Annotated in this window: 38 protein-coding genes and 1 pseudogene (2 of these 39 running past the window's edge); 27 read left to right on the top strand and 12 right to left on the bottom strand. The window is 54.5% G+C overall.

All coding sequences use genetic code 11. The annotated features are described in order from the left end of the window. Nucleotides 1-2,180, bottom strand: partial view of a glycoside hydrolase family 65 protein gene (locus KRAC_RS06300; RefSeq protein WP_052568023.1) — the 5' portion only. 7 nt of this gene lie to the left of the window's left edge; only the first 2,180 of its 2,187 coding nucleotides appear in the window; the start codon lies at nt 2,178-2,180; the stop codon falls past the left edge of the window. Between the two features lie 98 nt (nt 2,181-2,278). Beyond that, nucleotides 2,279-2,926, bottom strand: coding sequence for a beta-phosphoglucomutase (gene pgmB, locus KRAC_RS06295; protein ID WP_007905354.1), 648 nt, complete (start codon nt 2,924-2,926; stop codon nt 2,279-2,281). A gap of 417 nt (nt 2,927-3,343) precedes the next feature. On the opposite strand from pgmB, the gene KRAC_RS06290 reads away from it, so the two are divergent. Then, a complete protein-coding gene (locus KRAC_RS06290; RefSeq protein ID WP_007905352.1) occupies nt 3,344-4,051 on the top strand; it encodes a hypothetical protein in 708 nt (235 codons plus the stop codon). 36 nt (nt 4,052-4,087) lie between these two features. Here KRAC_RS06290 and KRAC_RS06285 read toward each other — a convergent pair whose 3' ends face one another. The 5 genes from KRAC_RS06285 to KRAC_RS06265 form a co-directional block, all read right to left on the bottom strand. Continuing rightward, nucleotides 4,088-4,879, bottom strand: coding sequence for an alpha/beta hydrolase family protein (locus tag KRAC_RS06285; RefSeq protein WP_007905350.1), 792 nt, complete (start codon nt 4,877-4,879; stop codon nt 4,088-4,090). A gap of 38 nt (nt 4,880-4,917) precedes the next feature. Continuing rightward, the gene (locus tag KRAC_RS06280) at nt 4,918-5,688 is read right to left on the bottom strand and encodes an SIR2 family NAD-dependent protein deacylase (protein WP_007905349.1); all 771 of its coding nucleotides are present in this window, start codon (nt 5,686-5,688) and stop codon (nt 4,918-4,920) included. A 180-nt stretch (nt 5,689-5,868) separates the two neighbouring features. Continuing rightward, nucleotides 5,869-7,872 carry a serine/threonine protein kinase gene (locus KRAC_RS60920; protein WP_052568021.1) on the bottom strand — a complete coding sequence of 668 codons (2,004 nt, stop codon included), beginning with the start codon at nt 7,870-7,872 and terminating at the stop codon, nt 5,869-5,871. A 59-nt stretch (nt 7,873-7,931) separates the two neighbouring features. Further along, nucleotides 7,932-9,746, bottom strand: coding sequence for a BACON domain-containing protein (locus tag KRAC_RS06270; protein WP_007905347.1), 1,815 nt, complete (start codon nt 9,744-9,746; stop codon nt 7,932-7,934). A gap of 266 nt (nt 9,747-10,012) precedes the next feature. Further along, entirely contained in the window at nt 10,013-12,472 is a 2,460-nt protein-coding gene (locus tag KRAC_RS06265) for an Eco57I restriction-modification methylase domain-containing protein (protein WP_007905346.1), read from the bottom strand. A gap of 678 nt (nt 12,473-13,150) precedes the next feature. Here KRAC_RS06265 and KRAC_RS60915 point away from each other — a divergent pair. From KRAC_RS60915 to KRAC_RS06210, 10 genes are all read left to right on the top strand, one after another. Further along, entirely contained in the window at nt 13,151-14,803 is a 1,653-nt protein-coding gene (locus tag KRAC_RS60915; RefSeq protein ID WP_007905345.1) for an IS1182 family transposase, read from the top strand. 217 nt (nt 14,804-15,020) lie between these two features. Beyond that, entirely contained in the window at nt 15,021-15,689 is a 669-nt protein-coding gene (locus KRAC_RS06250) for a hypothetical protein (protein WP_007905344.1), read from the top strand. Nucleotides 15,690-15,834: 145 nt separating this feature from the next. After that, on the top strand, nt 15,835-17,973 hold the full coding sequence (locus tag KRAC_RS60910) for a GAF domain-containing sensor histidine kinase (RefSeq protein WP_211221249.1): 2,139 nt from the start codon (nt 15,835-15,837) through the stop codon (nt 17,971-17,973). A gap of 17 nt (nt 17,974-17,990) precedes the next feature. Then, complete coding sequence (locus tag KRAC_RS06240) at nt 17,991-18,656, top strand: response regulator (RefSeq protein WP_007905341.1); 666 nt, start codon at nt 17,991-17,993, stop codon at nt 18,654-18,656. 118 nt (nt 18,657-18,774) lie between these two features. Beyond that, a complete protein-coding gene (locus KRAC_RS06235) occupies nt 18,775-19,224 on the top strand; it encodes a hypothetical protein (RefSeq protein ID WP_007905340.1) in 450 nt (149 codons plus the stop codon). Between the two features lie 243 nt (nt 19,225-19,467). Next, nucleotides 19,468-20,115 carry a response regulator gene (locus KRAC_RS06230; RefSeq protein WP_040442006.1) on the top strand — a complete coding sequence of 216 codons (648 nt, stop codon included), beginning with the start codon at nt 19,468-19,470 and terminating at the stop codon, nt 20,113-20,115. A gap of 22 nt (nt 20,116-20,137) precedes the next feature. Then, nucleotides 20,138-21,508, top strand: a complete 1,371-nt coding sequence (locus KRAC_RS06225) for a hypothetical protein (RefSeq protein WP_007905337.1) — start codon at nt 20,138-20,140, stop codon at nt 21,506-21,508. A 262-nt stretch (nt 21,509-21,770) separates the two neighbouring features. Next, entirely contained in the window at nt 21,771-23,066 is a 1,296-nt protein-coding gene (locus KRAC_RS06220) for a hypothetical protein (RefSeq protein WP_007905336.1), read from the top strand. Then, nucleotides 23,053-23,697: a transposase gene (locus KRAC_RS06215; RefSeq protein ID WP_007905335.1), complete on the top strand. Its 645-nt coding sequence runs from the start codon at nt 23,053-23,055 to the stop codon at nt 23,695-23,697. The genes KRAC_RS06220 and KRAC_RS06215 overlap by 14 nt, the downstream gene beginning before the upstream one ends. Before the next feature lie 71 nt (nt 23,698-23,768). After that, complete coding sequence (locus tag KRAC_RS06210) at nt 23,769-25,007, top strand: RNA-guided endonuclease InsQ/TnpB family protein (RefSeq protein WP_052568019.1); 1,239 nt, start codon at nt 23,769-23,771, stop codon at nt 25,005-25,007. Between the two features lie 90 nt (nt 25,008-25,097). On the opposite strand, the gene KRAC_RS06205 is transcribed toward KRAC_RS06210, so the two are convergent. Then, on the bottom strand, nt 25,098-27,506 hold the full coding sequence (locus tag KRAC_RS06205; RefSeq protein ID WP_007905334.1) for an Eco57I restriction-modification methylase domain-containing protein: 2,409 nt from the start codon (nt 27,504-27,506) through the stop codon (nt 25,098-25,100). A 210-nt stretch (nt 27,507-27,716) separates the two neighbouring features. Here KRAC_RS06205 and KRAC_RS06200 point away from each other — a divergent pair, with 210 nt between their 5' ends. From KRAC_RS06200 to KRAC_RS06170, 7 genes are all read left to right on the top strand, one after another. Beyond that, complete coding sequence (locus tag KRAC_RS06200) at nt 27,717-29,144, top strand: 3' terminal RNA ribose 2'-O-methyltransferase Hen1 (protein WP_007905332.1); 1,428 nt, start codon at nt 27,717-27,719, stop codon at nt 29,142-29,144. Between the two features lie 16 nt (nt 29,145-29,160). Beyond that, a complete protein-coding gene (locus KRAC_RS06195; protein WP_007905331.1) occupies nt 29,161-31,722 on the top strand; it encodes a polynucleotide kinase-phosphatase in 2,562 nt (853 codons plus the stop codon). 158 nt (nt 31,723-31,880) lie between these two features. Beyond that, entirely contained in the window at nt 31,881-32,585 is a 705-nt protein-coding gene (locus tag KRAC_RS06190) for an amino acid kinase family protein (RefSeq protein WP_007905330.1), read from the top strand. 301 nt (nt 32,586-32,886) lie between these two features. After that, on the top strand, nt 32,887-34,749 hold the full coding sequence (locus KRAC_RS06185; RefSeq protein WP_007905329.1) for a transketolase: 1,863 nt from the start codon (nt 32,887-32,889) through the stop codon (nt 34,747-34,749). Nucleotides 34,750-35,143: 394 nt separating this feature from the next. Further along, nucleotides 35,144-35,953, top strand: a complete 810-nt coding sequence (locus KRAC_RS06180) for an RNase H family protein (RefSeq protein WP_040442003.1) — start codon at nt 35,144-35,146, stop codon at nt 35,951-35,953. Nucleotides 35,954-36,153: 200 nt separating this feature from the next. Further along, nucleotides 36,154-36,858: a DUF169 domain-containing protein gene (locus KRAC_RS06175; RefSeq protein ID WP_007905325.1), complete on the top strand. Its 705-nt coding sequence runs from the start codon at nt 36,154-36,156 to the stop codon at nt 36,856-36,858. A gap of 32 nt (nt 36,859-36,890) precedes the next feature. Continuing rightward, nucleotides 36,891-37,898, top strand: a complete 1,008-nt coding sequence (locus KRAC_RS06170; protein WP_007905324.1) for a phosphotransferase — start codon at nt 36,891-36,893, stop codon at nt 37,896-37,898. A 73-nt stretch (nt 37,899-37,971) separates the two neighbouring features. On the opposite strand, the gene KRAC_RS06165 is transcribed toward KRAC_RS06170, so the two are convergent. Continuing rightward, the gene (locus KRAC_RS06165; RefSeq protein WP_169460863.1) at nt 37,972-39,114 is read right to left on the bottom strand and encodes an alpha/beta fold hydrolase; all 1,143 of its coding nucleotides are present in this window, start codon (nt 39,112-39,114) and stop codon (nt 37,972-37,974) included. A 252-nt stretch (nt 39,115-39,366) separates the two neighbouring features. Here KRAC_RS06165 and KRAC_RS06160 point away from each other — a divergent pair. From KRAC_RS06160 to KRAC_RS06150, 3 genes and pseudogenes are all read left to right on the top strand, one after another. After that, nucleotides 39,367-40,572, top strand: a pseudogene (locus tag KRAC_RS06160) (RNA-guided endonuclease InsQ/TnpB family protein). Nucleotides 40,573-40,746: 174 nt separating this feature from the next. Further along, nucleotides 40,747-41,751, top strand: a complete 1,005-nt coding sequence (gene deoC / locus KRAC_RS06155; RefSeq protein ID WP_007905322.1) for a deoxyribose-phosphate aldolase — start codon at nt 40,747-40,749, stop codon at nt 41,749-41,751. 19 nt (nt 41,752-41,770) lie between these two features. Next, nucleotides 41,771-44,185, top strand: a complete 2,415-nt coding sequence (locus KRAC_RS06150) for an aldehyde dehydrogenase family protein (protein WP_007905321.1) — start codon at nt 41,771-41,773, stop codon at nt 44,183-44,185. An 81-nt stretch (nt 44,186-44,266) separates the two neighbouring features. Here the strand turns inward: KRAC_RS06150 and KRAC_RS06145 are convergent, their stop codons facing one another. Both KRAC_RS06145 and KRAC_RS06140 read right to left on the bottom strand, forming a co-directional pair. After that, a complete protein-coding gene (locus KRAC_RS06145) occupies nt 44,267-45,766 on the bottom strand; it encodes a PDC sensor domain-containing protein (RefSeq protein WP_169460862.1) in 1,500 nt (499 codons plus the stop codon). A 75-nt stretch (nt 45,767-45,841) separates the two neighbouring features. Next, the gene (locus KRAC_RS06140) at nt 45,842-46,426 is read right to left on the bottom strand and encodes a DUF4388 domain-containing protein (RefSeq protein WP_007905318.1); all 585 of its coding nucleotides are present in this window, start codon (nt 46,424-46,426) and stop codon (nt 45,842-45,844) included. An 877-nt stretch (nt 46,427-47,303) separates the two neighbouring features. Here KRAC_RS06140 and iscB point away from each other — a divergent pair. The 5 genes from iscB (at nt 47,304) to KRAC_RS06115 (ending at nt 55,214) form a co-directional block, all read left to right on the top strand. Then, nucleotides 47,304-48,593 (top strand): RNA-guided endonuclease IscB, encoded by a 1,290-nt coding sequence (gene iscB, locus KRAC_RS06135; RefSeq protein ID WP_007905315.1) that lies wholly within the window; start codon nt 47,304-47,306, stop codon nt 48,591-48,593. 28 nt (nt 48,594-48,621) lie between these two features. Further along, nucleotides 48,622-49,380: an RNA polymerase sigma factor gene (locus tag KRAC_RS06130; RefSeq protein ID WP_007905314.1), complete on the top strand. Its 759-nt coding sequence runs from the start codon at nt 48,622-48,624 to the stop codon at nt 49,378-49,380. A gap of 409 nt (nt 49,381-49,789) precedes the next feature. After that, nucleotides 49,790-50,602: an anti-sigma factor gene (locus KRAC_RS06125; RefSeq protein WP_007905313.1), complete on the top strand. Its 813-nt coding sequence runs from the start codon at nt 49,790-49,792 to the stop codon at nt 50,600-50,602. Nucleotides 50,603-50,828: 226 nt separating this feature from the next. Continuing rightward, nucleotides 50,829-53,834 (top strand): CHAT domain-containing protein, encoded by a 3,006-nt coding sequence (locus KRAC_RS06120; RefSeq protein ID WP_007905311.1) that lies wholly within the window; start codon nt 50,829-50,831, stop codon nt 53,832-53,834. A 75-nt stretch (nt 53,835-53,909) separates the two neighbouring features. Beyond that, entirely contained in the window at nt 53,910-55,214 is a 1,305-nt protein-coding gene (locus KRAC_RS06115; RefSeq protein ID WP_007905310.1) for a formimidoylglutamate deiminase, read from the top strand. Between the two features lie 1,034 nt (nt 55,215-56,248). Here the strand turns inward: KRAC_RS06115 and KRAC_RS06105 are convergent. Next, nucleotides 56,249-57,160 carry an RNA polymerase sigma-70 factor gene (locus KRAC_RS06105; protein ID WP_040441996.1) on the bottom strand — a complete coding sequence of 304 codons (912 nt, stop codon included), beginning with the start codon at nt 57,158-57,160 and terminating at the stop codon, nt 56,249-56,251. A 203-nt stretch (nt 57,161-57,363) separates the two neighbouring features. Between KRAC_RS06105 and KRAC_RS06100 the strand changes: the two genes are divergently transcribed. Then, nucleotides 57,364-57,671: the beginning of an NAD-dependent epimerase/dehydratase family protein gene (locus KRAC_RS06100; RefSeq protein WP_007905307.1), read on the top strand. Its footprint extends 631 nt past the window's final position; 308 of the gene's 939 nt are visible here — the first part of the coding sequence; its start codon is at nt 57,364-57,366; its stop codon lies beyond the right edge, outside the window.

The following is a 57,671-nucleotide window of genomic DNA, read 5'->3' as shown; positions in this document are numbered from 1 at the left end:
TGGATATCAAAGGGCATGGTCTGACCTCTGAATTGAATAGTGAAGGCCAGGCGCGTCCAGCGCTCGGGGAGATGGGGGTTGATGCGTACCTGGTCGTCTTTGATGCGTAGGCCCGCGAAGCCAAAGACGATGGCTTGCCAGACCGCGCCCGCGCAGGCCGCGTGGATCCCCTCTGGCGTGTTGCCACGCAGGTTCTCGATATCCACCAGCGCGCCCTTCATCAGTAATTGGTAGGCCACTTGCGTCTCACCGAGCTCGCTGGCCAGGACGGCGTGGAGAGCGGGTGTGAGTGAGGAGCCATAGTCATGATCGGTGATTGGACTGTAGTAGTCCCAGTTGACACGCTTGGTTTGCTCATCAAACTCTTCGGTGAGAATGGTCAGCAGCATAAGCACATCGGCCTGTTTGATGATACGGTACTTCTGGATCGCGTGGACGCCCAGAATGCCCTGGTAGGAATCCTTGCGACCGTGATACTTGCTTTGATCGAGAGGCTCAAGATTAAAGAAGCCATCAAACTGCTCAAAGAGGCTGGTCTGAGGATCTCGTGGTAGGCGAATTTTGTTGCTCACCTCGTGCCAGTGTGCCAGGTCTTGCTCTGTCAGTTCGAGTTGGTGTGCAAGCTGCTCCGCCTTCTCCGGGTGATGTTGTTGTAGCCACTCCAACGCTGCCAGGCCATATTTGATATTCTGCCGGGCCATGAAGTTGGTGAAGACGTTGTTGTTGACGTGCTCGTGCCACTCATCGGGACCAATCACATCAGTAATCACATAATCGCCTTTTTCCGCGTCTTCTTCCACGCGGCTGACCCAGAAGAGGGCGCTACTGAGCAAGATCTCTGACCCAAATTTCTCCATAAAGGTATCATCGCCGGTCACGTGCCAGTAGCGCCAGGTGGCATAGGCAATGCTGGCGGTAATATGGATCTCGATAAAGCCGTTGAGGACGGGAATGACCTCGCCTGTTTCGGGATGGATGATGGAGCTAGGCGTTGTCTCCCCGCCACTCAAGGTGCTCTCCCAGGGGAATTGGGCTCCCTGGAAACCATTACTGGTCGCCTTCTGGCGCGCGGCATCGAGCAGGCGATAGCGATAGATCAGCAGGTTGCGTGCCACCTCTGGCATGACAAAGGTATAGAAAGGCAGCATAAAGATCTCAGTATCGTGGAAGACATGTCCACGATAGCCAAAGCCAGTCATGCCCTTGGCTGCCACGCTATAGCGACTATCATGGGAAGAGACGTTGATGCGCAGTTGATACAGGTTATAGCGTGCTCCTACCTGGGCCTTTTCGTCGCCCTCAATAATAATGTCAGCGCGATTCCAGAAAGCACTCCAGGCCTCGCGGTTATTGGCGAGAAGCTGATCATACGGGAACTCTGTATCATACTGGAGCTTCTGGAGATGTTGAATGGCTGCTGTGCGGGGATCATCGGTGGCATCCCGCGAGGTATAGATCACGACTAGTTTATCGGCCGAGAAGGTCTGCCCAGGTTTGAGTGTGCCGCTGTAGCGGATGGCGGGCGCGATATCTGAGTTGAGCGGCTCCTTGCTAAAGTTGGGTATCTCGCTCTGAAAGGTCGTGGCCATGACGATCTGTACGAGCGTCTTCTTGGTCTCACAATGTAGCCACTGGAGGTCATCGACGTTGCCCTGGTCGACGGTCTCCAGGTGCATGACGTCGTAGTTGCCCTCGGCGGTATTGAGAGTCGCAATGATGGCGACTTCGCAGGGCTGGCCCTGTGGCGTTTGTTCCAGGGTAGCGCTATAGTGAATGGCGCCTACATGTTCATCGTCAAGGCTGGCGAAACGCTCGCTGGTAACGCGCACCTCGATGCCAGCGGGACTGCGCCAGAGGATGCTGCGCTTGAGCAATCCCTGGCGGAGATCAAGCGAGCGATGATAGTCTAAGATGGTGCCACGATCGAGGCGAAAGCGTTCGCCATTGAGAAAGAGCTGGATCAAGGTCCAATCGGGAGCGTTGGCGAGTTCCTCCTTGGCGACGGGAATATGATCAAAGACGCCATAGAGGAGGGTCGCGGGATTATTGCGAGGATACCCTTCCTCGAACGTGCCGCGTGTGCAGAAATAGCCATTACCAATCGTAAAGACGGTTTCCTGGCTCAGCACCTTTTTGAGTGTTGGATCGAACGCGTCCTCGTTGATGTGCCAGTGATTCACAAAATTCCTCTTCCTTTTCCCTAACAAATCCCTACTGTGTGGGTGGCAGACATGCCCTTGTGTCGCTTTTTGGGTTCCTCTTATAGACGTCACGATGTTTACTCAACGAGTAAGTCTTTTAAGTGTTTATTTTCCATGTTGGGGAGGACCTTATCAGGGCCATGAAAGCGTGAGGCGGGTCCAATGGCGACCGCCTTCATGCCCGCAGCCTTGATAGCTTGAATGCCAGCATCGGCATCCTCAACACCAATGCAGTTAGGGGTAAACACATTGACGAGTCCCGCGGCATAGACGAAGATGTCGGGCGCGGGCTTGCCGTTTACCACGCAGTTGCCATCGGCGATACCGTCGAAGTAGCTAGTCAATTGCAGGCGGTCAAGTACCAGGTGAGAGTTCTTACTGGCGGAGGCAATCGCAACTTTGATGCCCGCGCTTTTGATCTCTTCGAGGAGCGCCACGCCGCCGGTTACGACCTCTTTAGGGGTCATATGTTCGATGAAGGCGTGATAGTAGCGATTCTTGCGCTCCATCATCTCCTGGATCTGGTCCTCGGAATACTGGTGACCGCGGATGATATACATCAACGATTCACGGCGCCCCACACCGCGCAGATGCTCGTCATTCTCTTCATGAGTGAGGGGAATGCCCTCGTCATCGGCCAGGTGTTTCCAGGCCTGGTAGTGATATTCAGAGGTATCGGTTAACACACCATCAAGGTCAAAGATAATGGCTTGTGGTTGTGACATGTTTTGCTCCATCTCGAATGCTGTAATCGCGAGCGATAAAGAGGGGAGGGCCTTACTATGGACTGCGGCATTTCTTCCCCTACTCCATAAACGAATGAGAGGCTAAAACAGGCTACAAAAATACATATGTCTTTGGATGAGTATGGAGTTCACAGAGAATTTTAATACGTGTTAATGATGTTTATAAGCCAGGCAATAACACAGACGTACTATATAATAGTTCAGTTTCTATGTTGAGTCCGTTTCATACCCCTTACTCTGAGGCAAGAGCAGGAAGGGAAATGAAAATTCCTGTAGGGCAAGACGCTGAATTGAAAGCGACCATATAATCGTATAGTATGTAAGCGATGTAGTAATTACACGAAAATACGCATGTCGTAAGATACAAGGTCAATTTTATGGGAGGCAGGCAGGCTAATGGAATATCCTGTGCAAATTGGTTTACCGCAGATTCTACTCTTCATCTTGTTTGTGGGTGGGCTGGTGCTCTTAATCTCTTCGCTAATGGGATTGGCGGGGGGCCGACGTGTCGTTGAGTATGTGGATGATGAGGGAATCCGTCGTTACAAGCGCAGGCGTCGACGTATGAGGCCGGGGCGAGGCATTGGCGGAGTGCTGCTGCTACTGCTGGCTGTAGGCATCCTGTGGATTACCTCGCTGACGCAGAGCTACCTTGGCTTGACGGGCGAGATTCAGGTCGCGCGTGTGCATGCGCAAGCTGTTGAAGGTAGGCCGCATTTAATGAGCCTTGAATTGACGCAGTACGATCAGCATGGCAATATCACATCAGATAAGGCCTACTTCGTAAATGGCGACCAGTGGCTGCTTGAGGGCAATATGCTCAAGTTTCCGGGCTGGCTGAACATCTTTGGTCTGCATTCGGGCTATAAGTTGACGCGCCTGGAGGGTCGCTATGAGGACGTGAACCTGGAGGCGAAGGGCGAGCGTTCTGTCTATGAATTGAACGGGGGCGATGGACAATTCTTCAAGACTGTGTACAAGCAGGCGTGGAGTTCCCCTTTTGTGGAGGCCGCTTATGGCACGGCTGTGTTTCTACCAGCGGATGGGATGACCTATAACATCTATGCCTCGCAGGTGGGATTAGAGGCCAAGCCCGCGAAATAAAGGGGAGCAGAGGCGAGTGCTTCTGCTCCTCAACTTTTATGTGGTTCTGCCAGGAGACTTGAGCAAGGCAAGTATCTCCTCGCGTGTACGCGTCCAGGCCTGCGATTTAGCATCAATTAGCTCGAAATGATCGGTATCTGGTAGGGAGATCAGGCGGACGGCATCGCCTGCCTGCTGGGCCTGTTGGGCGTAGACCTGGCTGACGGAGAGAGGGACACGGTCGTCCGCGTCGCCATGAACCAGCACCTGGGGAATCTGGAATGGGAGGAGGGCCGTAGGTGAGGCGCTGGCGTAGTGCTCCCCTACCTCGGCGGGACCGCCTCCCAATAATTCAGCGGCGGCACCTTTTCCCAGATTGAGTTTCCAGACCAGTTCGAGATCGCTGGCGCCTGCCAGGCTGATAACACCAGTAAGCTGGAGTGGTGAGGGCCTGAAGATCTGACTGGTTTTGGCTATGTGTGAGCGGCCCGCCAGCCAGAGGGCCAGGTGCCCGCCAGCCGAGTGCCCCACCGATATGACGCGGTCCAGGTCGAGGGCGTAGGTTGGAGCAATGGGCCGTAAATAATCCGTTGCAACGGCCACATCCTGCAAGGTCCCCGGCCAGGCTCCTCCTGGATCGCCAACGCGCCGGTACTCAATATTCCACACCGCGATACCGTGACCGACGAGGTCCTGGGCCAGCCCTTCCATTAGCGTGAGGTCATAAGGGGCGCGCCAGAATCCTCCGTGAATAAGCACCACAACCGGGTGTGAACCCGGTCCTGGCGGTACGTAAAGCTCCCCAAACTGCTGAGATTCTGAGCCATAGGCTAATGAGATTGCTTGCATGGTCAAATCCTCTCCCTGTATGAAGTGTCCTCACCTGATTATGCATCAGGAGTGAGACTCTTTACAAGGGACGGGAGTATCTCGCCAGCTTTCCTGTGAATGGCGACATCGGCGTAAGTATCGAGCGTGGTAGGCTCTAGATTAATGATGATGAGTGGTACGTTGCGGCGTAGCGCAATGCGTGGAAGCGTAGAGGCAGGCGTTACTTTCAGCGATGAGCCGATAACCATAAAGAGATCACACTGTGCGGCATATTCCTTGGCACGGCTAAGCTCGCTTTCGGGTATACGCTGGTCAAAGAGGATAGTTGCCGCCTTCAGATAGCCGCCACAGAGAGGGCACTGGGGATCGCGCTCGCCATCGTCGATGCGCTGCTGCAAAGCTTCTATGGACGAACGTGCTTCACACAGGGTGCAGCTAGCCACACGCGAGGTCCCGTGCATCTCCACGACGCGTTCGGGGGTATTGCCCGCATCCTGGTGTAGCCCATCGAAGTTCTGTGTAATCAGCCCTAGCAGCAATCCCAGACGCTCTAAATTGGCCAGGGCGAGATGCGCTGCGTTGGGGTGTGCGGTGCCCACCTGGTGGCGCAACTGGCGCCGGGTCGCCCAATATTTCTGGCGCGCCTCGGCGCTGTTAATAAAGTCCCGATAGCTTACGGGCGGGTTGGCGCGCCAGATGGAGCCAGGCCCGCGAAAGTCGGGGATGCCAGACTCGGTACTGATGCCCGCGCCCGTTAAGACTGCGATGCGGCGTGAGACCTGGAGCAGTTCGGTGGCATCTTGCAGTTGTTCCTGTAATGTGAGCATAAGCGATATGGCTGTGTTTTCTGTAAACGAGGAAGAGCTACAAAAACGGCAGAGTTATCATACATATGCTTGTTTGCGTACGACCTCAGCATTATAGCGAAAGTGCGCGGCCTGTGCAAACGAGCCGCGCGCAGAGGACGGAGCCAGAGTGTAGGGTCCATGCTGGCATGGACCCTACAACTAAGGCAATGTGAGTTGGGCGTAGGTCGCAACGTAGCCTGGTTCCTGGTCCTGGTTATTGGCTTTGCCTGTGACCAGGAGGCCTACCTGGCCTGCCGTATAATGGCTATCGCTGATACTGGTTGTATGGTTGGCGAGAGTGATAGGAGTGTTATTAACTTTAAAGCTATAAGAGCTGCCATGAGCGATGACCTGTAGCGTGTTATCGGTGTTGAGACCAGTGTGGATAGCTTGTACCGCAGTTCCGCTCCAGAGCGGCTGAGGGGTAGAGGTGCTGCTATCGTAACGCAGGATCTCGAAATCGCCCTTTCTATCTATGATGAATGCATAGCAAGATTGGACGTTTGATCCAGCGTAGATGAGATGGAAGGCCATGCCATAAAGACGATCCTGGGTCCCCGTCTCCTGGTGAAGGGTGACGGTCCAGGTAAAGTTATCTGGTAAGGTGCCAATGGCCTGGGGATTGGGAAAATGAGTGTTGTTATCATGCACGACAATGTTGTAGCCAGTGTTGGAGAGTGAGGCTGTGAGTACATTGAGATCCCCTACGGGCCAGTGATGGGGATTGTCGCTGGACTTGAAGGTATCGGTAAAGGTCTGGGCTCCCTGGGTGGAGGGCGAGGTCGGCCAGCTCAGGTTAACGCCCAGGCGGGGGAGGACGTTGGTCGCCACGAGTACTATGGCGAGCAGGATGAAAATAACTGTCATGACTGTAGAGAGCCTGAAGGCGGGCGCGCGACGTGGTTGGTGTGTCTGAGGGGGAGCCTGGTAGGGATTCGTCTGTGGCATAGCTCCCTGGCCGGTTATGGGCGTAATATTCGATTGATACTGAGGCGTGGTGAGCGCTCCCGCCTGAGTATAGGCTCCGGGCGAGGACGGAAGCACCTGAGCCGTGGAATAGCTGGGCTGGGTTGGCCTGGCGGATGGATGTGAGGGAAGGGTAAGTGCTGAGGCATTAGAGGAGAGCTGCGGCATCGCCGATGAAGGCTGCGAGAGCGTTGTCAGAGCCTGCTCCAGGGCATCGGCCATCTCTTCTGCGGTCTGAAAGCGCTGCTCGGGGCGTTTGGCGAGTGCGCGGAAGGTAATCTGCTCCAGGATCTCGGGAACCTGGGGGTTGGTAGCACGAATGGGGGCAGGCGGCTGGAAGGTGTGCTGGTATTGAAAACCGGTAAAGTTTTCGGCCTGGAAGGGGCGCTGGCCCGCAAGCATCTGGTAAAGCACCACACCCAAGGCATAAATATCACTGCGTGCATCCACAGGCTGTTCGTTAAATTGCTCTGGCGCCATATATGCCGCCGTTCCGACGATCTGGCCTATCTGCGTCAGGGCTGGATTGGCGTGTGCCTGAGCCAGGGTCGCGCGTGGCGCCTCATCCTGAGTAGAGAAAAGTTTGGCGATGCCAAAGTCTGAGAGCAGCAGGTGATTCTGGTCGCTGGAGGAGACAAGCATGTTCTGGGGTTTGATATCGCGGTGGACGATGCCCCGGAGATGGGCGTGATGGAGGGCGCGCGCCATCTGGAGGATATAGCGTGTCGCGCGTCGTGGATCAACGGGCTGACCATCGCGCATATAGTTGCGTAGTGTTCCCCCACCAACATACTGCATGACCAGGTAGGTCAGCGTCTCGCCCTGGATACGGGCCTCGCCGAAGTCATAGACCGACACAATATTGGGATGCTCCAGTTTGGCGATAAGCAGGGCCTCGCGTTTGAAGCGCTCGATGAACTCCGCCTTATCCTGGTTCTGCCCCTGATCAAGTAGATGTGGCAGAATCACTTTTAATGCAACATCGCGTTGCAGACGATCGTGATACGCGCGGTAGACGCGTGCCATGCCGCCCTCGCCAATGGCTGCCTTTATCTGATAGGCTTCGATCTGTGTGCCAATGAGTGCATCTTGTGGCATTATAACTCCCGAAACAGCAGTCTCGCGCCTGCGGCGCTCGCTTAGTTTGGTGATGTGGATGTGCAGGGGGCAGACAAGGGCCGCCCTCTGCACATCCACATCACCAAACTCTCTCTTCTATTCTATCATTGTCGAGCTTTTCGTGCTCAAGCGTCCTATCAGGTAATGATTGTTGAAACAGTAAGTGTGACCGTTACTGTGACCTGTTTGGAGCCGCTGGTAAAGGTAAGGTAGCCGATATAGGTTCCGTCTTTCAATTGAACTCTATTGGGAGCAGTCGCAAGCGTCGTCGCCTGTTGTCCCGCGCTCAGTGTACCAGAGGATAGCGAGAGGTTTAACCATGTGGCAGAACTGGTTGCGCTCCAATCGGAGCTTACGTTACCACAATTGGTTAGCGTAATCTGCGCGCGATCCATGCCGCCATTGACGCTCTTCATGGCAATGGAGGTTGGAGAGGTATTGATGCAGACGACGGTTGCCGCTTTGACGGTCAGTGTGACGGTAAGCGTGCTGTAGCTAGAACTGGCCTGGCTGGAGAAGACGACCGAGGTCGTATAGGTCCCGGCTTTTAACTGGCTGGCATTAGCACTCACTTGAATTGTCTGTGTGCCTGGAGCTTCAATCTGGCCCTGCGAGGGATACACATTGAGCCAGGAGGCATTCCAGCTTGACTGCCAGGTGAGTGTTCCACTGCCGCGTGTAGTGAGTGTGACCGTGGCAGTTGTCGATTGGTTGCTACCAGCGGTTGCGCTTAGTGAGACGCTGGCAGGGTTGACGACGTCCAGCGCGGGGGGATTTGATGCAGGAGTATCCGTGGTCGCGGGTGTATCCGTAGGAACGGGAGTGTCCGTGCCCGTTGGAGTATCCGTAGTGGTGGGGGTGCTGGTCGCAGTGGTGGTTGGAGTTGGGAGGTGAACACCATTCTGGGTGACCGTCACCTCAAGCGAGGCTGTGTGCTGGACAGAACTGCCACTGGCTTGAATCGTATGCTTGCCTGGATGCCAGGTATTGTCAATATGGAGTGAGACCTTAAAGGTTCCCAGGGCGCTGACGGTCAGTGTATTGCTCCCAAGTGTTGGATGTTGTGTGGAAAGAACGTTTCCAACCTGCATATGTGTCTGTCGTACGCTGCCAGGGGGTGAGCCAGCGGCGAACAGAATGGGTGTGTTGCCATCAAGCGTGAGCGTAACCGAGGTTCCGGGTAGGAAGCCCTGCCCTGAGAGTTGATATGTATTGCCGACCTGCACGACCGAAGCTCCATCCAGGCTGAGAGCGGGGGTAAAGAGCACTAGTCCGAGGGTTCCGATGCTGGCCAGAATCACGAGTACGGTAAGCGCGATCAGCAGCCAGGAGAGACAACCAGGGTGGCTCGGGGGCGTGGTTGGCTGGGGCGAGCCAGGAGGGCCTGGTTGCGGCGATGATGTCGGGGGCGTATAGACGGGTGGTGGTAGTGAAATGGGTGGCTGGGCCACTGTTGGGAGTCCTCCCGGGGTGAAATTGCCACCGGGACCTGGCATAAGCCCCGCCTGCATGTTGCTCATGGGTGAGGGCATATTTGGCGTCCCGTTGGCACCTGGTATGCCTGGCTGGCTGGGCGTGCCCTGGATAGTAGGGACATTATTGGGCGCTTGCTCGAATGCCGCGCCTATCAAGGGGAGACCAAGGAGGGCTGCGCGTTTGCGGCGCTCCTCTTCTTCCTCCTCTGGCGTTGACGCTGGAAAGGGGGTCGGGCGATGCATGGGTGTAATAGGCGTAGTGGGAGGCGTGGTATAGGCCGGGGGAGGAGTCGCCGGATTAGACGAGGAAATGGGTATGTGTGGACCCGAAATCTGGGTCAGGGCATCAGCTTGTAGGACAGGATTACGCTGCCTGGTAAAGTCGTCGCTGGCGAGCTGCTCCAGGTTTTTTCCACAATTTCCGCAGAAACCTGCTTCGGCGGGATTGAGTGTACCACAATGTTTGCAATGCATCATCGTGTTGTCTCTACTTTTCTCTGCTTGGTTGCTAGCAGGGTATGTATCGAAATGAAAAGTCCTTCTTTGCGTATAAAAGATGCAGCTTGTGATGTCAAAAGTGGAATTGGATAAGAGTTCCACTTTGTATGGTACCATGTATTGTTGGGTTTTGAAGTAAAAAATATGACAGTTTCCCTGTGATGTGTACCACAAAATAGTTTCAGAGCCTTACACTGCAAAGACGTGAGCTTAAGGCATTTCTTGTGCATGAAGTGGTGCGCTTGTTATCGGGAGGAGAGAAGCTCCTGCTCTTCGGAGCCGAGGCGATATTTAAGGTCATAGGTGCGAATAAAGGTCAGCTCCTCTTCTGTCATGCCATAGTGTTGGGCCAGGAGCGCATCTATGGCATCAATGATCGGCTTAGCTTTTTTGGCATAGACGGTATAGCTGCCGGTCTGCCCCCGGCGCCGATGGAGGGCGTTATGGCGATAGTCTTGCATTAAATCCTCACAGAGCTGGCACAAGGCCTCAACCACCTGGGGATCCTGGGGATAGGTAAAGCGAAAACCAAAGAGCATATAGTCTTTGAGGTTGAAGGTATCAAACGTGACGGTATAGTACCACCAGAAGAGCGAGCTATTGAGAAGCGCCACGAAAACATCGCGGTGGTAAGGCGCTTGAAAAGAACAATACTTATTGGACGTGGTGTGATAGGGCCAGGGAAAGTTAATGAAGACCTTCCAGTACAGTCCGCCAGCCGAGCGATAGTACATGCAATTCTGGTTGGGGTGGGGCGAGAGGTAGCGCTCAATTGTCTCCTGCCGTAGGAGCTTGGCTAGAATCGCGTTCTCACTGGTGTGGCCGAACTTTGGATAGTAATGAGGGTTCGCGGCATCAGTGTTCACGGTGACAGGACTATAAGCGAGCGTAGGGAAGAGAGCTGGGCGCTGTTCCGTGCTCCATTTGCGTATATGCGTGCTGAAGCGCTGCTCTGGGCCGCTGGCGCTTGCCAGGTAGATGGCGGTAGGGATACTGGCAATTTTATGACCTCCAAAGAGCATGGCGGGCCGGAAGTGGTAAAACGAGAGCCAGCTTGTGGAAAACCAGCGTTTAAAGCCTCGCAAGAAGGGAAGCATATTGCGTGTGGCGAAGGCCGCCAGAGGCAGGATCATGCCCTGCCTGCCATCTGGAGCGAGAAGTTGGACGCTACGCTCGATAATGCAGGGATAGAGGTTGGCGCAGGCGGCTGTTTCATAGCGTGGTAGGCGATAGGCGAACTTACGCGCCTCGTACTCTACGTAGGGGGGATTTCCCAGAATGACACTGAAGCCGCCCTGTTGTTGGATCTCGGGGAAGGTGGCCCACCAGTGAAGAGGCTGGTGACTGGCGCACCAGCGGGCAAAGGCTTCGTCATCAGCAGGATCAATGCCATATGCAGTAGCCAAGGCATAGTCGAGTTCGCGCGGCGTTTGCGGATTGGGATAATTTGCTGGAGCATGAACATAGCCTACCAGCGCATTACCCACATGTAGGTTCTGCTGAAGTGCGGGCAGAGGCTCAATACCTCCCACGCCTTGAAGCTGCGCCAGCAGTTTGAGAAAGAAGCGGAGCGTGCAAATCTCAATGGCCTCCTCCATGAGATCGACACCATACAGGTTGCGCGTGATAATGGCCTTGAGCAGACTATATTTCTTTTGCACTGAAATAGGTCCACTAAGACGGAGGAGACACGCCTCGTAGAGTGGTTCTAGCACATTGAGGGCCGCGAAGAGAAAGGCCCCTGAGCCGCAGGTGGGATCGAGAATCGAGACCTGGCAGAGTTCTGCATAAAAAGTGCGTACCAGTTGCAGAGGAAACGACACTGTGAGCAGATCGCGTGCAAAGAGCTGTATATCCAGGTTGTGAGTGATACAAGCATCAAACGTGTGAATCTCGCCCGCTTTGAGCGTGTGCAAGAGATGTGTATAGCGTGCTTGACGTTGTGTGTATTCCTGCGCTGTTTCGCCGGGAAGCTCTCTTTGGCACCCCATCTCGGCATAGAGATAGCGCTCTGGCTGTGTGCGCAGGAGTTGCCAGTGAGGCGATGATGGCGAGAAGGCCTCGGGGGCTTGTTGCGCGACTTTTTGTAGTAGATAGGGGAGTAGGGTATAGCGTGCGATATAGGAGGTCACATCGTCGTGTGTATAGTAGGCCCCCATCTGCTGTTGATTGACATATTGTTCCAGGATATGCCCAAGTATGTCCGGATTGATGACATCTTTAGTGCCAGAAGCAGAGGCTGATGCGTCAAGCTGCCACTCGTAGGTATCGAAGAAGGCGAAGAGTCGCTGAAAACTCTGGTCGGGAAGGTGGAGCGTAGGATAGCGCTGCTCGATGGCGTGCTGCGCGAAGAAGTTGCTCCCCAGGAAGGGAACAGAACCCAGGCGTGCGAGTAGCTCAGGTGTGCGCTGGGCTTTGCTCAGGCCTTCGTGAAAGAGCGGTAGCAGGAAGTGGTGATAGAACGTATTGGGTCCATAGCGTTCTTGTGTCTGCTGGAATTGCTCGAAGAGATAGCGTGGATTGCCCGCCAGGAAGCCCCGCTGTTGCAGGAAGGCGAGGAAGAGCAGGCGATAGAGGAGCAACGAGGCATAGTGCTCGCGCTCACGGCTCTCTTCAATGCCCGAGAGCGCAGCGAGAAAGTGGTAGCGCTCCTGCTCAAATTGCTTATAAAAGCGGCGAATAACCTGTTCTTGCGTTTTCCTCAAACCAGGCGACCCTTGATCTCTACTGAAACAAAAAAACCTTCTAGTATAGAATACCAGAATTTGGAAATATAGTGTTTAATTGATTTTTTATAGTATTTTATGGTTGGTTTTTGTTGCCAAACGGACTCCCTTTATATTTGTATGTGCTCCGTGTCAAGATGCGTACAGCTTGGTACAATGGCTAAAAAACTGGAATTATCTGCGGCTTGCGCAAATTTAGCTTAAAGAACTTTGCTGGTCCGTTCAATGCTTGCGTGTTTTTACTGACAAGGGAACAGAAGTATCTCTGCCTTATGGAGGGTGGAGTGTCAAGAAATATGCTTTCAAGCCAAATTACTGATGAGATAAAACTCGTTGCGCATCTGGTGGGTTTTTCGTCTCAAAAACCCGTCATGTGGTGTAGAGCACGAGGCTTTGATTATGAGATGAGTTTTGAGACGCTGTTACAGGCTCAAAATCTGTTCTAAAATCTTCCTGATGTTCGATCTCAACAAACGTATCAGCCTGTTGAAAAAGGCTTCCAAATACCTCATCAGGAGAAGAGAAAGCCCTCTTGACTTGCCCCGTGCCTTGCCCTATACCATGCATAGTTTGAAGCAATGAGCAAAAGCTGACGTTGAATGGCCTATTGGAAGGGAGTAGCAACGGCTAGGCGCTTTGGCCTACGAGGTGAGCGGTATGATGGGAACGAAAGAGCGCGCATTTGCACGGCTGGTCAATGTATCTCTTGAGAAACTGGTGCCAGCAGACCATTTTTATCGGCAGGTGGAGCGAACCCTCGACCTGTCCTTTGTCCGCGAATGTGTGCAGCCAATGTATGCAAGTGGAGGGCGGCCCTCAATTGACCCTGTTGTGTTCTTCAAGTTACAACTGGTCATGTTCTTTGAGGGTATTCGATCCGAACGCCAACTCATTCGTCAGGCTGCTGATCGTCTCAGCGTTCGCTGGTACCTGGGCTACGATTTGGATGAGCCTTTACCTGATCATTCCAGCTTGAGTAAGATCCGTACTCGCTATGGCCTTGATGTTTTTCGCTGGTTTTTCGACGCGATCGTGCAACAGTGTCAACAGGCAAAGTTGGTGTGGGGGAAGGAACTTTATCTTGATTCCACCCAGGTCAATGCGAATGCGGATCTGGATTCCCTTACACCTCGCTTTGCTGTTGAGGCGCGAGAAGCCATCCAGCGCCATTTGACCGCTCTTTTTGCGCAGGAAAATCAAGGGGACGAGGAAGAGGGAGGAGAGAGCATGGACGCTCCCATGTCAGAAGGTTCTTCAAACACGGGGACCTGCCTTCAGCCTACGTCCCTGCCAGTCGCCCTCTCTCAACAAGAGCAAGAAGAGCTTGAGACCGAGCGCTCAATGCGGCACGACTGGATCGTTGAAGAGGGTCGGCAGCAGAGGGAAATCCATGGGCTCTACCAGCGTTCTGCCGACTTCCAGATCAGTACGACTGATCCCGATGCCACTCCAATGCGCCTCAAGAACGGCGGTCTTCATTTGGGCTATCATACCCATTATGTCGTCGATGGAGGCAAACGTCGCATTATCCTAGAAGCCCTGGTGACCCCTGCGGAGGTGATGGATAACCAGCCGATGCTTGACTTGCTCTGGCACGTCCGCTTTCGTTGGCATGTGAGGCCTCGACAGATAACCGGCGATACCAAGTATGGGACCATCGAAAATATCAAGGCCATTGAAGATGCGGGAATGCGGGCCTACATCCCCTTACCAGACTGGGATCAGCAGAGGCCTCCTTACTTCGGCCCCTCCAAGTTCACCTATGATGCCGTGCATGATCGCTATGTCTGCCCCAACGGTCAACTGCTGCACCTCTCTCGGATGGAGTATAAAGCGGAGAAGGTGGAGTACCGCGCCGAGGCAGCCACTTGTAATGCTTGTCCACTCAAAGCTCAATGTACCCCCAGTAATCACGGTCGGCAGGTCCACCGCTCTTTCCATGCGAACTACCTCGAACGAGTCAGGGGCTACCAGCAGACCCTGGCCTATCAGAAAGCCCTGAAGAAGCGGAAGGTATGGGTCGAACCCTTATTTGCCGAAGCCAAGGATTGGCATGGCATGCGACGCTTCCGCTTGCGACGCCTCTGGCGAGTCAACTGTGAGGCTCAGGTCATCGCAGCAGGACACAATCTCCAACAGTTGCTCAAAAAGCGAGGTTGGGGCCGACGTCCGTTCCCAACGGACGCCATCTGTGCCTCTTTTGGGCTCTTTTGGATGCTGTGCTCGCTCACTTTTGCAAGGAAAATCTCTTCTTTTGCCGATTGCCTCAGCTTTTTCAAGGATGAGGAAGTAAGATTTCCTCTTTGCTGATGAGCTTATCAAAGGCTTTTTCAACAGGCTGCGTATGATAATGAGACTCGTCGATTGATATTCAGAAAATTCCAGGTCTGATCGGGAAGTTGCACCCATGACACAGGGAAAGTTCACTGATTATGCTTTGCAGAGAAAGGGCAGGGATGAACATTGCATCCTCTGCCTCAGCGACAAACAAAGTTCGCAGAAAATTCCTGCAAGGAGGAAATCTCTCATGTCATCGACCACTTTGTACCGTCTGAGCGGAATAGCACTGATCATTGGAAGCGTGCTTTCAATCGTCTACCTGCTTATTCAAGGAATGTTTCTCAACGGCAATGACCTCGCGACAATCATCGGCTCGTTGTCTCTGATCAGCAGCATCATCGGGTTTGTTGGGTCCGTGCTTGTTCTGCTTGGGCTACCAGGGATGTATGTCCGCCAGGCAGGACGCGCAGGCATTCTGGGGTTGCTCGGCTTCCTGCTCATCTGGTATGTTACCCTGTATCAGGGTGTCATCATTCCTTTCACCTCTGTGACCATCATTTCACAGATGACCGCTCATATCATCCCGCAGACAGTTTCGGTGGCGGCGACTCCTCCGCCAGCGTGGGCACCGTTTTTTATCGCGAGTATGATCAGTGAGGTCCTGGGTTTTCTTTTGCTGGCTATTGCAACCCTGCGCGCCAGGGTCTTCCCGCGCTGGATCGGCTGGCTGCTCATCGCCATCCTGGTTGTCGGTGTCGTGAGTTTCGTCCCGTTCTTCCCTGAAGCCTTGTCAAATCTTGCGGGCGTCGTCGCGAGTGTGGCTACAGCCGGGTTCGGGTTCGCCCTGCTCTCACCAGACCAGCGTACAGCGATGAAGGCTGTATCGACGAACGCACAGGTGGAGGCACGTGCCTGAGCGTGCTCGCTACCCTCCGATGGATCGGAACCGGGGAACGCCTGTACATGATGAGTAACTTCGCCTGGACAGGTGTCCCCCTTTTGGATAGAATAGAAGCATGAAGTGCGAGGATCAGGCCGAAGCCGTGAAAAGGGAAAGCTTCATGAACCAGGCGAAGACGCAACAACAGAGCGCAAGCGCATCGGTCGCTTCTCACGTCGCGCACAAGCGCCTTTCCGGTCCCTCTCTCGTGATTGCTCGCGTTGTGTGGCTCGTACTGGTGCTCTCCAGCCTGGGGCTCTTTGTAGTTGGACTCCCGGCATACTATCAGCAGCTTCAAAGGCCCTGTGTTGATCCCACAACGTGTAATATTGCCTTCGCACTGACAGCAAAAGGGCTGCATACGTTTGCCGCACTTGGGGTCTCTGCCGGTGAGTACGCCGCTTCTATCACCCTCTTCTGGGTAGCGATTGTCGCGATCTGGAGTGGGACCGGCTTCCTGATCTTCTGGCGCAGGTCTGATGAGTGGTTTGCTCTGCTCGCCGCCTTTGCTCTCATGATGTTCAATCTCACCTACCCTGGGCTTTCTGCCTCTGTGCTCTTGATCTCCTATCCGCTTCTCAACCTTCCTCTCACGATAATAGATTTGCTCGGACAAGTCTCCTTCGCTTTGTTCTTTCTCCTCTTCCCCAATGGGCGACTGGTCCCGCGCTGGAAGGGGCTGATTATTCCACTAGTTGTGGTCCAAGCTGTCTCAATCGTCCTTCCTCCCACTTCACCATTTAGTCAGAATAGTTTGCCAGCATGGCTCGATGCACTACTTTCTCTCGCCATCTTTAGCACGATTATCTTTTCTCAAGTCTATCTGTACAGACGGGTGTCAACCTCTGTAGAGCGATTGCAGACGAAATGGGTCGCCTTTGCCATCACCACTGTAGCTACCGGGTTTCTTGTCTTTGGCCTGCTTTTCAACGTCCTTTTTCCGACGCTCAATCAGCCAGGCAGTCCATATGCTGTGATTGGGATCGTCTATCCGCTCCTGTTGCTCTTGATTCCTGGCTCAGTTGGCGTCGCCATCCTGCGCTACCGGCTGTGGGATATTGATCTCATTATCAAGCGCACCCTGGTCTATGGTATTCTCACTGCCTGCGTCGTAGGTTTCTATGTACTAGTCGTTGGTTACCTGGGCGCGCTCTTTCCCACGGGAAGCAGCCTGGTGATTTCCTTGTTTGCCACCGGACTGGTTGCTGTGCTCTTCCAGCCGGTACGAGAGTTGCTCCAGCGCGGGGTGAACCGACTGCTCTATGGGCAGCGCGACGAACCCTACATTGTGATCACGCGTCTCTCCCGGCGGTTGAAGGAGACGCTGGGGCCTGAAGCTATCCTATCTATCATCGTCGAAACGGTGGCCCAGGCACTCAAGCTGCCCTACGTAGCTATCCTGTGGAAACAAGAAGAAACCTTCCAACTGGCCGCGAGCTATGGCGCGCCGGCCGGAGAGCCATTGACGCTCCCGCTTATCTACCAGGCGGAAACTATTGGCCAACTGCAACTGGCGCCGCGCGCTCCTGGTGAAACCTTTACTCCCGCAGACATACGCCTGCTCGATGAGTTGGCCCGTCAGGCCGGCCTCGCTGCTCACGCTGTCCGGTTAGCAACTGATCTGCAGAGGGCACGTGAGCGTCTGGTGTTGGCGCGCGAAGAGGAGCGCCGCCGCCTGCGTCGTGACTTGCACGACGGTGTTGGTCCGACGCTGGCTAGCCTGTCTCAGCGGATCGATACAGCCTGTCACCTGGTCAAAAGCGACCCGGATACCGCCATCGCCCAGTTGAACAATCTCAAGGCACAGGTCAAATCCACTGTTGCCGATATTCGCCGCGTCGTCTACGCGTTGCGGCCACCCGTCCTGGATGAACTCGGCCTGATCTCAGCCATCCACGAGCACGTCGTACATCTCCAGGGAGTAAACGGCCTCCACATCTCCGTGGAAGCGCCTGCTGACGTGCCGCCTCTGCCCGCAGCTATTGAGGTCGCGGCCTATCGTATCGTACTGGAGGCTCTTACCAATGTTGAGCGCCACGCGCATGCGCAGCACTGCCTTGTGCGCCTGGAACTGGCGAGCGAACAGTCTCTGAGCCTCTCGATCAGTGACAATGGTCGTGGGCTGCCCAGTGATTACCAGGCGGGAGTGGGTATTGCTTCCATGCGCGAGCGAGCAGCGGAACTTGGAGGAGACTGCACGCTCACCGCCCAGCCTGGAGGCGGAACTAGCGTCCAGGTTCGACTGCCCTTGAAATCGTAAGAAGAGGTATTTAAGACGTGGAAGGAAAAAGCTCAACGGATCCGATTCGCCTGGTAATTGCCGATGATCACGCTTTCTATCGCGAGGGCGTGCGTACAATGCTGCTGAGGCTGCCGGACATGGAGGTGATTGGTGAGGCTGCGGACGGCGACGAAACAATTGCCAAAGCCGAGTCTTTGCAGCCGGACGTGATTCTCATGGATATCAAAATGCCAGGCACGAATGGCATCGAGGCCACGAGGCGTATTCTGCACACAAGCCCACACATCCAAGTGTTAGTCGTCACGATGTTCGAGGATGATGACTCGGTCTTTGCCGCTATGCGCGCGGGCGCTCGCGGGTATCTGCTCAAGGATGCCGACCGGGACGAACTGGTGCGAGCAATCAAAGCGGTCTCCCAGGGTGAGGCCATCTTCAGTCCGGCCATTGCGCAACGCATGATTCGTTATTTCTCCGCGCTGCCCAGGACCGCTTCGGCTATTGCCTTTCCTGATCTCACCGAGCGCGAACGGCAGATCCTTCACCTGATTGCGCAAGGTGAGAGCAACACTGCTATCGCGAAACGCTTCACCCTGAGTCTCAAGACGGTGCAAAACCATGTCTCCAATATTTTTAGCAAGCTCCAGGTGGCCGATCGCGCTCAGGCAATTGTGCGTGCGCGCGACGCTGGATTAGGGACATGATGGGCAAAGCAGGGGAAGCAAGAAGCGCCTGCTTTGCACGGGAATAGCTTCTGGCGGCAAGGGTGTAATCGCAGCTTCAGATAAACAGGAGCATTGATCTCCGGAAGAGGAAAAACCGATGAACCAATCACATGTGGGGCACAAGAATACAGAAAGCCTGGCGGTCTCCAGTACAATGACGACGCGCTTAACTGGTTCCTGGCTCATCATCGCCCGCATGGTGTGGCTGGGCCTGGTTCTCTTCAACCTGGGACTGCTTGTCGCCAGTTTCCCTTCGTCTTATCAGCAACTCCAAACAGCTTGCGTTAGCCCTCTTGCGTGCAATATTGCCGGGGCGCTTCCTGCGAAAGGTTTCCACGAACTCCTTGCCACTGGTCTCTCGGCGAGCGAATATGCTGCCTTTAACACGATCTTCTGGGTGATCGATATTCTGATATGGAGCGTCATCGGCTTGATCATCTTTTTACGTCGCTCGGATGACTGGCTGGCCCTGCTCGCTGCGTTTACTCTCGTAGTCTTCAATGCAGAGGTGATTACCTCAGCGCTGGTATTAGCCATCCAACGCTGACCCTGCCTGTCACGCTCATGAGCTTTCTGGGGCAGCTTTCTCTTGTGCTTCTCTTTCTCCTCTTTCCCAATGGGCGGTTTGTTCCGCGCTGGATGGCGCGAACGGGCAGAGGAACTGGGGGGGAACGTTCATCATCAGAAGAGTCCAATCGGGTGGAACGCAGATCATCGCACAGCTTCCGCTGGCGGAAAGCACCGCTGGACCAAAGACACGCGAATAAAGGAGATACATACTAGAAAATCAATGGACCCTCTCACAGTACTCATCGTTGATGATCACCAGTTTTTTCGCGACGGTGTGCAGGCCCTTCTTGACGCCCAGCCCGATATAGAATGCGCGGGGGAAGCCACAACCGGCTGCGAGGCGATACGCCTCGCAGCCGAAAGACAGCCCGATGTGGTGTTTATGGATGTCCACATGCCCAGCATGAGCGGGGTGGACGCGACCCGCCAGATTGTGAGCAACAGTCCACAAATTCGCGTGCTGGTGGTAACCATGTTTGAAGATGATCACCTGGTATTCGCGGCTATGCGAGCGGGCGCGCGTGGGTATCTGCTCAAAGGGGTCAGGCACGAAGATATGGTACGAGCCATCCGAGCCGTGGGCAGTGGCGATGCCATCTTCAGCCCGGCGATTGCTACCAGACTGGTCAGCTATTTCTCGGCGCTGCAACCAGAACATCCTTCGCAGATCTTTCCTGAACTGAGCCATCGAGAACGCGACATTCTCGCATTACTGGCCCAGGGCTGCAAAAACGCCGAAATTGCGGAACGCCTGGTCGTCAGCCCAAAGACCGTGCGCAACTATGTCTCCAATATCATCAGTAAGCTCCAGGTAGCGGATCGCGCCCAGGCTATTCTGCGCGCGAAGGATGCAGGATTGGGAAGCTGATCTTCTGAGAAAGGAAAGAAAGATGAACGTCTCGAATGGTGAACAGCAAAGGAAAAGCGAATCGGCTCACCTCAGCGCCGTGAATACGCACTTCACTGGCTTCTGGCTGGTGCTTGCCCGTACGGTGTGGCTGGCGTTGGTGCTTCCCAGCCTGGGGCTTTTTGTTGTCGGCTTGCCAGCCTATTATCAGCGCGTCCAAATGCCCTGCGCAAGTGTTGATACCTGTACCTTCGCCGGAGAAATGACGGCCAAAGGGCTGCGGGCGCTCTCTACTCTTGGCATCTCTGTCAGTGGATATGCCACTTTGAACGTCATCTTCTGGGTGACCATCATTGCCATCTGGAGTGTCATGGGCTTCCTGATCTTCTGGCGCAAGTCGAATGAAGGAATGGCCCTGCTGGCAGCCTTTGCTCTTGCGATGTTCAATATCACCTACCCGGGGCTTTCCACTTCTGCACTGACCAGCGCTTACCCGGTCCTCGTTCTCCCGACCATGCTGGTCGGTGTGCTTGGGCAAGTTGCCATCGATCTCTTCTTTCTCCTCTTTCCCAGTGGACGTCTGGTCCCGCGCTGGACCGGCCTGATCATCCCGCTGATCATCATCCAGGCGGCTTCGGTCGTCTTTCCTCCCACTTCTCCGCTCAACCAGAATAATTGGCCGGGCTGGCTGAATGGTCTGTTTGCGCTCGTGATCTATGGGAGCATCCTCATTGCACAGATCTATCGGTATCGACACGCTTCCACTTCTCTCCAGCGCCAGCAGACCAAGTGGGTGGTCTTTGGCATGAGCATTGTGGTCACAGGATTATTCGTCTTTGGTCTGCTCTTCTCTCTCTTTTTCCCCGCACTTACTCAGCCTGATACCCCGTATTCCTTGATTACGCTCGTCTATCCTCTTCTCTGGCTTCTGCTACCCTTCTCAATCGGTATAGCGATCCTGCGCTATCGCTTGTACGATATCGATGTTCTGATCAATCGCACACTTGTCTACGGTGGGCTTTCCGGCATCCTGGTGGCACTCTACGCCGGGCTCACCATCGGGCTGGAAAGCCTGGTCGGACGGCTCACCGGGCAAAGCTCGCAGCCAGCGATCATTGTGGTTTCCACATTGGCGATTGCTACCCTCTTTCAACCTTTGCGTCACCGCCTTCAGGATGTCATCGATCGGCGTTTCTATCGGCGCAAGTATGATGCGCAGAAGACTCTGACGGCCTTTGCTTCTACCTTGCACAGCGAAGTGGATTTGCAGCAGTTAAGTGAGCACGTCTTGGTGGTGGTCAACGAGACAATGCAGCCAATGCATGCCTCTCTCTGGTTGTATGCGCCGAAGCCGGGCATCGAGAACGTGTCTCGCCGCGTCGAACCTCCAAAGACGAGGGAGAACGATTCTTGAAAGAGACAGCTCCGTTTTCCCTTGTAAGATATGTTTTCTCGCCAAACGAATGGTTTTTGCACTCAGCAGTTTATTGTGCAGATAGACGCTGATGAATAAACTGCTGAGTATTGCGTTAGTAGATCAGGGGTGTAAATTTGCACGCTTCATGGGTCTTCCCACGGGATGCGCAACGAGATCACAGCAAGCTAGCAGCAGAAAGAAAAAGAGATCTCTAATGAGAAGGAACAAAATCTTCTCTCAGAAGGAGGTCTCTCTACCTATGATACCCAACGCTTGCATTCAAGTCCACACATCTCCTGTAGATCGCCCCTCGGTACCAATCTGGTTCGCTGAAGTGGTCATCATTGTTCAGCACCTCGCAGCGAATGGTCTGCTTGATGTGTTTGCTCATGAGGTGCGTTTGGTGCGCGGACGTTTTGACAGCTATGAACCCATCGATTTTCTTGCCTTGCTGATAGGTTATGCAATCAGCGGCGAGCGGACGTTAGCAGACTTCTTTGAGCGCATAGAGCCTTTCGAGACGGAGTTCATGGCATTGTTTGGGCGCAGATGTCTTCCTCATCGTTCTAGCTTGAGTCGCTTCTTAGCCGATGTAGATCGTCCTTGCTTGGAGACCTTCCGTGCACTCTTCCAGCACCATGCTTTCACTGATGGCTGGACCTTGGAGAGTATCGGCGGATTGTGGGATCGCCAGGGTCACCGCTGCATTGTTTTTGATGTAGATGCCACGCGTCAGGCCGCACGGCAACGAGCGTTACCTTGTGGTCCTGAACTTCCCGCTACGCGACGCCGTCTTGATGCGGTCTGTGCGCCTGGTTACAAAGGGCGCAAGCGAGGTGAGGTGGTACGTACACGTACCACCGCTCTTCAAATGCATACTCGTCAATGGATCGGGACATATTCAGGGAAAGGGAATGGTGACTATCGTGACGAACTTGCTTCAGCACTTCAGGCGATCACCTCCTACGTGAAAACTTTTGCGCTCACATCAGAGGTGGCCTTAGTCCGTCTCGATGGGCAATATGGCGACGCGGCGGTGATCGCGCAAATCATCCTGGCTGGTGTGCACCTCGTGACACGAGGGAGAGGATATCAGATCTTGGAGCATCCCCAGATTCAAGGTGTCCTGGTTCATGCACCAACGGCAAACATGACGAGCATAAACACGGGTGAGGTCGTTGAGCTCTTTGATGGAGGCTGGCTTCAACCAGGGGAAGACTTCCCTCAAGTTCGCGTGATTGTTGTCCGACATCAAGCGCCTGCACCTGAAAAGTCGATTTCGGTGGGAAAGCGCATCAATGAGTGGGTCTATGAACTCTTCATGACGACCCTTGATGTCGAAAGATTTCTGGTGGAGGACGTGCTGGACCTGTATCATGGACGTGGGGCGTTTGAAGCGGTGCTCGCAGATGAAGATGTCGAAAACGACCCGGATCGCTGGTGTTGCTACTCAGAGTGTGGGCGTAGCCCTCTGGCAAATCGCGTGCCAATGGATATGGAACCTTCGGCTCGTGCTCGGACATGGCATGCAGGGACAACAAATGCGCGAAATTGAGTGGACCTCCTCGAAGGAATCTCCAGCACACATAGTGGTGTCGGAACGTCTCTCTGAAGAATATGGCCCTTGGCAGCAGGCGAAAGGTGGGGGATGGGCGCGTGGTGGTTTCGGAGCAGATGCCTTCACCTTACAAGAGAACGGGATGCTGCAATGTCCTGCAGGAAAATCTCTCTGGTTGAGCGAAGTGCGCCAGGAGAACGCCTTCTCTCAACGAGCTGTCTATGTAGCCCTCCAAGAAGATTGCTTGTGCTGCCCTCTGCGTGAGCAATGTCTGGCTCGAAAAGCCAAAGGGAATCGTGCTCGTCGCGTCAGTGCTGTTCGTCGTCTTTTGCCTGCACCTTCATGCGTAGAACCCACGTCTGGAATCCTAGCAGCAACGCAATGGGTGGATGTCGCGGGGCGGATGCTTCGCAGAACATGGATGACCCACTGGCGCAGACAACATGTCGAGATTGTTCCACTGCCTGACATTCCAAAGAACATTTCCCCTCCACAGCGCTCACCGCGTGCCGTCCGCTCGCATCATCGCTGGAGTTGGTATGATCGACTTGGGCGTAACGCTTGGTGGGGCCCAGCGGTGATGCGAGTCACTGTCGCAGGTGTTCCCGCTTTTCTGGCAGTGAAGTAACGAAAGAGGGATGAGGAGAGAGTAACGTGTCTCAAAAGCGAACAATCTCCCTCTGAGCAGAGTATGCCGTCATCGATGAGGCGGCGTTCAAGTCGAAGAACCTGTACAACGCGGCTTTGTACGAGATCCGTCAATCCTTCATCCACGAAGGTAAGTATCTCGACTATAACGAGGTACAGCGGAGAATGCAGCCGCACGAGGCCTACAAAGCCCTTCCGGCAAAGGTCAGTCAGCAAGTCCTGATGCTGCTAGACAACAATTGGGAAAGCTTCTTCGAGGCGCTAATGGCCTATAAGGAAGATCCGTCCAAGTTCCAGGGACGCCCAAAAATCCCGAAGTATAAGCACAAGGCGGAAGGCCGCAACATCCTGGTGTATACTATCCAGGCTATCAGCAGTAAAGGCTTGGAACGCGGAATCGTGCAACCTTCTAAGCTTGCTATCGAGGTGCAAACAAAGCAAAAGACCATTGATCAAGTCCGCATCGTCCCCCGCAACGGCTTTTATGTCGTTGAGATTGTGTACAAGAAAGAGGTCAAACAGGCCGATGTGAATCCTGACTACTACGCTGGCATAGATATTGGCGTGCAGAATCTGGTAGCGCTAACTTCAAACAAGCCTGGCTTTCGGCCAGTCATTGTTAACGGGCGCCCAGTGAAAAGCGTGAACCAATTCTACAATAAGCGGAGGGCGGACCTCCAAAGCAAGCTCGGTCAGACGGGGACAACGAGGCGCATGGAGCGACTGACGAATAAGCGGAACCGGCGCATCGACCACTACATGCACACCGCCAGCAAGCGAATTATTGATCTGTTGGTGAAAGAGCAGATAGGCGTGTTGTGTATCGGCAAGAATGATGCCTGGAAGCAAGAGGCGAACCTGGGCAAGCGGAACAATCAGCACTTTGTCCAGATTCCCCACGTTCGCTTTATCGACTTGTTGACCTACAAGGCGCACCTGGTTGGCATTCGTGTTGTGATCACCGAGGAATCCTACACGTCTAAAGCCAGTTTGCTTGACCTGGATCCGCTGCCCGTGCGTGACCCAGATAATAATAGTGAGAAACACGCGTTTAGCGGGAGGCGTGTGATGCGCGGGCTCTACCGTGCATCGGATGGGCGCACGCTCAATGCCGACGTGAACGGTGCAGGCAACATCATACGCAAAGTAGCCTCCGATGCCTTCGGGTTGGAGGGGGTAGAGGGTGGTAAGGGGGTGCTTGCATCCCTGGTAGTCCATCCGGTGAGGGTTGTCATTCCCCTCACTAAACCAAAAAGCAAGCGGAAAGTAGTGAAGGCAAGCGGTCAATAGAACGCTCTCTTTCGTTACAAAACGCTCTGGTTTTTTTGGAACTATAGTTGTACTGTTTGTATGACATTTTATCCAATCGGGTAGGACCAGCTATACCCCATCGTGGGCGGCGCGATATTTCTGATCGTAGTGCAAGAGGAATGATAGCTCTTCTGCCGTAAAGCCATAGAACTCGGCCAGAAGCGTATCGATCTGGTCAAGTAAAGGGCGTGAGCGGGAGAGCATGTATTCCATCAGCTCAATACGCAGGCCCGCGTGCGTATGTTGTACATTCTCGCGCGTATGGCGAGTACTGTAGTGTGCGTGGCGGAGAATATCGTGTTCCAGTGCAAGGGCGAGCTCCTGGAGTTGAGCGCTATCGAGGAGGTCGCGGGGTAAAGGGAAGGCCTTGACCAGAGTATGTGTCAGGTGAAAGCCATCCGAGTGGGTCGCGAACCAGGTATAGAAGAGCGAACTATTCATCACAGCCATAACCACGCGTGCCAGTGACTCAGAGGAGAAGTAGAGGAAGCGGCCATGCGGAGGTGTCATAAGCACCCCATTCTTTTTGTAGAAGGGAATATGGCATACGGCCTTCGTCCAATAGTTGGTAGCCTCCTGGTAATACACAAAGTAGGGCGTACAGCCAGGCGCCAGCAGTGAGCCAAGTGCCATCTGGTCGGAGAGACGCGCCAGTGTATGCAAAATCTGGGCATGAGGAGGCGCGGCCAACTTCAGAAAGGTCGTGGTGGCTGGCGCGCTATCCAGGGGCGTATAGTGAATCAGCTCAATGAGCTGGGGGCGTTCAGAGGCATACCAGCGCTGGATGCGGGTGCTATAAGTTTGGTGCGCGGCGGATGTGTCGCGTCGTGCGAGGAGCAGGGTAAGGCGCTGAAAGGCGCCCTCAAAGAGGCGGCAGGGAAAGATCTCAAAATGCGCGAGCCAGAGTGTGGCTGAGGATTGGCGTAACAGGGCGCGGAGCGAGGCGAAGCGTGGACTGCCGCAGAGGCTCAAGGGGACAAGCAAGCCAAGATAGCTCTGATCGGCGCGGCTGAGCTGTAAAGCGCGTAGGAGTACCTCCGCGTAGAGATTTCCATAGGTCGGCGCCCTGGAGGGTGGAGGCTGATCAAGCAGGCTGGCCGGAGCGCGTTGTAGCTCCAGGTAAGGCGGGTTGCCGAGAACGATATCAAAGCCGCCGCGTGCCATAACCTGAGGAAAGAACGAGGGCCAGGAGAAGGCGGGCATGCTATCAGAGAGGATATCGCCAGAACGAATATGCTCTTCTAAGTTGGGCGGGAGCGGCTGACGAGCGGAGGGAGGCGCGCACGCTAGCAGTGCCAGTAAAAGCTGGTGCTGACAGATAGTCGTTGCCTCCTCTAAAAGATCAATGCCATACAGATTATGGGTAAGGATGGCGTGTAGCACGAAATAGTCCCTGCCGGGCGAACTGGTCACGGAGGCGCGAAGCTCCTGGCAGCGTGGGGAGGTGAAGGCGCATAGGCGTTGCAGGCAGGCGCTATAGAGCACCTGGAGGAGATCAAGAGCGGCGCAGAGAAAGGCCCCACAACCGCAAGTGGGATCCAGGACGCTTACATGCTCAAGAATATCGTAGAAGGCCAGGAGGGCCTCAACATCCTCACATAGCGTAAGGGCATCCAGCAGAAATTGGCGCGCATCCAGATTACTGGTGACAAGTTCCATGGGCGTTGCGATACCTTCGTGTTCCAGGTGTGTTTTCAGCTGTATCAGGTGTGCGTGGCGCATAGTATGTTCAAAAGCTGTTTCCAGGGGGAGAAAGTTTGGCTCCTGGAGTGCCGCTGGCAGGTAACGCGAGGGAGTGAAGTGGCGCAGGGGGAGCGCCAGCATAGCGTGAAGAGCGGAAGGAGAGAGGCGCTTCGCGAGAGTCTCTAAGAGATAAGGGATAAGCGTATTGCAGGCTATATAGTATGCAATATCCTCGCTGGTATAGTAGGCCCCCATCTTCTTCTGATTGAGGTGTTGCTCGTACAGGCAGGACAGCGCAACAGGCGTGAGGCTTTGTGTGTCAAATGGCTGCCTGGCAAGCTGCCAGGTATAGGTATCAAAAAGGTCGTAGACCGCCTGAAAGGCGCTATCAGCCAGCCCCATTAGCTGTTCCAGGGGAGAAAGACGAAAGAGCGGGAGAGGAAGATGGGGAAGAGCATGAAACCGCGCGTCTTGTGACGATCCGCCGAGAAGCGTCGCCAGCAGCGGGAGGAAATACTGCGAGTAATAGGTATCTGGCTCATCATGGTGCTCCTGATGCTGCTCCAGGCTGTGGCGCATATAATCGGGATCTGCCTCCAGGAAGTCCGCCTTTTGCAGAAAATAGAGTGTTGCCAGGCGTAGTAGAAGGCGTAGCGCCAGGGCGGAGCGCTCCTCATATGGCAGGTCGCCGGTTATCGCGCCTGCTATCTGGGCGTGCAAGCGTTGACACTGGCGGCAGAAGCGTTTGACGATTGAGTGTGGGCGTTTCGGCCCACGCCTGGATAGAGAGTCCATGAAACGTGTTCCCTCTCCTCTGGCATGACTTCTTTTATTGTGTAGTTAGATGCATGTCTTTGTCAAGGCGGTTGTACCATGTTTCAGCCCCTGGTATAATGATCAAAATTTGTCGATATATGCCTCCGTGCGGATATGCTCGTTTGTGTAGCTTGAATCGTGACGGTGCGCATAGAAAGGCCTGAACAGGCTGGAACATGTAGACGTGCTATGCTACTTACACTTACAACCACCCATCAACCCGCTACAGATTTAGGATACTTACTGCACAAAAATCCCGCGCACGCGCAGACTTTCTCTCTCAACTTTGGGAAGGCGCATGTCTTTTATCCCGAGGCAAGCGAAGAGCAATGTACCGCCGCGCTACTGCTGGATATCGACGCCGTGCAACTGGTACGCGGACGCGATAAGGGGCAGTCACTGGATCAGTATGTAAATGATCGCCCATATGTAGCCTCCTCATTTCTGAGCGTCGCGCTCTCCGAAGTCTTTGGTACTGCCCTTAATGGGCGCTGTAAGCAGCGACCAGAATTGGTAGAGACGGCTATCCCGCTGAAAGCGACTCTCTCTGTGATTCCCTGTCGCGCGGGCGAGGACTGGCTCAGGCGTTTATTTGAGCCGCTTGGCTATAGCCTGACCATTGAGCCATATACGCTTGATGAGCAATTTAGCGAGTGGGGCCAGAGCCATTACTACACCGTGACCCTGGAGGGGCAGCAACGCCTGAGTGATCTCCTGTCACACCTCTATGTGCTGGTGCCGGTCCTCGATCACAGCAAGCACTACTGGATTGGGGATGACGAGGTTGAGAAGCTCCTGACGCGTGGCAAAGGCTGGTTAGAGACGCATCCTGAGCGCGAGCAGATCGCCTATCGCTATCTTAAGCATCGGCGTGATCTTACACGCGATGCGCTCTCGCGCCTGGTTGCCGAGGACAGCGTCTCTGAGGAAGAAGAAGAGGTTCTCGACGAGGACGAGGCCGCTGGGACCACGGAGGAGCAAGAGGGAAGCGACGAGAAGAAGGTCTCAGTCCATGACCAGCGCTTGCAGGCGGCCTTTGAAACCATACGCCAGAGTGGCGCCAAACGTGTGCTCGACCTGGGTTGTGGCGAGGGCAAGCTGTTGCGTATGCTGCTCACAGAGAAGTCCTTTGAGCATATCCTGGGCCTTGATGTCTCGTATCGTTCGCTTGCCATTGCGCGGCGTCGTCTGCACTTTGATCATATTGCACCCCGCCAGCGCGAGCGTATCAGCCTGGTGCATAGCGCGCTCACCTATAGCGACAAGCGCCTGAAGGGCTATGATGCCGCAGCGGTTGTTGAGGTTATTGAGCACCTGGACATGTCGCGCCTGAGCGCCTTTGAGCGTGTGCTTTTTGAATATGCTCAACCAGGCCTGGTCGTAATCACTACGCCCAACGCCGAATATAACGTCAAGTTCGAGACCTGGCAGGCCGGTACCTTCCGCCATAAAGATCACCGTTTTGAATGGACGCGCCAGGAGTTTGAGGCCTGGGGCAGGGGAGTTGCCGAGCGCTTTGGCTATAGCGTCCGCTTCCAGCCCGTTGGCTCTGAGGAGACCGAGGTCGGCGCGATCTCGCAGATGGGCATTTTTGAAAAACGATCTTTTACCGCCTGAGGTTGCAATACATATAATGAAGATTACTATTCCAGAGTTCTGTCTTGTGGTGTTGATTGGGCCGTCGGGCTCGGGAAAATCAACCTTCGCGCGCACTCACTTTAAGCCGACTGAGACCATATCATCTGACTTCTGCCGTGGCCTGGTCTCTGATGACGAGAATGATCAGACCATATCGAGCGACGCCTTTGATGTGCTCTACTATATTGCGGGCAAGCGCCTTGCTCTCGGTAAATTGACAGTTATCGATGCTACAAATGTCAGAGCAGAGGATCGTAAGCGTCTCTTTGAGCTGGCGCGCACGTACCATGCCCTGGCGGTTGGCATCGTCTTTAACCTGCCTGAGAAGCTCTGCCATGAGCGTAACAGCCAGCGTCCAGACCGGCAGTTTGGGCCACACGTAGTGCATCGTCAGCTCAACGAGATGCGTCGCTCGTTTGGTTCACTGCGTCGCGAGGGTTTTCATCACCTCTACTTTCTCGATTCCGCTGAGAAGGTGTCGTCCGTCGAGATCGAGCGTGAGCGCGTCTGGAACAATCGCAAGGATGAGCATGGTCCTTTTGACATCATAGGCGATGTGCATGGCTGCTTTGAGGAGCTACAGACGCTCCTGGAGCGGCTAGGTTACCAGGTGACCAGCGAGGTTGGTGAGCAGGGTAAGACCTATCACGTCACGCATCCTGAGGGGCGCAAGGTCGTCTTTCTTGGCGACCTGGTGGATCGTGGTCCGGCCACGCCCGAGGTCTTACGCCTGGTCATGGATATGGTTGAGCAGGGGAATGCGCTATGTGTGCCGGGCAACCATGATGCCAAGTTGTGGCGCAAACTGGATGGGCGTAACGTCCAGGTGCGGCATGGCCTGGCGGAGACGCTAGAGCAAATGGAAAAGGAATCGCCGGAGTTTCACGCGCGGGTCAAGAAGTTCCTGGATAGCCTGATCAGCCACTATGTGCTCGACGATGGCAAGCTTGTTGTCGCGCACGCAGGTCTGAAGGCCGAGATGCATGGGCGTACCTCGCGGGCCGTGCGTGAGTTCGCCCTGTATGGCGAGACGACTGGTGAGACCGACGAATTTGGTCTCCCCGTTCGCTATAACTGGGCGGCGGAGTATCGCGGCCAGGCCCTCGTTGTCTATGGGCATACTCCCGTTCCCGAGGCTGAGTGGCTGAACAACACTATTAATATCGATGGTGGTTGTGTCTTTGGCGGGAAGCTGATCGCGTTGCGCTATCCTGAGCGTGAGCTGGTGACGGTACCCGCCTTCCAGGCCTATAGTGACCCGGTGCGCCCGCTTCAGGTGCCGGAGTCCAAGCTCTCGGCTCAGCAGCAACATGACGATCTGCTGGGTATTGAGGATGTATCGGGGAAACGCTATATCCCTACCCGGCTCAAGCAGACCGTGGCCATTCGTGAAGAGAACGCCGTCGCGGCCCTGGAGATCATGAGCCGTTTCGCTGCCAATCCCAAGTGGCTGTTATATCTGCCGCCAACCATGTCACCTGCGGAGACGAGCCGCGAGCCGGGCTTCCTGGAGCATCCCAGAGAGGCCTTTGCCTACTATCGTGAGGAAGGCATTGAGCGCGTGATCTGCGAGGAGAAGCACATGGGATCGCGCGCTGTAGTGATTGTCTGTCGAGACGAAGAGGTCGCGCGCCAACGCTTCGGCGTCATTGGTGAGGGGAGCGGCATCTGCTACACGCGTACGGGACGACGCTTCTTTGAAGATGCATCCCTGGAGGCAGAACTATTGCAGCGCTTGCGCGCGGCACTGGAGCGTGCCAACTTCTGGACGCGCTTTGAGACCGACTGGGTCTGCCTGGATTGTGAGTTGATGCCCTGGTCTGTCAAGGCACAGTCGCTGCTGCTGAAGCAATACGCGGCGGTTGGTGCGGCCTCGCGTGCTTCATTGGGTAATGCTGTTTCCTCGCTCCGCCAGGCGGCTGAGCATGGCGTGGAGATTGGGGACCTGCTCAAGCGCTATGAGCAGCGCGAGCACCTGGCCGGGCGTTATGTCGAGGCTTATCGTCACTATTGCTGGCCGGTTACCTCGCTCAATGATCTGAAACTGGCCCCCTTCCATCTCCTGGCAACGGAGGGGAGGACCTACTTCGAGCGTGAGCATACCTGGCATATGCAGACCGTGGCCGAGATTTGCGCGCAGGATGAGCAAGTCCTGCTGGCAACGGCGTACCAGGTCGTGGATCTCACGAACGAGGCTAGCATCCAGACAGGCATTGACTGGTGGCTGGAGCTGACGGGGCGTGGTGGTGAAGGCATGGTCGTCAAGCCGCTCAACTTTATTGCCCAGGGGAAACACGGCCTGGTGCAGCCCGCGATCAAGAGCCGCGGCCCGGAGTACCTGCGGATCATTTACGGGCCAGAGTATAGCGAACCAGAGTACCTGGAGCGTTTGCGGAAACGTGGTCTGTCAGCTAAGCGTTCAATGGCTTTGCGCGAATTCGCCCTTGGCGTGGAGGCGCTAGAGCGCTTTGTCCGTTTGCAGCCGCTGCGTGGTGTGCATGAATGCGTCTTTGGGGTTCTGGCCCTGGAGAGCGAGCCAGTCGATCCACGCTTATAAGTCTGGTTGAGCGCGGCAATTTGGCTGCCTTACCTATACTCAAAATGGAATATCCTATGCCCACGTGCTATGCCAGTGGGCATAGTTTTTGTGATATAATCACCGCGGCGTATGACCCAGTGAATACGCACAAAGAAGTATGCAGAGGAAAATTGCACATGGCACCTGAATATAAAGAAGCACACGTTATTAAGTTGGGTGGCTCAATGATTGTTCCCAATGGCGGCGTCAACGTCGAGTTCTTAAAAGAGTTTAACTTGTTTATTCGCAAGCAGGTGCAGGAATATCAGCGACGCTTTTTTATCTTTGTGGGTGGGGGAAAGCTGGCGCGCAACTATCGCGACGCTGGTGCGGTGATTACTGGTCACGCGCTTGATAACGAAGATCTAGATTGGCTGGGAGTCCATGCCACGCGCTTGAACGCGCAACTCTTTCGCACGGTCTTTAAAGACCTGGCGCACCCCGCTATCATCAAGGACTATAGCCTGATTCATAAGCCAGACAAGCCTGTTGTTATCGCCGCAGGGTGGAAGCCTGGCTGGTCGACAGATTATGTCGCGACCGTATTAGCCCAGGACTACAACATTGCCTCTGTTCTTAAACTGAGTAATACAGAGTATATTTACGATAGTGATCCACGCCAGAATCCCGAGGCGAAGCCTATCGAGGAGATCTCCTGGAGGAATTATCGCTCCATGATAGGTGATACCTGGGTTCCCGGTGCGAGCGCTCCCTTTGATCCCATTGCCTCCAAGTTGGCCTCAGAACTGAGTTTACGTGTGATGTATATGAAAGCCAATAACCTGGCTAACGTTGAGAAGGCACTCAATGGCGAGTCCTTTGTGGGGACAGTGATCTCATAGCCGTTCCTGCCGAGCGAGTCTGTGTCCGCTGCCTACTGTCTCTCTATCCTGGTTTCAAGCGTGATAAAGACGGAACCCCTTGCGCGATATCTGGATCAATCCAGCGTTTATCGATGTGGTAAGGGGTTGACTCCCGTCTCGTAGAACGTTCGTCCAGTCGGTATGCTAGATGTAGATGGCAAATGCCGTCTGTGCAAGCATCAGCTTGCCCTCCTGGAACTTCATCTCCTACAATACACAGGGGAGCCGAGCGCGTCAACGTATTGAAAGTAGTTTCGCATAGATATGACGAGGAGCTTGTATGACAACGACGCAAACGCAACCGCAGATTCAGCAGTGGACAAACCTCGCTCAGCAATTACGTGTGGACAGTATCCGTTGCACGACGGCTGCTGGTTCGGGGCATCCCACCTCTTCCATGTCAGCGGCTGATCTGATGGCCGTGTTGATGATCAGCTATTTGCGGTATGACTTTGACAATCCAAAACATCCCAACAACGATCACCTGATCTTCTCCAAGGGGCATGCCGCGCCCTTGCTCTACTCGATGTATAAGGCGGCAGGCGCGATTGATGACGCAGAATTAATGACGCTGCGTAAGTTTGGCAGTCGCCTGGAGGGGCATCCCACCCCCGCCCTGCCGTATGTCGACGTTGCGACTGGCTCGCTTGGGCAGGGTTTGCCGATTGGCGTTGGCGTGGCGATGGCAGGCAAGTACCTGGATAAGTTACCCTATCACGTCTGGGTAGTGCTTGGCGATAGTGAAATGGCCGAAGGCTCTATCTGGGAGGCCTGTGATAAGGCTGGGTTCTATAAACTGGATCACTTGATTGGTATTCTGGACTGCAATCGCCTGGGTCAGCGTGGCGAGACCGAGCTTGGCTGGAATACAGCGGCCTACGCGGCCCGTGCGCGAGCCTTTGGCTGGCATGCCATCGAAATTGATGGCCACGACTACGAGCAGATCAACCAGGCCTACGCCGAGGCACTCCAGACCGAAGGCAAGCCCACACTGATCATCGCCAAAACCAAGAAGGGCAAGGGCGTCTCCTTCCTCGAGGACAAAGATGGCTGGCATGGCAAGCCGGTCCCCAAGGATAAAGAAGATGAGGCCTTGCAAGAACTGCATCGTCCAGCGCGGAGTATGACGTTCTCAGTACAGAAGCCTGAGAATCTCCAGCCTGTCTCCATTCCTCCAGCCAAAGCCGTCGACCTGCCGCGCTACGAAGTGGGTTCTTCCGAGGCGACGCGTAAGGCCTATGGCGACGCCCTGAAGGCGCTTGGTGAAGCCGATGGTCGCGTAGTGGCTATGGATGGCGAGGTCAGCAACTCCACCTATGCTCAGGAGTTCGCCAAGGCCTTCCCAGAGCGCTTCTTTGAGCAGTACATCGCCGAGGAGCAACTGGTGGCGACCGCGATTGGCATGCAGGTACGGCACTATATCCCCTTTGCCTCAACTTTCGCGGCCTTCTTCTCGCGTGCCTACGACTTTATCCGCATGGGTGCCATCTCGCGGGCGAACATCCGCCTGTGCGGCTCGCACGCTGGTGTCTCTATTGGTGAAGATGGACCTTCGCAGATGGCCCTTGAGGACCTGGCGATGATGCGCGCCGTCTTTGGCAGCACGGTCCTGTATCCCTCTGACCCCAACCAGGCGGCACAACTGGTCGCAGAGATGGCGAAGCATGACGGCATTGTCTACCTGCGTAGTACGCGTGAGAAGACACCCGTTCTCTACGCCCCCGACGAGAAATTTACCGTTGGTGGCAGCAAAGTCGTCAAGCAGTCGGCTCAGGATAAAGTGACCGTGGTCGCGGCAGGTATTACCCTGCACGAAGCCCTGAAGGCATATGAGCAACTGAAGGGCGAGAATATTCACGCTCGCATCATCGATGCCTACTCTGTCAAGCCAATTGACGAGGAGACCATTCTAGCGGCGGCGGAAGAGGCGGGCAACAAGATTGTAACAGTTGAAGATCACTGGCCCGAGGGCGGCCTGGGCGACGCCGTTACTGAGGTCTTCACCCAGCGTGATGGCCCCATGCCCCAGGTAGTGAAGCTGGCGGTCCAGAGCATGCCTGGATCCGGCACCCCCGCAGAACTGTTGGAAGAGGCTGGCATCAGCGCGCACCACATTGTGCAAGCGGTGAAAGCCCTCATCTAGCCCTGGCAACTGAATAGTATAGTGTAGAATAAAAGCGGCGAGGTCAAACTAATGGCCTCGTCGCTTGCTGTCCTTGCGAACAGGAACATTTGCATTTTGGCAATAATTACCATTCAGGATATTCCTTTCCGCTTTTGGACTTTGCCAGTGTATAGAGAGAGTAGAGCGTACCAAGAGCGGTTTAAAGAACCACTCTATGGGCTATGGTGGAAAAAGTCGCAGTATGTTCCTACCAAGAGCGGTTTAAAGAACCACTCTATGGGCTATGGTGGAAAAATGCCGCAGGCATTTTTCCACCATAGCCCATACCTCTGCGAAGCGTCGCAGACGCTGAGAAATCTGTGCGAACAGTGTAAAATAGGCTCAGGTTCTTTCTCAAGGAAAGGGATAAGAGTTGAACACGATAGATATTGGAAATCAATCACTCGAATGGGATTCAGTACTCAAGGCTAGCATCGACCTGGATGCGCGTAAGGCCTTGCCGAAGCTGGATGCGCGTGGGATCGTGGCTTTTACTGATGGGGCGTGTATCAAGAATCCGGGCGGTCCCGCAGGCTGGAGCGCTCTGTTGTGGGCTGCGGTTGACAGTAACAATGGCATTATGGCCGAGAAGGCCGCATGCCTGGAGTGTTATGGGCATATCCCCAAGGCGCCGACTACCACGAATAATCGTGCCGAGATCTCGGCTGTGCTGGCGGTGCTCTCTATTGCGCCTCCTACGTTGCCGCTGAAAATCTACAGTGATAGCGAGTATACGATTAAGGTCGCGCAGGGCGTTTTTCAGATGAAGGCCAACCCGGATCTCTGGCAGATCTATCGCCAGCTACTCAGCTATCGCAAGCAACCGCCTACCTTTGAATGGGTGCGCGGGCATGCCGGGCATGCCCAGAACGAGCGTGCCGATGAGCTGGCAGGATTGGGAGTCTTTAATGGCGATACCACGGCCTTTAAGCGCTGGGAAGCCACCCAGACTGCCGAGGCAAAATCGGGAATGTCTACAGGCGAACTGGCACAGTTGCGGCGCCAGGTTCAGACGGTGAAGGCTTTTTTTGAGACACAGGCGCCTGGCGGTGGGCGTATTAGCGAGCAGGAACGTCGCTTTATCGATGATATGGCGAAGCGGATGCAGAAAAACACATTCGCGCCAAGCGAGAAGCAGCGCAACTGGGTCAAAGTGCTGGCTTCAAAATATAGAGTTCAATAGAGCTATGTGGAAGTAAATGTTGTAGATAGGTAGCAGCACCGCTTAAGCCATTATATACCTTTTTTGGATGCTGAAAGATGTGATACACTAGCAGAGGTTGAGGGGAGTACGTCTCTACCTCTCCGGAAATGCGAACCCTGCATTTCGCTCTCGCGTATGCTTGATGGTGTGTTTCTTGATTGAAGCGAAAGGATTGCATCTTGAAAGATCAAGTGGTGCAGCAGTTGAAAGAGAATCTGCATTTACAGCACGAGCCTATCGGATTGGCGTTTGTCAAACAAATTCCTACGGATGTCGCCCATGTCGCGAAACGCGTCCCCTCTGCCTGTACCTTCTGGCGCCTGGCGGAACAGGGCGTCTTTTACGCGGGCGCGGAGGATCACCAGGAGTGCCCCATTGGGATGATGACCATGGGTTTTCAGATGCCAGCCTCTGACCAGGAACGGGCGCAGGCGCTTGTAGAGACGATGGCCAGCGTAAAGTATTTCTCGCCGGCCGAAGTAAGTGCGCTGCCCACAGTGCAGAAGCCGCACCAGTATATTGTGTATGGTCGCATGGACCAATTGCCTCTGGACCCGGATGTCGTCCTCTGTCGCATGAATACGCAACAGGCCATGCTGGTGTCTGAGGCCATGGGACAGGTCAACTGGCTCCAGGGGGGACAGAGTGCCTTTGGTCGCCCAACCTGCGGTGTTATTCCGCGTACCTTGCAGGCTGGGGAGGTCTCTTTGAGCTTTGGATGTGTGGGGGCGCGTACCTATATCGAACTGACGCCAGAGGAGGTTATCTTGACGATCCCTGGCGAACAGTTAGCTGAACTGGCTGAGCGCTTGCAGACCATTGTGGAGGCCAATGCCGCGCTCGCGCCCTATCACCAACAGCAGAAAGCACTATTCCCCGCTTAAGTCGCGTGGAATGTGCCTTTAAGAAGGATGGTATGAAGAGAAATCACGCTCAGATGCTTTGTGTAGCTTATGAGCTAGGCGAGTTGTCCACCCGGCCACAAGCGGTGCCGGGTGGGCTATTGCACCAGATGTGGCGCCTGGATACAACACGTGGGCGACACGCGGTAAAGCAGCTCAACCCTGCCATTATGCACAAGCCAGGGATTGAGGAGGCATATCGCGCCTCAGAGCGTATTGCCCTGGAGATGTACGGGTATGGGGTGCCTGCCATCGTTGCACTCCAACGGGGGGGCGATCCTCTCTACCAGGTAGAAGGGACCTCGTACCTTGTCTATGACTGGTGTGAAGGCAATGCGCTTACTTCTGAAGCAAGCGAGCCAGGGCAGGCCCGCCAGATGGGGCACCTGCTTGGACAGATGCATAGCGTGAAGATGAGTGTGCCGGGAGCGGAGGATGAGGAGTGGCGGAGCTTCGACGAGGAGGTGTGGGATATGCTGACCTTCCACGCAGCCTCGCAGAATCTGGAGTGGGCCTACATCGCGCGCTCAATGCTACCCCGCTTGCTGACCTGGAGTCGTTTGTATGAGGTGGCGGGCCAGCAATTGGGGCGGCACCAGGTCGTGAGTCATCGCGACCTGGATCAGAAAAACGTGCTGTGGCGGGATGACCAGACGCCTCATATCATCGATTGGGAGGCAGCTGGCCTGATAAATCCGACGCTCGAACTGGTTGGAGTGGCTCTCTCCTGGAGTGGGCTTGTTGTTGGCGATGTACGTAAAGAGAGCTTTGACGCGGTTATAGCAGGTTACCGTCAGACGGGTGGTGAAATCCATAATACAAGCGAGGTAGCCTTACATGGCTTGATGGGAACCTGGCTGGGCTGGTTGCTTTTCAATATGCGGCGCTCACTGGGGGAATCTGTTGAGCGCGAGGAAGAGCGAGACCTGGGCAAACGCGAGACGAGCATGACGCTAAAGCTCCTACGCACGTTTGACGACCATCTTCCCATCTGGGCAGGCTGGCTTGACGCGTGGCGATAAACACGCTTGTCGGTGGCTGTAAGGGCATCCTGGTAGGCTGAGGTTGCCACGATGCCCTATACCTACACCAAATTCAGGTAAGTGGCGTGAGGAGAAGTTTTGTTAATGGGAGAATAAACTGGCGTTCATTGTCCCAATAGTTATGGGCTTGTAGCCCGCCAGGTGAGCTAAAGCGCAGATTATCAACCTGGATATCACAGATATCCATTGTGAGATCATCGCCAGTATAGGGGTCAATATGGACAAAGAGGTGATCCCCATGCGTGAGAACAGGCGTCTCTCTCCGCCAGGAAAGAGGGGGTGCCAGGGGATCGGCAACAGGATCATGGTCGTCCCAGAAGTTAAGCCAGTGTTTTATGGGGAAATCGCACTCAATATCACGGCCCCAGCGGAAAAAGGTGACATATTTGCGGAGAGGGCTACCCGCTGTAATCAAGCCAGCGATCCTCTCCCTCGCGTACTGCGGCAGGAGGCGAAGCACATCGAAGGCAATTACTGTGCCGTTGCTATGGGTGTTGAGAATGATGCGTCCAACATCGTCGCGGCTGGCCAGGCGTAAGAGGGCGTCGAGGATGAAGCTGCGAATACGTTCGCGTTGCTCGTTCGTACTGACGTAAGCCGCCACATCGGTTTGCAACTGTTGCAGAATTGCGAATCGACCTGTTTGCTCTTTATTGGTTCTGAGTGAAGGATAGGTCCCGAGTAAAGAGGCGTGAGGGGGGGCCTTGGGTGTGGAGAATAGAGGAGGAACAACTTTTTTGAGAAAGTGTGCGATTCCCAGGGGCGAGATGTAGTTGAAGAGCGAGGAGAGCAGCATCATGCTGGCATTGAGCGTGGGAACCAGGTGCCCTCGATTTTCTTCGATATCCGAGTAGACAAGCGCGATATGTACAATAGATCCCTTGCCATTGCTCAGCGGGGCCTGGGAGCTATTAATTCGTTCTGGACTATCGCGTACCCAGACGCCCAGGCGTGCTAATCCAGCCTCCCGGCAATGACTGCCAGCCGGCCAGCAACTCTGGACATAGATGGGGCCATGGGAACTGGGGGGCGTATCTGGACGCTGTAAGGGATCTGTGCTGAGTTGGGTTGCGTCAAGGTATTTACTCAAGTTGGCATGTAGCCTGTCTGCATAGCCTGGCGTTTGGCCTTGCGGGGGGTGCTGAAAGCCAATGCCATGGAGCGTGACCAGGCAGGTAAGCGTTTGATTCATCACAACATATCCTCCACCAGATGCAACTAACCATTCACCATGTTGTGTGTGTGATTATCGTGTCGTCCGGCATTTGAGCGCCGTGCGACCACCATATGTACCTTTTACTGTCATTGTACCGCGAAAAGGCCCACTTTACCATCATCGCGTGTTAAAATCTTTCCTAAGAAATAGTGCCATAGATTGTCAGATATTGACCTATACTGGCATTTATAGTACAATACAGGGAAATAAAAGGAAAAGAGGTGTTATAGGATGCAACTTGTTGAGCGGCATATCATCTGCAAAGGTGATTCTCGGTATACTGCCATCGATGCAGCCTCCTTCGCCTCCAAAAACCTCTATAATCTCGCGAACTACCACATGCGCCAATCCTTCATCCATACGGGTACGTACCTCAGTATAGCTGAGGTCTATCATCTGGTGAAGGACACCGAAGCCTACCAAGCCTTGCCGCGTAAAGTGAGCAATGATGTCCTTCGGCTTCTTGAGAAGAACTGGAAGTCGTTTCGTAAAGGGCTTGCAGCGTGGTTTGAAGATCCATCGAAGTTTCAAGGTCGTCCTAAGCTGCCTAAGTACAAAGACAAACAAAAGGGGCGCAATATCCTCGTGTATGATAGACAAGCTCTCTCGAAGAAAGCCCTCAAGAAGCGAGGAATGATTGCTCCATCACAACTGGGAATCGAGATTCCTACCAAACAGAACAACGTCAAACAAGCTCGTATCATTCCTCGTAGTGGGTTCTATATTATAGAAGTGGTCTACGAACAAGAACCCAAACACGCAGGAGTTGATCCTTTGCTCGTCGCTGGTATCGATATTGGATTGAACAACGTAGCAACGCTAACATCAAACAAAGCAGGCTTTACGCCTCTGCTGGTTAACGGGCGTCCGCTGAAGCACATCAACCAATGGTATAACAAAGAACGTGCAAGGTTACAGAGCCATCTCAGCAAGCACAAGCGTCATACCTCCACTCGTTTAGAACGCCTTACCCAGAAGCGCACACGCAAAATTGACCATTACTTGCACACCCAAAGCCATCGTATCATCGAGCATCTCGTTGAGGAAGGTATAGGAACAGTCGTAATCGGGAAGAACGATGGGTGGAAGCAAGAAATCAACATAGGGAAGCGCAACAATCAACAGTTTGTGCAAATCCCCTTTGCTCGCTTCATTGATATGCTCAACTAGAAAGCAGAATTGGTGGGAATACATGTGATCCTCCAAGAAGAAAGCCACACCAGTAAGTGTAGCTTTCTTGATCTTGAGCCCATCTGTCATCATGAGCACTACCTGGGCAAACGCATCAAACGTGGCTTGTTTCGTACCAGTACTGGCAGGCGTATCAATGCCGATGTGAATGGCAGCCTCAACATTATCCGAAAAGCAATCCCTGACTCCTTCGGGCAAGGGATCGTGGGCGTGGCAGTCCGTCCAGTGGGTGCTCCCACATACTGAGCAGTGCTTGTCATTGTTTAGGTGAACTGTACGGATGTTCTCAAATAGAGTAGAATAGTGGACTGTTGTGCCCGTACGGTTGGCGTTATAATTAGTAGAAATATGGAGAGGCACAAAGAAACATCTCCTCTATGTGTGTCTAAGATTGCTGATATTAGTGCAAGGACATTCTGCATGACTACGACAAAGTCAAAAATACAATCAGAGAAGACTAGTGCACCGGTGCCGCATGAGGTCCTGGAGCGTAATCCAGGTATGCCCCTGGACCTGGATTGGATACATCGCGTACATGTGAACCGTAGCGCCGTTGAGCGCCGTGCCGCCACCATTCCAACCCGGCGCTCAGTCAAGAAAGAGTGGCAGGCAGCCTGGCTTCTGCGGGCGATTACCTGTATTGATTTAACCACATTAGCGGGCGATGATACGCCGGGCAATGTCAAGCGGCTCTGCGCCAAGGCCAGGCAGCCTGTACGCCAGGAACTGCTTGACGCGTTGGGTGTGCCACACCTGCAAACGGGGGCGGTATGCGTCTATCATAACCTTGTACCCATAGCGGTCGAGGCGCTAGCCGGGGCAAATATTCCTGTCGCCGCCGTGTCAACGGGCTTTCCCGCAGGCCAGAATCCCTTTGACTTGAAGCTGCGCGAGATCCAGGCTTCTGTACAGGCTGGAGCAAAGGAGATCGATATTGTGATCTCGCGCGCCCATGTACTCACGGGTAACTGGCAGGCCCTTTATGACGAGGTCAAGGCCTTCCGCGAGGCGTGTGGAGAGGCGCATATGAAGACCATCCTGGCGACCCATGAGCTAGCGACGCTGCGTAACGTCGCGATGGCAAGCCTGGTCTGTATGATGGCAGGCGCGGATTTTATCAAGACCTCGACCGGGAAAGAACCGGTGAATGCCATCCTACCCGTGGGCCTGATCATGACACGCGCCATTCGCGATTATCATGAAGAGACAGGCTACAAGGTTGGCTTTAAGCCCGCAGGCGGTATTCGCAGCGCGAAATCCTCGCTGGATTGGCTGATCTTGATGAAAGAGGAACTGGGCAATGAGTGGTTAAATAACTCACTCTTCCGTATCGGAGCCAGTGGCCTGCTTTCGGATATTGAGAGACAGATTGAGCATTTTGTGAGCGGACGCTACGCGGCGGCGCACCATAATCCAATGGTTTAGATCCGGGGGAGTTGTAGGCATGAATGTAATGGAATTATTTGAGACAATGGAGTACGGTCCCGCGCCGGAGGCTGCCACAACGGTCCAGGCCTGGCTTAAGGAGCATGAGCGCTTTGGGCTGTTTATTGAGAACCAGTGGGTCGAGCCGGCCAGTGGGCAATACATGGAGAGCATGAACCCTGCCAATGGCAAGGCCCTGGTGCAGGTTGCCTCCGCCAGTAGTGCCGACGTGGATGCCGCGGTAGCCGCGGCGCGTAAGGCCTTCAAAACATGGAGCAAGACCCCAGATCATGTACGCGCGCGCTATATGTATGCCCTGGCTCGGCAGATTCAGAAGCATGCGCGCTTCCTATCGGTCCTGGAATCGCTGGACAACGGGAAATCTATTCGTGAGACGCGCGATATCGACATTCCCCTGGTCGCACGCCACTTCTACTATCACGCTGGCTGGGCGCAGTTGATGGGGCGAGAACTGCCAGGCTATGAGCCAGTGGGAGTTGTGGGGCAAATTATTCCCTGGAACTTTCCTCTCTTAATGCTGGCCTGGAAGATTGCTCCAGCCATTGCCATGGGCAATACAGTGGTCTTAAAGCCCGCGCGCTATACCCCCCTGACTGCCCTCAAGTTCGCTGAAATCGTGCAGGAGGCTGGCTTGCCGGAGGGCGTGATTAATATTGTCACCGGCGAGGCGTCGCAGGTAGGCGATGCACTGGTGAAGCATCCTGACGTCAACAAAATTGCCTTTACGGGTTCGACCGAGGTGGGACGCAGCATCCGCCGCTCGACGGCTGGCTCGGGCAAGAAGCTATCGCTTGAACTAGGTGGGAAATCACCCTTTATTGTCTTTGATGACGCCGACCTGGATAGCGTCGTCGAGGGTGTGGTAGATGCCATCTGGTTTAACCAGGGCCAGGTCTGTTGCGCAGGATCGCGCCTGCTGGTGCAGGAGAACGTCGCGGAGCGCCTGCTTAACAAGCTACGCGCGCGTATGGAGAAGCTGCGCGTGGGTGATCCCCTGGATAAGGGCATAGATATTGGCGCGATTGTCTCTCCATCGCAGTTGCAGGAGATCGAGCGCCTGGTCGCGCAGGGCGAGGCCGAGGGAGCCGAGAAATGGCAGCCCTCCTGGGCCTGCCCAAGCGAAGGCTCGTTCTTCCCGCCCACGCTCTTTACCAATGTCTCTCCAGCTTCCAGCATTGCCCAGGTCGAGATCTTCGGCCCGGTCCTGGTCGCCATGACCTTCCGTACGCCTACTGAGGCGGTCCAACTGGCCAATAACACACGCTATGGCCTGGCGGCAAGCATCTGGAGCGATAATATCAACCTGGCCCTGGATATCGCGCCAAAAATTCAGGCCGGAAGCGTCTGGATCAACTGCACCAACGTCTTCGATGCCTCCAGTGGCTTTGGCGGCTATCGGGAGAGCGGCTATGGGCGTGAGGGTGGTAAAGAAGGTCTGTATGAGTATGTGCACCCCGGCTGGGAGGCAAGCCAGGTTTCTGAGAAGCCTCAGCGCTCCAGGCCACAAAGCCTTGCTGAGGACGAGGAAGTCGCGAACACGTCAGAAGAGGCGGAGCTCGCTCTTCCCGCCATTGATCGCACGCCCAAGCTGTTTATTGGCGGCAAGCAGGTGCGTCCAGACTCGGGGTATAGTCTGAGCGTCAAGGGCGTTGATGGCAAGCCACTTGGGGAAGTTGGTGAGGGAAATCGCAAGGATATTCGTAACGCCGTAGAGGCGGCGCATGCCGCGAGTAAATGGGCGAGTGCTACTCCTCACAACCGAGCGCAGATACTATACTATATCGCCGAGAACCTGGCCGTGCGCGAAGAAGAGTTCGCGCGGCGCATTATGCAGCAAATGGGTCGGGGGCGAAAAGAGGCGCTGCAAGAGGTGCATGCCACGCTCTCGCGCCTGTTTAGCTATGCTGCCTGGACGGATAAGTTCGAAGGCGTGATTCACCGCCCGCCCATGCGTGGCGTTACGCTGGCGATGCACGAGCCTATCGGGGTGATGGGCGTCGTGGCCCCCGATGAGTATCCTTTACTGGGCTTTATCTCGCTTGTGGCGCCCGCGATAGCCATGGGAAACACAGTAGTTGCCATCCCCTCCCCAATGGCGCCTCTCAGCGCTACGGACTGCTATCAGATCTTTGAGACATCGGACCTGCCCGTCGGGGTCGTCAATATCGTGACGGGCGAGCGCGAGGGCTTAGCTAAAGTTCTGGCTGAGCATGAGGATGTCGATGCGCTCTGGTACTTTGGCTCTGCCGGGGGCGCGAAGATGGTTGAGGAGGGTTCCGCGAGCAACATGAAGCGTACCTGGGTCAACTATGGGCGGCAGCGTGACTGGCTGGACCCCATCCAGGGTGAGGGCGAGGAGTTCTTGCGAGCCTCAGTCCAGGTGAAGAACATCTGGGTTCCTTACGGCGAATAAAGCCATTTGATAGATACTTGGTGTAGGATAGAGTGGTGCACCATGGCAACCTGCGGTTGCCATGGTGCACCACATTACTTCTTATCCCACGACCTCGCGGAGCTGACTTACAACGTCCTCCAGCTGGGCCGCGGCATCGGTTGCCGAGGTGGCGCCAGAGGCAAGCTGCTCGGTCACCTGGTTGGTAACTTTGAGCGCGGTTGCCAGCTTTTTATTGCTCTCATTCTGATATTGGGCGGCGTTTTCGATATATTTGGCCCCATTTTGCACATGTTCAATAGCTTGCAGGAGCTTCTGTCTATCAAGCTGGTTCATATTCTGGCCAAGATTTTTGCCCACTGCCGCCAGCTGAGTCGCGGCGGAGTTAATAGCCTCGGTGTAGTACTGAACAGATTGCAGACCGATCTGGGAAGACTCGACCACCCACATCTGCTCGGTCGAGGCGTCTCGTTGGCGCGACGCCAGGCTGTTCAAGGCATCGCTGCTATCGCGCAGGGCGTTGACTGCTTGCAGAATCGGCCGGGTCAGGCTCCGGCCAGCTACAAGACCGATGATCGCAACCAGGCCTGACATGATGAGGGCCACGAGTAGTGTGATTTCAAGCTGCTGTTGTGCGACCGCATTGACCGTGCTGAGCGGGCTGAGCACATAGTATTTCCAGGGGACATCTTGTGCCTTTTGTTTAACGTTTGCCTGCACAATCTGATAACTCTCGTTTTGCTCGGTGAGTTGTGCTTGATAGGAAACGGATGATGCCGTATCTTTCAGGTGTTGGGTGAGCGTGACATCTTTTTTCACTGGAATAGGATTGGGACCATAGCGTTGCTCATTGCTGACTTGCTGTTGTACGTCTGGTGGTAGATTCTCTACTGCTGTGAAAATACGTTTAGGGTCGGTATCTGCGATGCGCACGCCATCTTCATTCAGGATAAAGGCATAGCTATTTTTCCCGTTTTGCGTATCACCTTTCACAATATCCCAGATATAGTCCAGGCCCAGGGTGACGCGAATAAAGCCAATGAGGGTGTTGGTTGTTTTGCCTTCTGGTGTGATAACTGCGACTGGTGAGTAAATATCTACCGTAGCCTTTTCCTTTTGTGCGTCCGGGTTATAGTAAACTGTGGAAATAACGGTCTGGCCAGCAAATACCTCATCCTGGTAGAGTTGAGGAACGAGGGTTTTTCCGTGAAGGACTGGTTTTTGCGTCGTAGGGTAGGCCAGGCGAAGCTTGCCATGACGATCATACAACTGCCAGGTAGTGTAGTTTTTATCGCGATACATACCAGCAGCCAAGGCGAAGATAGTATGTTTTGTTTGATCCGCATAGGTTGGATCGGTGGGGGGTGTGATGAGATATTGTGGGACGGTGGGAACCTGGGTAATGGTTTGTGCGTCGAGCACACGCTCGTTGAAATAGGTATTGATCTGGTCGACACGTGTTTTTGCATCGCCCTGCATGGCTTTATTGGCCTGATCCGTCAGGATTGGTTGGGTACGCCATTCGATCACAAATAAGGTAATGACCAATGGAAGAATCGTGGCGAGCACCAGTCCTAGCGAGATACGAAGTGGCAATGACATGCCGCGACGTCGCCTATTGTTGTAATTTGATCCAGGCATAGCGCATTCTAATCCTTAAAAATATCTTGTACGACTCTAACGAACGACCCCGATATATTCAAGATCGCGAATGAGTTGTTGTGCTTCTTCTTGTGAACGACCCATCAAACGTGCAAGTTCGGCGCTATTTCGATTCCCATCAATGAGAAGGAGGAGGCGTCGATGATTGCGCGATAGGCCAGACCGCTCGATGAGCCGAAGGCTATCATTCATCTCATGAATGCGTTGAGGCGCGAGTTGCCCCGTTGTGGGGGGAGTGTACCTGGGTAGTGGTCCACTACCACCAGTATAAGGCGGCGCTTGATAGGGTGAAAGCTGCCTCAGCGCTAGCAGAGATGGATCGGTAACGGTTGTTTGAGGCCCGGTTACGCGATCAGTGTCGAAAGGAACAAACGTAAAAAAGCAGGATTTCCAGGTGGCGAATAGGCTGATAGCCTGTTGATCGCGTAGGTGCCCTAGACGGGCTTGCGAGATCTGTCCTCGGAAAAAGGTTATTTCGCCCTCCTCCGAGGCGGGGCCAGCCTCTTTTTGTACGGTGAGAAGTCCTGTCTTGCGGCCTAGTTGAATGACTTGAATAACGTTATTTAGGTTGTCGGTATGTGTTCCTCGTCGTGGGGGCATATTCAAACATCCATTGGTTAGTTGGATTGCACAAGAGATGATAGAACGCCCTAATCCTGCAAAAAAAGAGCAGGAGACGCTCTAAGTCTTCGTTCTCTTATGTGAGCATACCAAGCATAGCACAAAATGTACCTAAATTGAAAAAACTCTCCGCGGGAGTAGCCGAATCTCCTATTCCCATTGCCTGAAGAGCCTGTTTCTCTAGCTGGGTATCATATCTTATCAGATAAGAACGAATTTAAGCAGAGATTTTTACACATATTTATTGGTGTTTTTACGAAGTCATCTATTCTCAACGCCCTGGCTCGCAAGCTCGCCTTTAAAGAGTAGGGTGTGTGCATGAAAAAGTGGGCAATGCCCACTTTTTCATGCACACACCCTACTCTTTAAAGGCTGCAGGCACGAGTGCTTACGTTGATTGCAAACATCCTGAGTGAAAAAGGCAAGAAGCTAGCACTTTGTCAGTGAAACATGCGATAATAAACAAAACCAGTGCTGTGAGTTCGTGCTGCAAGAGTAGAGCACAAGGCACGACCTTAAAGCCCAGGATTGCTGTCTTAAAGTGTTGGGGAAATCGTTTGTTAGATTGGAAGTAGGGGGCATTGTTGGTCAGGTACCCCATGCCTGAAAGGGCAGGGGCTTGCGTTAGCAAGCCTGGACCTGTTCAGATTCAGCCATGAATCCTTTGTTTTGGCAGAGGGTTATCGGGCTACGATAGTCGGGAAGCGTTGAAGTCCTACCTACGGGTGCGTGCCAGCCTGTAGCTCTAGAATCTCTGGGTTAAACAGCAAAACGGGGTCTATGCCGTGCTCAGAGAACAGTACCGCCCACTATCATTATCGAGGCAACCATTACCCTAGCAATAGGAGGCTCAATTATGAGCAACGTGTTTGTGATTGATACGGATTATAACCCCTTAGATCCTGTGCATCCTGGATATGCGCGGCGTTTACTCAAGCAGGGGAAAGCCGCTGTGTACCGAAGATACCCGTTTACCATTGTGCTCAAACGAGTGGTAGAGGAACCACAGATGCAACCATTACGTTTGAAGCTTGATCCTGGTAGTAAAACCACTGGAATTGCTCTGGTTGATGATGGCAACGGCAAGGTCGTCTTTGCGGCTGAACTTGCTCATCGTGGTCATGCCATTAAGGAAAGCCTTGATGATCGTCGTGTGGTCCGTCGCAACCGACGCAACTGCAAAACTCGTTATAGAAAGCCCCGTTGGCAGAATCGAAGGCGCAAGAAGGGATGGTTGCCTCCCTCCTTAGAGAGTCGGATTGCCAATATTCTCACGTGGGTAGCGCGTTTGTGTCGCTTGGCTCCCATTACGGCTCTGAGCATGGAACTGGTCAAGTTTGACCTGCAACAGATAGAAAATCCTGATATTACAAGCGTCGAATATCAGCAAGGGACTCTTCAAGGCTATGAGGTGAGAGAATACTTGCTTGAAAAATGGGAACGGACTTGCGCGTATTGTAGCGTGCAAAACGTTCCCTTGCAAGTTGAGCATATTCATCCTCGTGCCAAGGGAGGAACGAGTCGTATCAGTAACTTGACCCTGGCATGTGAGCCTTGTAATAAGGCCAAAGATACCCTAGATATTACCGTCTTCCTTGCCAAGAAACCAGAGGTCCTCAAGCACATTCTTGCTCAGGTCAAGAGGCCACTCAAGGATGCGAGTGCGGTGAATGCCACGCGATGGGCTGTATTGCAGCGACTCAAAGCCTTGGGATTGCCGGTCGAGTGCGGCAGTGGTGGTTTGACAAAATATAACCGGACCACAAGAGGGTTGCCCAAAACGCATTGGCTGGATGCCGCGTGTGTGGGCAAAAGTACGCCTGTGGGACTCTCTCATACGGGAATTGTCCCCTTGCAGATCAAAGCGATGGGGCATGAATCACGGCAAATGTGTGTCGTTGACAAATATGGATTTCCCAAGCAACACAAACAACGCAAAAAGACGTTCCTTGGCTATCAAACAGGGGATATGATCAAAGCGATGACCCCCAAAGGGACATTTGAAGGGCGCATTGCTATTCGTCATCGACCGTCATTTCGGCTTGGGAAGAGAGATATCCACCCTAAATATCTGCGATGTGTCCATCGTGCTGACGGGTATGAATATATTCAGAAAGGAGTGCGTCATGCTCCTCCCCATGACTGAAGTGAGGGGCCTCGCATGACGCGATTCTATGATGGAGTCTCTAAACCTCTCCCAATTTTCTCGTCAGGACCCGGAGAAGAGAGAAGTGGGTGACAGCGCCCAACCACCGGAGCAACTAGCAGTTGGAGACCTTGCGCGCTGTTGCGCTGAGGAAACAACAAAATTTCTTAAACAGAGTACCTCAAATGACCGCTTTTGCCTTGAATTGTTTCGGCGTGCGATTATCAGACGCGATGAAGTTGCCTGGCAACATATATATCAGCAATATGCGCCGCTGGTACTGACGTGGGTGACGCAGCATCAGAGCGTGGTTCAACTGCTTGGGCAAGAAGGAGGAGCGTCCCTGGTGAATGCGGCCTTTGCCAAGTTCTCCCAGGCGCTGACACCAGCCAAAATCGGTAATTTTGATTCTTTGGCATCTGTATTAAAATATCTAAAAATGTGTGTGCATAGCGTGGTTGCCGACGAAGTACGTGCACGCCAGGCTCGTCAGTATGAGGAAACGCTTGAGGCAGTGGAGCATGAGCCATCAGGGAGCGATCCAGCCGATGATGTCGTTGCTCAGTTGTCGGCGCAGCGTCTCTGGGCAATTATCCAGGAAGAGCTGAACGGTGAGGACGAGCGTGTCTTGCTGTACCTGGCGTATGTGCAGGGGATGAAGCCGGGCGAAATTTGCGCGCAGTATCGTCGTCTCTTTCCCACCGTTGATGACGTGTACCGCATAAAGCGCAATGTGCTGGAGCGCTTACGGCGTAATCGGCGTTTGCGCAATCTCTTCCGGCAATAACGCCTGCAAAAGCAAATATGGTCATAGAGGCAAGGGAGCAGGGAAATTAAGAGGAAAAGCGCTAAAAAGGCTGCGTGCCTCGTTTACTTATAAAGAACAAGGGAGAGTTTACGACCGTCGCGTTCATCCTGCTTTGGACGTGGCGGTCCAGAATGTGGCATTTCTTAATCTGCCGAGAAGATCTTATTCCGAAACCCAACCTCCCATTCGGAGGGGCAAGCGTCACTTACGTGTCTAGCGCTTCGCGCTCAGGGTTTTCGGCGAAGAAGAATAGATATATCAACGTTACTCGTAGCCTGGTCGCTCTGAGCGTTCAAGAATGTCGTATTGGTTGCAGCATAAGCATAGCGCGCCATTCGCCAGCCAGGAGTGGCGCCTGAAAAAATCTTAGAGGGATCGAGGGGGCCTCATGGAGTGTTATGAACCGGGTGCGATTCGTGATGAGGAGATAATCGCATACCTTGCGGGTGAGAAAGTAAGGCCAGAGGTGAAAGCCCATATGGAGCGCTGCGCGAGTTGCGCACAGCGTTTCGGGACCTATCAACGCCTGGAGCATGTCTTACTGCAGAAGCTCTATCGCTGGGATTGCCCTTCTAACCAGATGTTAGGTGAATATCAGCTGGGGCTATGTAGTGCTGAGGACGAGGCGTTGATCAAGACTCATCTGAGCGCATGTGTATTGTGTTCCGCGGAAGTAGAGGCGCTCTCTACCTTCATGGCGCAAGAGGATCTGTTTGCCAGTCCGATTGTGGTCCCAGCCATGGCGGGCAATCATCGCACCTCAGTAGAGGAGGAGCAACGCTCAGTACTTGAGCGCCTGCTAGAGCCTGTGCAGGCGGGTGTGCGTCGCCTGGTGGCTACATTGGTGCCCATGCAGCCTGCGCTCTATAGTGTTCGAGGAGTCGCCTCTTCCTGGCCGCGTCGCTATACCGCTGAAGATATCAGCATCTCATTGCAGCTTGAGCGGGGGAGTCAGGAGAGTGGCGGCGCGCAACTGGTAGGATTTGTGACGCGTAAGGGCGCGACATTGCCAACCTTGCAGGGAACGCCGGTTGTACTGCTCGCGCGCGATGAGAAGAGTTCATATACGCAACATATTGACGACCTGGGTAACTTTATCTTCACTGCACTTGTCCCCACTACCTATACACTAGAGCTGCGTTTCCCGGAAGCCTGTGTGGTCATTGAAGAGGTTACCGTTGTTCTGGACGAGGATGGTTAGGGCATCTGGTCGATGGGTGTGAGCTATTTCGCGGGTCTGAGAGACCAGGAGAAGCTGCCGTAAAAGCAGGGGTCGAAGATGGCTCCTGTTTTTGGTGGTTTTTTGGGCTTCTAGAACGTTTGTAGGTATAAGCGTGGTGAGGAGGCTGGAAGGGTCATAGACATTTGCATGCATAGCGCTGGCGGAAGCATGACTGCTGCCAAAGGATTGTACAAAAATAAAGGATATGACTACTCAGGAACTTGCTGCGACATTGCTGAAGGCGAGCGAGGAGCAAGGGCCCAAATTACTACATCTTTACGTTCCTCATCTCACTGCCGCGGAACTCAACATGCTGGTTCATCGCCTGAAACGTGAAGCGGATCGCTATTGGAACAGTAACGTTGAACTCTCGTTTCGGCTCTCTGGCTACCTCCTGCTCATAGGCGAACTTACCAAAGATAGCTATTATCATGCGCTAGGTCTCTGGGCGCGTGGGGATGCATTGCGCCGTATGGAGCGTGACCAGGAGGCGTTGCCCTTTCTCGACGCGGCTGGAGAGGATTTTCTCGCGCTGGGCGACGAGGTAAGCTGGGCGCGGACACGCATTGGGCGTATTAACGCCTGCCTGCATCTCAACCGCATGACGGAGGCGCTCCGCGATGTGGCCGCGGCACGCGATATCTTTGTGCGGCATGGCAAGCTGGTGCGTGCGGGTCAGATAGACGTGAATGCCGCCATTATCAACTTCGAACTGGGCCAGTATGACGCGGCCCTGCGCGCGTTTGACCGGGCGATTGAAACCTATCAAATGTGTAACGAGGACGTTGAGCTGTATATCGCACGCGCGCGTGGTAACAAAGCCCTGGCCCTGGCAGCACAGGGGCGTTTTCGCGAGGCCGTCGAGATGCACAAGCAGGCACGCGCGACCTTTGAGCGCTATGGCCAGAGCGAGGAGATCTCGCTTGCGCGCGAGGACCTTAACATCGCCGAGATTTACGCGGCCCAGGGCCACTATAGCCAGGCCCTGCTGCTCTATAACCAGTGCCGGGAGACCTTTGAGCGCCACCAGATGCTCGAATCACGAGCCGAAGCTACACACCAGATGTGCGTCTGCTTACTGCGCTTAAACCGTTCGCGCGAAGCCTACGAACTGGCGGCCGAGGTAGTAGCATTTTTCCGTGCCACCTCGGCGCAACGCGATAACCTGGCGCGGGCCTTGATGCGTCAGGCCAGCGCCGCGATCCTGATGCGGCGTCACCAGGAGGCCGACGAATTGCTGCGCGAGGCAAGCGATCTGCTGGCCGAGGGTGGCTTTGTACGCTTATCGGCGCTGGCGCGTCTGCGCCGGGCAGACCTCTATTACGCCAATGGAGAGCTGGAGAAGAGCCTGCGCGAAGTGGAGTATGTCGCGGACATCTTCGCGGACCAGGAGGATTTGCCTAACCTGGCCTGGTCGATGTTGTTGCAGGCCTATATTGCCGAGGCCCAGCGTCAACTCCACACGGCCGAGCGCTTAAGCCATTATGCCCTGGATATCGCCATGGCTCAAGAGATGCTGGAACTTCGATATCTCTGCTATGATCTCCTGGGGCACCTGGCTGAGCTACACGGTGCTATCGACCAGGCCATGCAATACTATGATCGCGCCATTCAGGGGATTGACGAGGTGCAGAGTCGCCTGGTGTTGGAGGAGCGCGTAAGCTTTTTAGAGGGGAAGGGCGAGCTCTACAGGCGTGCGATGCTGCTGGCCTTGCAGGGGCAGGATGTTCCCAGAGCGCTGACGTATATTGAGAAGGCCAAGTCGCGTACCCTGGGTGATTACTTGCGCAATACCATTGATATCAAGTTTACCGCAAGGGACCGCCTGAGTGGGAGACTGCTCGAAGACCTGGAGCGCTTACGCGAAGAGCAGGCCTGGTATAGCTCGATTGTCTATGGTACCGAGGGTGATGTCAATCTCAGCGATACCGCGATACACCGCATACAGAGCATCGATCCCGCCCAGGCTCGCAAAGAGATGCTGCAACGTGAGCGGCGCATTGAGCACCTGCTCGAACAGGTCCAATTGCGCTCGATGAGCGATGTCATCGCGCAGCCGCAAAAGCAGTGGACGAACTCACTGGTCACACAGTTGGGGCCAAGAATACATTCGCAAACGTTGATACTGGAATACTACCTGGCGGGCCAGGACCTCTACATTTTTTGTCTCACGCGCGAAGGGATTGTCGTCAGGTGTCTACCGGGAGTCGTCACGCGCCTGGAGCGCCTCCTGGCATTGTTACGTACTAACTTTGACCTGGTGGCTCGCACTGTGGGCACACCAGAGCAGGCAAGCGTGTGCGAAGAGCTACAGGAGAATTGCCTGGGCCTGTTACAGCGGCTCTATGATATCCTCTTACATCCTGTAGAGGGGGCGCTCGCTGCCTGTCGTCACCTCGTGGTGGTGCCCTATGGCATGTTGCATTATCTCCCTTTTCACGCCCTCCTGGACGGCAAGCGCTTTGTTGTAGAGCGCGTTGAGGTATCATATCTTCCCTCGGTCTCGCTCTGGGATGTTTGTCGACAACGGGGGCTGAACACACAAATGCGCCTCGAGACCCTCACCAGTGCGCTGGTGCTGGGTTTTTCAGAGAATGGCTGGCTCCCCCAGGCTGTGCATGAAGCCGAGGTCGTTGCACAATTGCTGGGGGCTCAGCCAGCGGTACATGAGCAGGCGACCACAACGCTCTTGCAGCAGCGTGGAGCTAAGAGTCCCCTGGTGCATATCGCCGCGCACGGCCTCTTCCGCCTGGACGCACCCAATTTCTCCTCTATTCGCCTGGCTGATCGCCATTTGAGCACGATTGAGGTCTTCAACCTCGATCTCTCCTCCTGCTCGCTTGTGGTGCTTAGCGCCTGCGAGACTGGCCGCGCCGTGATTGGGGGTGTTGACGAAGTCATCGGGTTGGGGCGTGGCTTTCTGTATGCGGGCGCCGCCTCGCTCCTGCCCACCTTCTGGAAGGTTGAGGATGTCAGCAGCGCCGAATTGATGGAACTCTTTTATCGGGTGCTCTTGCGTGGTGAGCGCAAGGTAAGTGCGCTGGCGCAGGCCCAGCGCGATTTTATCACGCAAATGCGCGCCTCAGAGCGTCCCTACCGGGCGCATCCCTACTTCTGGGCGGCATTTCATTTAATTGGAGATGCTGGCCCCCTGGTCTCGCCAGGCATGGTAGAATGGGACAGGCAGGAATCGTCGCTCAGTGAGCGCTAGCAGCTAGCGTCTCCTGCCATGGTTACTGCTAGAACATTGCACCGAGATCTATGCGAATTGAGGGATGCCAACGTGATGAAGTACCTGGCGCCAGCCTATGTCTATACCTATGAGGGGTTGCAGAAAAATAAGCTCATCGCCATTGATGATGCTGGTTTGATCACGGCAATTATTGATAGTTCACAGGCGGTCGCACATGAGCAGATCGAGCCGCTACCCCAGATGCTTCTCCTGCCCGGTTTTGTGAATGTGCATAGCCATGTATTTCAGCGCCAGTTGCGTGGCCATACGCATCGCCCGCTCTCCCGGCAGGATACGTTCTGGACCTGGAGGCGTGGCATGTATGCCGAGGCCCAGCGCTTGACGCCGGAACTCCTCTATGAGGAGGCGCGAGAGGCATATCGCGAAATGCTAGCGGCGGGCTATACCAGTGTCGGCGAGTTCCACTATGTGCATCACCAGGTTGATGGCAGGCCCTATGATCGCCCGAATGCGATGTCTGAAGCAATCCTACAAGCGGGGAAAGATGCAGGGATGCGCGTGGTACTCTTAATGACCGCCTATGCACGTGGAGGCTTTCAGCAGGCGTTGGAGGCGGGGCAAAAGCGCTTCTGCGACGCCACGATAGAGCAGTACCTGGCGCGCGTTGACGCGCTGCGCCAGCAGGGATACCAGGTTGGAGTCGCGCCCCACTCGGTCCGGGCCGTGCCGGGGGAGTGGTTTCGCGCCATTGCTGGGTATAGTCGTGAGCATAACCTGCCGCTACATGTACATGCCTGCGAGCAGGTGGCTGAGATCGAGCAATGTCGCACCGCTCATGGCTGTCGCCCAATCGAGCTTTTAGAACGCTACGAAGCCCTCTCACCTCGAACGACGATCGTTCATGCCACCCATGCCACCGAGCACGAGCTCGATATCCTGGCCCAGTATGGCAGCACGGTGTGTGTCTGCCCAACGACCGAGGGTGACCTGGGGGATGGAATCGCCCCCTATGAAGACCTGCGTGCGCGCGAGATTTCCCTGACTATTGGTTCGGATAGTAACACGCGCCTGGACCCTCTAGAGGAGCTGCGCTGGGCCGAGTATAGCGCGCGCATGCGTTATCAGCGACGGCGCGTGCTCGTCGCTGATGAGCTAGCGGCCCCCGGCCCGCTCTTGCTGGACTATGGTACGCGACGCGGGGCCGCCGCTCTGGCAATACAGAGTGGCGAGATCGCTCCTGACCAGGCGGCTGACTTTGTGGCTATCGACCTGGAACATCGACAGATGCGTGGCTGGAGTGAGGAGGACCTGCTGGATACGCTCTTCTTTGGCGCATCCTCTGAGGTCATTGCGCAGACATGGGTACAGGGAGCGTGTGTATATCGGCGTAACGCGTGATATTAATGGTAAATTAACTGAAAGGTGGACCGATTTTACCCTGAAGGGTGGGAATTTACCCTGAAGGGTGGAGTGCGCCTGCAAGGCTTTATGGAGTTGCTCAAAAGAGCAGCAATTGAAGAGTGGTGCTAGGGTTAGGCGGCATGCGTCTGGAAACGGCATTTCCGGGGGTGTGAAGCCCGCTGATAACGCCCGACCAACTTAGTCAGAAGGGAAAGAAGGGCAAACCCTGTGATCTATGCTGACGAGAGGAACCTTCATCTGAAGCGTCGTGATCAGTGAAGAGTGAAACTGGCTGACACACTCTGACCAAAATGGTATCGCGACTGCCCAGATATGTTCCACCGATATCTGGGACTCTTCCTTTGTTCGCGCGGCGTATAGAAGGCAGCTACGGATCACTATAACTCCATAAGGAGAAAGACAGGGAACTCTCAAACCGCTTTACCCGAAAGGGATGCGAGAATGCCAGCATGCGGGAGAGAGGGCGGCGGCGGCGTAGTAGTCAAATGCCAGCCTGTAATGGGCTGGACAGGGCGAAGGTTCGCCAGGGAAAGGAACCTGAAGAGAGAAGAAATGGATGAACCAGAGAAAGCAAATGACGGTCAGAGTAGTGGAGCCTTGTTCTCCGGCATAGCGGGGGACTCCATGCAACAGGTGAAGCTGTGCTCTGGCTGGTGCGCTCTGGGGGGGTAAAACCCCAATCCATCGACTCCCCCTGAGGTACACGTAAGAGTGTTTATCCGAGTACTGGAACGCCGGATGCGGTGAAAGTCGCATGTCCGGTGTGGACGGGGGGAAAGGGCGTAAGCTCCTACCTATCCGTACACTTGATGCTTCGATGCCTGGAAAAGCCGCTCCAAATCCGGGGTAGAAGTCAGAAATGTTGTAAATAAATTGCTTGCGTGCCTCTGGCTCTGGCGTCCTTGTCTGTAAATTTGGGGATTTTGTGAGTCTGGCCCAATTGAAGTGAATGATATTGTCGAGTTTATTGAAGACCTTATCACCTCAATTGGGCCAGACTCATCTCTCACTTATGGAAGTACATGTGAGGATGAAAGGAACGGCTCCGGGCGGCTCTCCAACTGGCGTTGGAGAAAAGCCAGCTTGTCGGGATTCAACAGGGTATGCAGTCCAACGATGACATTGTCGCGGATATCGAGCGTCTGTACCCAGTTGAGATGCCCGTCGCTCCAGGATAAAATCGCGGGCGCGCCATTGATCTCTTCTATAAAAAGCACGTTGTCTGCGGGCACGCGGTGCATCGCGGAGATAAAGCGCTTGGCAACCAGCTCCTGACCAGATATGGGGTACAGGCTCGCGCGAACCTTGCCACCACCATCAGCCCAAGTCGTGACATCGCTGGCCAACAGTTTCGTCAGGGTCGCAAGGTCGCCAGATTTGCAGGCTGCGACAAAGGACTCGGTGAGTTGGCGCTGATTGGCGGACTCGACAGAGACACGGTGGCGTTTCTCCGCGACGTGGCTTTTGGCGCGATGAAAGAGCTGACGACAATTTTCCGGGGTTTTCTCGATGATCTCGGCGATTTCCGCGAAGGAGTAATCAAACACCTCATGGAGAAGGAAGACGGCGCGTTCTGGGGGCGTCAACGCCTCTAGGAGCACGAGAAAGGCCAGTGAAATGGTCTCTTGCTGCTCATAGGCTTCCTCTAACGACTCACCCTCAGGCAGAGCAGTGAGGATAGGCTCAGGGAGCCAAACCCCAATATATTCTTCACGCTGCGCGTGGGCGGATTTCAGATAGTTGAGGCTGAGATTAGTGACAATCGTGGTGAGATACGCTTTGGGCGATTGAACGGCGGCCCGATCTGCCTGTTGGTAGCGCAGGTAGGCATCCTGAACAATATCTTCAGCTTGGCTAGCATAGCCAGTCATACGGTAGGCAATGGAGAAGAGGAGGGGTTGATAGGTTTGGATTTGATCCATAGAGTTTTTCCGCAAGCGCTCCTTAAAATAGTCGATTTTCTCTTTTATCATACGTCAGCGCAAGCGTTTTCCGCAATTTTTGCCGTGACGAAAAAAGACGCCGCTCTGTTGTCACGTTTTTGTGGGCTCACTTGTCTCCATTCCAGAAAGCACTTAAAAAGCAATCACGCAAAAACGAAAGAAACAATAAAGAGGAGCAAAGCATGAATATTTTTGTAACAGGTGCAACTGGTGTGTTAGGCAAAACCCTTGTCCCCAAATTAGTCGCCGCAGGGCATACGGTTTCGGCGATGAGCCGCACACCTGAGAACGATGATCGCTTGCGACGTGCAGGGGCGCATCCGGTGCAGGTGGACCTCTTTGATGTCGAGGCACTCAAGCAGGTGTTGGCTGGTCACGAGGCCATCTACCACCTGGCGACGAAAATCCCCCCCGCGACGCAGATAGGGCGGCGTTCGGCCTGGCTGGAGAATGATCGCCTGCGCCGGGATGGGGCACGCAACCTTGTCGA

It is taken from the genome of Ktedonobacter racemifer DSM 44963 (assembly GCF_000178855.1).
Classification (GTDB): Bacteria; Chloroflexota; Ktedonobacteria; order Ktedonobacterales; family Ktedonobacteraceae; genus Ktedonobacter; species Ktedonobacter racemifer.
Note: the sequence above shows the minus strand (reverse complement) of the source record. Positions and strands in the feature narration are given on the sequence as shown.

Excerpts from the sequence above, each read along its gene's own strand:
- KRAC_RS06125 (WP_007905313.1), top strand. The coding sequence starts at position 49,790 with ATGGAGTGTTATGAACCGGGTGCGATTCGTGATGAGGAGATAATCGCA.
- pgmB (WP_007905354.1), bottom strand. The coding sequence starts at position 2,926 with ATGTCACAACCACAAGCCATTATCTTTGACCTTGATGGTGTGTTAACC.
- KRAC_RS06185 (WP_007905329.1), top strand. The coding sequence starts at position 32,887 with ATGACAACGACGCAAACGCAACCGCAGATTCAGCAGTGGACAAACCTC.
- KRAC_RS06205 (WP_007905334.1), bottom strand. The coding sequence starts at position 27,506 with ATGGACTCTCTATCCAGGCGTGGGCCGAAACGCCCACACTCAATCGTC.
- KRAC_RS06140 (WP_007905318.1), bottom strand. The coding sequence starts at position 46,426 with ATGCCCCCACGACGAGGAACACATACCGACAACCTAAATAACGTTATT.
- KRAC_RS06105 (WP_040441996.1), bottom strand. The coding sequence starts at position 57,160 with ATGGATCAAATCCAAACCTATCAACCCCTCCTCTTCTCCATTGCCTAC.
- KRAC_RS06195 (WP_007905331.1), top strand. The coding sequence starts at position 29,161 with ATGAAGATTACTATTCCAGAGTTCTGTCTTGTGGTGTTGATTGGGCCG.
- KRAC_RS06115 (WP_007905310.1), top strand. The coding sequence starts at position 53,910 with ATGAAGTACCTGGCGCCAGCCTATGTCTATACCTATGAGGGGTTGCAG.
- KRAC_RS06190 (WP_007905330.1), top strand. The coding sequence starts at position 31,881 with ATGGCACCTGAATATAAAGAAGCACACGTTATTAAGTTGGGTGGCTCA.
- KRAC_RS06225 (WP_007905337.1), top strand. The coding sequence starts at position 20,138 with ATGAACGTCTCGAATGGTGAACAGCAAAGGAAAAGCGAATCGGCTCAC.
- KRAC_RS60910 (WP_211221249.1), top strand. The coding sequence starts at position 15,835 with ATGAACCAGGCGAAGACGCAACAACAGAGCGCAAGCGCATCGGTCGCT.
- KRAC_RS06280 (WP_007905349.1), bottom strand. The coding sequence starts at position 5,688 with ATGCTCACATTACAGGAACAACTGCAAGATGCCACCGAACTGCTCCAG.
- KRAC_RS06290 (WP_007905352.1), top strand. The coding sequence starts at position 3,344 with ATGGAATATCCTGTGCAAATTGGTTTACCGCAGATTCTACTCTTCATC.
- KRAC_RS06220 (WP_007905336.1), top strand. The coding sequence starts at position 21,771 with ATGATACCCAACGCTTGCATTCAAGTCCACACATCTCCTGTAGATCGC.
- KRAC_RS06200 (WP_007905332.1), top strand. The coding sequence starts at position 27,717 with ATGCTACTTACACTTACAACCACCCATCAACCCGCTACAGATTTAGGA.
- KRAC_RS06285 (WP_007905350.1), bottom strand. The coding sequence starts at position 4,879 with ATGCAAGCAATCTCATTAGCCTATGGCTCAGAATCTCAGCAGTTTGGG.
- deoC (WP_007905322.1), top strand. The coding sequence starts at position 40,747 with ATGACTACGACAAAGTCAAAAATACAATCAGAGAAGACTAGTGCACCG.
- KRAC_RS06230 (WP_040442006.1), top strand. The coding sequence starts at position 19,468 with ATGGACCCTCTCACAGTACTCATCGTTGATGATCACCAGTTTTTTCGC.
- KRAC_RS06270 (WP_007905347.1), bottom strand. The coding sequence starts at position 9,746 with ATGATGCATTGCAAACATTGTGGTACACTCAATCCCGCCGAAGCAGGT.
- KRAC_RS60915 (WP_007905345.1), top strand. The coding sequence starts at position 13,151 with ATGATGGGAACGAAAGAGCGCGCATTTGCACGGCTGGTCAATGTATCT.
- KRAC_RS06170 (WP_007905324.1), top strand. The coding sequence starts at position 36,891 with ATGAAGAGAAATCACGCTCAGATGCTTTGTGTAGCTTATGAGCTAGGC.
- KRAC_RS06235 (WP_007905340.1), top strand. The coding sequence starts at position 18,775 with ATGAACCAATCACATGTGGGGCACAAGAATACAGAAAGCCTGGCGGTC.
- KRAC_RS06150 (WP_007905321.1), top strand. The coding sequence starts at position 41,771 with ATGAATGTAATGGAATTATTTGAGACAATGGAGTACGGTCCCGCGCCG.
- KRAC_RS06145 (WP_169460862.1), bottom strand. The coding sequence starts at position 45,766 with ATGTCATTGCCACTTCGTATCTCGCTAGGACTGGTGCTCGCCACGATT.
- KRAC_RS06130 (WP_007905314.1), top strand. The coding sequence starts at position 48,622 with ATGATGGAGTCTCTAAACCTCTCCCAATTTTCTCGTCAGGACCCGGAG.
- KRAC_RS06120 (WP_007905311.1), top strand. The coding sequence starts at position 50,829 with ATGACTACTCAGGAACTTGCTGCGACATTGCTGAAGGCGAGCGAGGAG.
- iscB (WP_007905315.1), top strand. The coding sequence starts at position 47,304 with ATGAGCAACGTGTTTGTGATTGATACGGATTATAACCCCTTAGATCCT.
- KRAC_RS06215 (WP_007905335.1), top strand. The coding sequence starts at position 23,053 with ATGCGCGAAATTGAGTGGACCTCCTCGAAGGAATCTCCAGCACACATA.
- KRAC_RS06250 (WP_007905344.1), top strand. The coding sequence starts at position 15,021 with ATGTCATCGACCACTTTGTACCGTCTGAGCGGAATAGCACTGATCATT.